We start from the raw sequence: 47,228 nt of genomic DNA on the forward strand, positions 1-47,228 counted from the left end.
AGCAAAAGCTAACTGCTCCTTATAAGGAGATACAGAGAAAACTACTTCAAATGAGTTGTGGCATACAGCTTATATACAGTATTGACGGAATATTGAATTTCATTCAAGAGGTTATGTTATATGATTAATTAAAAACTCTTTTATTAGCAGTAAAACTCCGAGGAGAGATAAGACTTCAATCGAAAACCAAAACATATCTTTTTGAGGTTTTTTAAACTCCATTACTATGGAGGAAAATAAAAATAAGGCAATGACTATACCAATACAGAGACGGATCACATCAGGCATTTATGGCACTCCTAATAATTAATTATTTTTTTATATAGGTATTTCCAAAGGTACGGAATTTTAAAAATGCTTTATGGAAAATCAAATAAAAGAACACTATTCGAGTTGACTTTAAATCCTTATAGCCTCAAGGTAGGTTTTTAGTTTCTCTTTAAACAATTAAAGTAAGCCTATACTTTCCAAAAATTTTGTTTGAGAATTGAATTATCCGATTCTTTTGAAACCTAACTATAATAATTCATTTTCAATATCATCAGCAATTCAATTATTATATAGAAATACAAATTCAATGACTTATATTTTATGTTTTGTTACGCTATATATAGCTTGATTTGTTTTTAACATAGACATATTAAGGGTACTTAATAATTTTTAGGAGGCTTTTTGAATGAAGTTATGTAAGGTGAAAACCTTGTTACCATTATCTGCTGCAATGATTACAATAGTATCAAATCCAGTAGGCGCTGCGGCTTCAACGGTTTATACGGTTCAAAAGAATGATACCCTAGAAGCAATAAGTAAACAATATGAGGTGTCCGTACAATCACTTAAACAAGCTAATAGTAAAGCAAATGATCAAATTAATATTGGAGAACGCTTAACAATTCCAGGATCTTCAACTGCAAACGAAAATGTTCAAAAAAATAATTCAGCAGTTTCAAGTAATACATATCAAGCAATTTACCAAGTGAAAAGCGGGGATACATTAAGTTCTATATCACAACAATATAAGGTTTCAATACAGATTATTAAACAAAATAATAACGTAGACGGAAATCAAATTTTTGTCGGTCAGCACTTAAAGATTGATACGGGTATTCCATTACAAGAAGTGGATTTAATGGCTCGATTAGTGAATGCAGAAGCAGGGGGAGAACCGCATGAAGGAAAGGTTGCAGTTGCAATGGTAGTGTTAAATCGGGTTAACGCTAATGGCTTTCCAAATACAATTAAAGACGTAATTTATGAACCCATTAAAAATGGTTATGCATTTACTCCTGTTACAGACGGTAGAATTAATCAGCCTGCTACACAGGAAGCAAGAATGGCAGTAGAAGAGGCTCTCACTTCAAAAGGAACAAATTCTGATTGGCTTTATTTCTATAATCCAAAAACCTCGACTGATAAATGGATTACAACACGTCAAACCGTTGCACAAATCGGAAACCATTTGTTTGCTAAATAAAATAATAATATATTAATGGATTTCCAATGAGATAAGGAGAGGTTATTTTTGCGTGTAATACATTCACTATTAGCAATATTAGCGGTTATATTTTTAATTTGTGGTGTTATTATTCACGAATATGTATTGGTGTTTTTGGTGGGGATTTGTTGCATGGTGATAGTAAGTTTTATGATTTCCAGTATACGTAATTGGAAGGTGAATAGGAAGCGCATTTCTATCGTGTATTTTTCTTGTGTATTAATATTGTTGTTCTTGACAATATATCTTTTGTTTACCACTTTTTATACACGTTCTTTGGAATTTTAGTACTTTTATTTGTATAGCAAAAACCCCTCAAATCATGTTCTTTTGGTTTTTATTGGCCAGTTATGATTCAGTTTGTAATACCTTTAGAAAAAATATGTTCATTCTGTTAATAGAGAAACCGGTATTTAAAAAATCAAAAATAATAATGAAATCCTCAAAAAATAATCAGCTCGGTTTAACGAGCTGATTATTACATCCAGAAATCCTCAAAGTCTACGCTGTAACCTTTTCTTTTTAAGGACCTAATTAGTTTTTGGCCATTCCCTAATGAAGGCTTGTATGTGTTTGAACGAGAAATACGACTAATTGTATTTTGATTAACTCCACTCCATTCCTTTAATTCGGTTTGAGTAATATTATTTTTCCTTAAAAATTTACCAAACTTTGATAATGGTTTCCCCAAGCCAAACATTGTGAACACTCCTATTCTTAAATCCTCTATTAATCACATCTTTTCCAAAGCATGATTTTTTTAAACAAAAGTGTTAATAATGTACAAGCCCCACGCAATATGATGTATCAAGGTAGCCACCATGGTATCTAGCAAACTTATTACCAAAGTAGATACCAAATCAACTAGCCTTTGAACTAGCAAAGTATCTACCACGCTAACAGTCAAGATAATGCTATCAAGGTAATAAGCGTATAAAACCTATATTTTATCTAGTTTGTTCATTCTGTTTATAGAGGGGGCATTTAAATGCGTGGTAGGAAGGAAACAGTTTCTTTTCGTGAGTTTATGGATCGGTCATATGAAGAGCAAGAAAAGAAAATACGTAAATACAATTCATTAAGTCCTTTCGCATTTCTTCATATGTCGGATCAGGTACTCAATACTTACATTGCATTAGGAGTAATGGGAACGGTTTTAATCGGGGCGGTCATGTTAGAAAAATATTTGGTACGACATGACTATATATCCGCAGCTAAATTTGTAAGTGAAGGTATTTATCACGGCATGCGAATTGGTGGAGTTTGTTTGATTGGATATGTATTTATTCGCATCGTAATCATGTTTTAGGGGGGAGTATATGAAACTGATTAAGAAGTGGCTTCTTACACAAAGGTTAAGGAATCAACTTATAGAGGTATTTGGAAAAGCAGGTCTATATACGGAACATCAAACACGCGGAGGGAAAGTACCTATTTATCCAAAGGTACATACTGTTTCTTCCTCAGCAGAAAGTGTGAGATATGTATTTACCATACCAAACGGATTAGATCCACAGAAGATTGAAAAGAAGTGGTTTTGTTTCCAGCAAATATTAGGACAGAATATTACGATTGAAGGGGATGTGAAAAAGTTTGTCCTACATGTATTTGATTCGAATGCTGGGCTAAAGCCGTATACTTATTGTTATAAAGAATGGAAGTCACTATTAAAAGAGTACCGTTTACCTGTTGTTGTCGGTAGGGACCAATTCGGAAAGATGATTGCGTACGATATGATTGACTCCAATTCACCGCACTTATTAATTGCAGGGGAAACGGGAAGCGGGAAAAGTAGTATGGTACGTGTTATATTATCCACACTTATTCAATATATGTCTCCTGAAAAATTTCATTTGTATCTTGGTGACTTAAAAAACTCTGAATTTCATTTTTTGCGTAGAGTGAAGCATGTAAAAGAAGTTTGTATGGAAGAAATCGAAATGAAAATAATGCTTCAAAAATTATGGAAGGAAATCAGAGAAAGAAGAAAGCTTATGGAAGAATATGAAGTGGATCATATTGATGCGTACAACAAAATAAATCCTAATTATCAAAAACCATATATTCTACTTGCTATCGATGAGGTGGCTATGCTTAAAGATGAAAAAGAGTGTATGGCTACAATTGAAAAGATTTCAGCAGTCGGGCGGTCGCTTGGAGTCTTTCTTATGCTTAGTATGCAGCGACCAGATGCCAAGGTGTTAGATGGTAAGTTAAAACTTAATATGACTGTAAGAATTGGCTTTAAATGTGATAGTGTGATTAATAGTAATATCATGGGTACTCCTGGTTCAGAGTATTTAGAGCAATCTGGCCAAATGATTTTTAAACGAAATGGATTAAAGAAAGTGCAAGCACCTTACTTGTCACTATGTAAAGCGAAACAAATTATTGAGCCATATCGAATGCCTAAAGAGGAGAAAAAATCTAAAAAACCTCTGCAAAAAGAAACGCCTTTATTCGGGGTGTTAGATGATGAAGAGTAGAGATATAGGGATTTTGAATGACTTGAAACGATTTAGGTGTATGTCTCGTGACGATATTATTTATTTACATTTTCAAGGATTAAAGAATGCAATAACTTGTTGTAATACAGTTATGAAACGATTAAGAAGAGATGGGCATGTTGATGCTAACGTATTGCAGCACCCATACATTTATTTTCCACAACCCAGCTCTATCAAAAAAATGAGTCAAAAAATTCCTCATTTCCTAGGTATTGTGGACGTATACAAACAACTCGTTCATTATGAAAATCCTAAACTATTCGAAGTTGAACCAAAGTATGGGAAAGAATATATGGAACCGGATGCTTTTACAATATGGCGTAGATCGCCATTCTTTATTGAAGTTCAAAAGTCAGTGTATAGTAAAAAGATAATGCAAGATAAGATAAATAGATATGAGTTATATTTCCATAGCCAAGAATGGCATAATGAATCTTGGCAACCGAAAACTTCTAAATTCTTTCCTTCAATCCTTATCATTACTGACAAACATTATGACGTTCAATCTCCTTATTTCCGTATATTTCAGGCAAATTCTATAAATAATTTTATGAATAAATTAATGATGAAATCATAAAAAAAGCCTGCGTAATGCAGAGCTTTTTTCTTTTCTAGGACAATACAGTTTTTTTATGATATAAAATTGTTGCCTATGAAGTTTCATATTCCCACGTTTTAAAAAAATAGAGATGTATAGCTTTGGTGTAAAAGCAGATGGAGATTGAAGAATTACATTAGGATAGTATAAAAACCTTGGTCACGGATGTAGTTATAGATTTAGATAAAGTTTGATTAATATTGATATGCTCCCTAATAGGTAGACACATCCAAAATAAAAAACTGTTTAACTACGGGGAGGGGATTATTTTTTATTTAAGATTTCTATTTACATAACATAATATTACGTGATAAAGTTTCTTGTGGTAAAGTTTTCCGTGGAAAAATTAAGTATTTACAACATAATGGAGGGGACAGAATGAAAAAACAAGTTTCAGTATTATTAGGGAGTATCATGATTACGGGAGGTATTCTTGCAGGTTGTGGAAGTGAGGATGCATCTACAGAGAAGAAAGAAAAAGCGACTTCTGCTGAGCAAAAGGATGTTTCTAACAAGTCTGAAAAAGATGAGAAAAGTACTTTAAATTTATCAAAAGTAGGGCAGAAAGCTAAGGCAGATGGTAATGAGGCTGAATTAATGAAAATTAAGGAAGTCAATCAGACAGTAGATATTGCTCCTATTAAATACACTGTAAAAGATATGAAGATTATTAAAATGAATAAAGTAAATAAGTCAACGGAATCCTTCTTACTTCAATATACAGGTGGAAGTAAGTTACCTGAGGATTTACATTACATACAAATTCAGTACAGTGTAGAAAATACTAGTGATCAAAACGTAGATTTCTCTGGTCTAGATAAGGTTGTACTTAATAATGGTGAGCAGTTAAATGCAATAGGGAATGACTTTATTTGGGAGAAAGAGGATAATGATAGCAAATTCTATGGGAAAGTGAAGAAAGAAGGTAGCGTAGGTCTATTCATTAAGGGTAAGCCTGAGGAGATTACATCAGCTAAGTTAATCTTTAGCGACACAGTTAATCCTGAGGGGTATGAGACGATTACAAAAGAACAGCAAGCTGAATTTCAATTCTAAGAGGGGGGCAGATGCCTCTCTTTTTTATGTCGCAAATAATATTAATTCGTTAAGTAATTTATATGAGCTTATATTAAATAAGTTAGTTAAGAAAGAAAAATAAAAGTGAGTAAAAAGATAAAAATACACAGGTACGTAAAAAAATAAGGAAGTTGTATTTGCAAGTGTTTTAGTTGGGGGTGATATCAATCGTATGGATAAAGGTAAATATTATGTTTTAATTACAATTGGTGGAAAAGAGGGAGTTTCAAAATCTATGGATGGTGAGGTTATGGGAAAGGAGTATGAATATACATTAATGAGTTTTGATAAGGAAGGTAAAGAAAAGGAGTTAGAATTTACTGCGCAAAAGAACCTTCATAAAGAAGCATTCTTACTTGTATATCACTCAGATAAAAAGGATGTAGCAGCTTGGGAAGAAGTGAAGACATACGGGCTTCTAACGAAAGCAAAAGAAAATATAAGTATGAAATAATTAGTTATTTGTGACGGCCGATTCTCTTACGTGGAGGGTTAGCCGTTTTTTATTATATTTTATCTTTTAGTTTTCTATATAAAGTATATTAAAAAGATAGGATAAATCTTCTTCTGGAATGATACCTCCAAAATTAATAATTTGTACGATAATATCTCAATTATCACTAAACCCATTCATATCAACAAGTTCTCCCACATATCCGTGTGTACCAATACCTTACTAATGTACGCATAAAAAATGCCCTTTATCTTATCTTTATCTTATCTTTACCTTATCTTTAAATTTTTATATTAAACTTTAACCTTAAAGTATTGATGTTTGAGTCTAAAAAGGGGCGAGAGATAGATGTTCATTACATATTTTGTGAATAACCAATTATCTTTGAAAAATAGAATTTCTTATACGAGGAGGAATATATGAAGAATGCGAGTAAAATACGAATTATTATATTATTCTTTATTAGTATTTTAGGTTTAGGAACAATGCTTGGAATACTATATCTTAATCATAAAACCAATATGCAACAAAATAAAGCGCTCGCAACCGAAAAACGTGTTTTGCAATATGAGCTCACCTTGAAAAAAGAATTAGAAAAATATAATTTAGGAGAGAAAACAGCAGTTTTATTAGGAATTATGTACCAAGAGAGTAGAGGTGAGGGAAACGACCCAATGCAGTCTTCTGAATCAATGGGGTTAAAGCCAAATGAAATTCAAGAGACAAGCTTGAGCATTGAACAAGGGGTAAAACACTTTGCTAAAATGTACAAATATGGAAAAGAAAAAGATGTTAGCATGGAGACAATTATTCAAAGCTATAATATGGGACCAGGGTATATTGATTTTATTGCCAGTCAAGAAGTTAAACAACACTCGGAAGATTCGGCTAAAAAGTTTTCTAAGATGAAAGTTGATCAAAATCCAGCGTTATACACTTGTGGTGGAAATAAAAATAATTTTAGGTATCCATATTGTTATGGTGATTTCACATATGCCACAAAGGTAAATGAAAAAACAAAACTTATTGAAGAACTTCTTCGAAATGTACATGCCCCTTCTAAATAAGCTGTAAAATGATACTGTCAGTCATCAACAATAAAATATTAGAATGTAACTTATATTTTAAATAATTATTTTTTGTTTATATTTTTGTTATGTTCTGATGCAGGATTCCTATAATAGGGGTCACGAAATATAGCTATCAGGCTAACAATACAAAATATCCCCTAAAATAAAAAAAGACGTTATTCTTTCTGAGAAATCATTGGAAAAAATAACGTCTTTTTATTGATGTGACGGTATCTTATATAAAAAATTTCAATCTTATTTCAATAAGGTGAAATAAGATTGAGACTCTTTTGTTATTTACTTTATGGATAATGGAATGGTAATCAAAAATTGTACGCCTTGTTTTGTATTACTCATAGAATACGTGATAAAAAGGGATTCTAAAATTTGTTTTACAATATATAACCCTAAACCACTCCCTCCCGTATTTCGATTTCTTGACTTTTCGATTCGATAAAATGGTTTAAAAATATGTTGTATTTCTTCTTCTTTTATTTTGACACCTGTATTGATAACTCTTATTTGGATGTTGTTTTGTTTAGAATCCTTTGTTAACTTTATATAGACTTTTTCGTTATACGGTGAATACATAATCGCATTATGAATGATGTTTTTACAAGCTTTTTCTAAAAGAACATAATCCGTATAAACAAAAATGTCAGAATCGACTTCTTTTATTATTTGAATGCCTTTTTGAGAAGCAAAAAATTCGAGTTTTTTTGTGATTGTATCTATTGATTTCGAAAGATTTACTTCTTCCACTTGAAGTTTAAAGGTATGTTGTTCTAATCTTGACATGCTTAAAATTTCGCGAACCAGTTGTTCTATACTTTCAATTATTTGGAAATTTTTCTTTAAATATTGGTCACGATTTTGATAAGGGCCAATATTATATATCATCCCTTCTAAGTATCCTTTCATAACAGTAAGAGGGGTTTTTAATTCATGTGCTACAATAGCAAAGAATTCCCTTCGCTTTGTTTCTATTTCTCTTTCTTTTTCAATATCACTTTTTAATTGCTGATTCGCTTTTTGTAAATCAAAAATTGCCTGTTGTAAATTGATGGACATATCATTCAAGCTATTGGACAATTCCCCTAATTCATCCATAGAACGAACCTCAATTTTTTCAGAGAAATCCAAGTTTGCCATCTTTTGTGCACCTTTATTAATATAAATAAGTGGTTTAGTAATAAACCTTGAATAGAGATAAGCACTTCCTAAACCAATAACCAGTACAATGATACTAATATAGGGTAGAAAACGTACCAAGACCTGTGAAGCTTCATCGATTGGTTGAAATGTTGCGAACACCACAAGCGTTAAGTTAACATCTTGGAATTGTATTGGCTTGGTAGCCTCATATGAATTACGAGATTGAGCCAAACCCTTTATTGGTACTGTTGTAACAAAACCTTTTGCTGGAGTACCCCCCTGAACAGTACCCCCCTGAACAGTACCCCCCTGAACAGTACTTTTAAGAAAAGGATAATAAATAAGCCTTCCCTCATTATCTTGAAGATATATCATTGCATTATTTTTTTGTGCGTATTCATCAACAAGTGATGTTGCATTTTGAAGCGTAAGATCTTTAGATTTATCAATTATTTCTTCGATTCCCGTTTGAAGCTGATCTGTTTTGTATTTCTCATAAAATTTAGGAAGAAAGAAGTATAAAGTTACATAAATTAAGGCTGCAAAGGCTAACAAAATGAGAGATGTAGTCATAAAGAGTTTATAGGTAATTCTCTTCATCTTCATGATTTTTACAATCCTATTCATCGATTTTATAACCAATGCCCTTTACTGTTTTAATATAGGGTATATCTAATTTTTTTCGTATGTTTTTCATATGCGTATCAATCATTCGTGTGTCTCCAGCATACTCATATCCCCAAATTTTTTCTACGATATTTTCTCTTGTGAGTACCTTTTTTTCATTTTGAAGTAGTAGTTGCAAAATTTCAAATTCCTTTGTCGTTAAGGGAACGTCAACCCTATTTACATATACTTTATATGCATCGCCATCGACATGTAGTTCTCTAAATACAAAATGATTATCCGTACTTTGATTATTACTTCTTCTCAGTACTGCTTCGACTCGTCTCATCAAAACATGAAAAGAAAAAGGTTTCGTAATATAATCATCGATTCCAAGATCAAATCCTTTCATTTGATCTTGTTCTTCTTCTAGCGCAGTTAGCATAATAATTGGTATATTTGACTGACTTCGAATCATTTTGGCAACTTCAAATCCATTTAGGTTTGGCATCATCACATCTAGAAGAATTAAATCAAAGGATTGCTTATTAAATTGTTTCATGCCCTCTAGTCCATCTGATGCAACTATAACTTTATACTGTTGTGTCATTAAAAATTGTTTGATTAATTCTTGTATTTCTTGATCATCTTCTACCACCAGAATGTGATAGTTCTTCATAATATCACCTCTTGTAGTCATTATAACCTTCCAATCTGGAGTTGATATGGAGACGTATTAGAAACACCATAAAAACTTCACAAGAAAACTACATGTATTTCAAACCAAATCCAGATGCATGAGATAGGTTATATACATAACAAGACAGAGGGAGGTAATTAAGATGTCACTGGAAGCAAACATCATTCTTTCTTTATTAGATGTACAACTGTGGATGGTCCCTCATTCGAATAATATACGCATAAAAGAGAAAAAACAAAAATTGAAACCAGCACCGTGCTTAAACAAATACACAAGTGTAAATAAAAGAAAGCTATATAAGTCTAGTGAACAAAAATAGGGAGAATCAAATTGATTCTCTCTATTTTTGTATTCAATTATTAGGTACTAAAAATCTTTACTATAACTCTAGATTAACTCCATATAGAATACAGATTAAGTTTGTATGATACATGTACCAAATAGAGAGGAATGATACATGATGTTGACGATTGACACAATCTATCAAATTTTAGCCCTTCCTTCTTATTTACACACAAACCTATTACCATCCATTCTCACGAGAATGCTTGGATCTAAGTTTATAACAAAAGAATAAATAGGCTAATGGATGTTTATTGTCCCTTGTTTCCACTTTTTGCAAAACACCTGTATAAACACGCATGCTACTTTGTACATTGAATACCCTATTTGTTGAGAGCCGAATAGGCTCTTTTTTTAGAGACAAGCTCGAAGTGGGTTTGAATATCGTCATACATATATTCATAGGAAATTTCAAATATAATGTTACCCCTACGAAAAAACAGTTGATTTATGTTTAAACCATGCCCAAAGGTAAAATTTTCTTTTTTTGAAATGGTGATTCTTAAATATTACATTCATACATCGTATTTCAAATATCAAGATAAAAATATTCAATTGTAAATTAAAGGAGAAAGGGATGTTCACAATGGGACACTATGATACAAATCAAACAGAAAGCAATAGGAATAAAGCCTATAAAAAAACAGGGTATTTTTTCACAGGAATAATTGGTGCAGTGATTGGTGCAATTACCATTGGATTGACCACCCCTTATATAAATGAAATCAAAGGAAGTGCAGGTCAATCTCCTAAGCATAACGAAGTAAATCAGGCTACGCCGATCTCTTACAAACCAGAAGAGTTGAGCAATCCTCAAAATATGATTGAATCTGCAAAAGAAGTTGTCGTAGGTGTCATTAACTATAAACAAAATGCAGATTCATTTAATACGCAAGATCAATCAGAAGAAGCTGGTTCGGGATCAGGGGTCATATATAAAAAAAACGGCAATAAGGCTTTCATTGTTACAAATAATCATGTGATAGACGGTGCGAATAAAGTAGAAGTGAAATTGAATAATGGTAAAAAGGTTCCCGCTAAAGTAGTAGGGACAGATCCATTATTAGATTTAGCGGTATTAGAAATTGACGGGGCAGATGTAAAAAGAGTCGCAACACTTGGAGACTCAGAAAAAATTCGTACAGGGGAAACGGTAATAGCCATTGGGAATCCATTGGGGCTAGAAGGTAGTGTAACAAAGGGGATTATTAGTAGCAAGGAACGAGAAATACCTGTTAGTACCCTCGGAAATCAACAAGTGGATTGGCAAGCACAGGTAATTCAAACAGATGCCGCTATTAATCCTGGGAATAGTGGAGGAGCTTTGTTTAATGAACAGGGTGAAGTCATTGGAATTAATTCGAGTAAAATTGCACAACAAGCTGTTGAAGGAATTGGATTTGCAATTCCGATTCATATAGCCAAAACAATCCTGGAGTCTCTTGAGAAAGATGGAACAGTTAAGCGTCCGATGATGGGTGTACAGTTATTAGATGTGGAGAAAATGACAGATTCTGCACGCCATCAATTAAAATTACCAAAAGAGATATCAAATGGTGCAGTATTAAGGAATATCTCAAACCAATCACCAGCAGAAAAAGGTGGATTGCAACAATATGATGTTGTGATTGCATTAGATGGACAAAAAATAGAAAATGTCGTTCAATTCCGTAAATATTTATATGAAAAGAAAAAATTGGGGGATACAATTAAAGTAACAGTTTATCGAAATGGTGAAAAACTAATAAAAACCGTGAAATTAATGGAACAAACACGTACCACTTAAAAGCCACCTTTTGGTGGCTTTTTCTATTTTACTAGTTTTATATGTACGATCATTCCATTCGTCCTCACTCCACATTAATGAACTGGCTCTCTACCAATTTTCAAAATCGATTACGTATTTTAATTTGTGTTCCAGTTTTTCTTGACTATATTAACGAATCACTACATATGCACTCCAGATAAGCCCTAATATCTTTAGATAATCTACTGAATATCTTCATATAAACTCCAGATAGTGTATTTAGAATAACAACTATCAAGGAGGTTAGGAAAAATGAATTTTATAAAACGCGCAATTCTCAGTATGAAAAAAAGAATAGGAACATCATTAATTTTGATGGCGGTCTTTCTGATTGTTACAAACTTAGTGCTGGCAGGATTTGCAATCCAGAATGCATCAAAAAAAGCTGCTGATTCAGCAAGAAAAAAACTGGGTGCTGATGTTACTTTAAGTCTTGATTTTGATAAATTAGGAAAACAAGCAAGGGAAACTGGAGAAGCGCCTAATCCGCCGCAGCTCAATACAAAAGAAACAGATCAATTAGCGAAGTCCAAATATGTTAAAGACTATAATTATATAACCCATAATTTCGGAATTGCAGATGGATTTAAATTAGTAGGAGCTTCAGAAGGAGAAGATGAAGGAAAAGGAAAAGGAAAAGGTAGCGTTGCAATGGTTGGAGGATCAGGTTCAGGTTCAGAAATAGATATGAATTCTTCTCTTATGATAGAAGGAGTTCGCAAGACTTTATTACAAGAAAGTTTTAAAAATGGGAAAAGTAAAATCATTGATGGGAAACCAATTACAGAAAAGATGCAAGATCAGAATGTAATTTTAATGGAAAAACGATTAGCGGAACAAAATAATTTGAAAGTGGGAGATAAGGTTAAAATTCAATCAGGGGATAAGAAGGAAACTCTTGAAGTTGAAATTATTGGTATTTATGAAACGAATGAGCAACCAATGGGTCAAAACCCCCCTCCTATGATGAATCCAGCTAATAAACTATATATGCCTCACTCTACTTTAAAGAAATTAGAAACAGATGAAGGTATGAGTAGCATTCAGGTCGTGTACTTATTGAACGATCCACAGTATATTGATGCATTTAAAAAAGAAGCAAGAAAATCTGATATTGATTTTAATTATTTTAAGTTAGATGCACATGATTCATTGTACAAGCAAATGATTGGTCCTATCGAAAATATCGCTTCTACGTCTCAAATGATTATCTATATGGTATCTATTGCAGGTGCGATTATTTTAGGATTAATCATTATGTTATCGATTAAAGCACGTCGTAAGGAAATGGGGATTTTATTATCTATTGGAGAGAAAAAATGGAAACTGATGGCGCAGTTCGTAGTAGAAGTAGCATGTATTGCTATTTTAGCATTTGGATTATCCCTAACAACAGGAGCTAAAGTTTCTCAATTCGTAGGGGATAACTTACTTTCGAGTGAAATTGCTACAGCAAGCGAAGAAAAAGACAATTCACAAAATGGTAGTGTAATGATGGTTGGGGCTGGTGGTACTCCACAAAACCAAAATGAAGATCCAATTGATAAAATTGATGTAAGTGTAACAGGAGAGGATTTAGGGAAAATGGGGGGAATTGGATTGACTATTGCTATATTAGCAACGCTTCTTCCGGCATTATCTATCCTACGCTTAAATCCAAAACAAATTCTTTTAAAAGATGAATAAGGAGGCTCGATATGGAGACAATTTTACAATTTAAAAACTTAGATTATTATTATGAAAATAACGGAAAAAAAGTAACGATACTAGATAATGTGAATTTTTCTTTTCAAAAAGGGCATTTCTACACGATTTTAGGGCCATCTGGATCTGGTAAAACTACAACTCTTAGCTTAGGTTGTGGGCTGGATTTACCTAAAAATGGTTATGTACTGTATAACGGCAAGGATATTAGAAAAATTGGCTTGGATCGATACCGTAATCAACATGTATCTGTAATTTTCCAATCTTATAATTTGATTACCTATATGACTGCTCTTCAGAATGTATTAACAGCAATGGAAATTACAGGTGTGAAGGTACAAAATAAAAAAGCAAGAGCATTAGAATTATTAGAGAAGGTAGGACTCACAGAAGTAGAAGCGAAACGAAATGTCTTGCAATTAAGTGGCGGGCAACAACAACGTGTAGCAATTGCTCGAGCGCTATCTTGTAATGTCGATTTACTAATCGCTGATGAACCAACAGGAAACCTTGATGGAGAAACAGCGAAAGAGATTATTGAGCTGTTTCAGGAGCTCGCCCATCAAGAGAATAAATGTGTAATTGTTGTTACGCATTCACAAGAAGTTGCAAAAATATCAGATCGAGCAGTTTATTTAAGTAAAAAGAAGTTAGTAGTAAATGAAATTAATAATAGTTAAGAAAAAAGTTACTATTGTTCTTAATTCACATAATTTTCAAAATTAAAATCTATGGATGTTAATATTTGTTATATAATGTATTTGTCAAAGCATTACCCCTGTAGTTTCTATGATGAATCTGTAAGATAGTTTGTTTGCCCCGTATATTCATCTTAAACTAAAAAGAACTTGTAGAGATTCCTACAGGTTCTTTTTGTTTTAAGGGTTATATGTGAATTTAAAATATAATTACAATTTTTTGAGGGGGGAAAAGTATATGTTTGTAAAAGCAGAAAGATTATTAATACGGAAATTTGAGTTCGAAGATTGGCAAGCTGTCCATGAGTATACATCAGATATCAATGTTATGAAATACATACCTGAAGGGGTTTTTACTGAAGAAGATACAAGGAACTTTGTGAATGAAAACATTGGTAAAAATGCTAAGAACTTTCCTGTGGTATTAATAGATGAAGATATCCTGATTGGTCATATAGTATTTCATAAATATTTTGGTGAGCATACTTATGAGATTGGTTGGGTGTTCAATCCAAAATACTTTAATAAAGGATATGCTTCTGAAGCAGCACAAGCTATATTGAAATATGGCTTTAAGGAAATGAAATTACATAGGATTATCGCTACATGTCAGCCACAAAATATCCCATCGTATCGAGTGATGGAGAAGATTGGAATGAGAAGAGAAGGCTATTTTAGGAAATGTATACCACATGGGAATGAATGGTGGGATGAATATTATTACGCTATTTTAGAAGAAGAAAGTGTGCAAAAGAAGTGTTAGAAAGCCGTAGCATGATTGACAGAATTAAACGCGTTAGATATCTCGTAATAGATAGCATAATAGAGAATTAAATTGTTGTATATTTTAATATATTGTTATAATATTACGAAGGGAATAAGGTAATATAAGGTAAATACGCTAATGTTATTGTATAAATATAGCGCAAACAGGGAGAATGGACATGAAAAGATATCTAGTATTAGGATTATTGTTGTCAAGTTTATTAGTGGGGTGTGGTCAGGAGAACGCCTCTACCAAGAAAGAAACTCCTAAGAGTGAGCAGGAAGTGAAGAAGGACGCGCAAGCCGATAAGAAGGTAGATGAAACAAAGCGTGATGAATTAAAGGACGCGGAAAAGTTGGATGATAATGTGCCAAGGGATAACGAAAACAGAGCGATTGATACGGAAAAAAATGAGGATAAAGTTGATATTGTGCAGTATCAGCTTCCAGTAGATGAAAGTAGTTCTACAATGCCTGTCGATTACTTTGAAGCACTTGAACATGGTATGCCATATGAAGAAGTAGCTAAGGCATTACACCGTAATGCGACAAGTGCATTTAAAACGAAGAAGTTTGATACTGAATTAATTGAATATATTTATGAGGCGCCAGAAGCAGTGATACAAGTTCAATTTAAGGACGGTAAGTTATTTGGTGCGGATTATGTTGGCCAAGATAAGGAAATGTATTCAGTTATTCCCGTCGGATGGGATGTCAAAAATAATCGTTGGGCTGAAGAGAAAAACGTAAGCGTGCAATCCAATGAGAGTAAGTCAAATGATCACAAGTCTCAAATGGACGAAGGCAAGAATGTTGAAGCCAATGATAAGCCCGAAGAAGTTACTACCAAACATAAACCTAATAATAACGAAGTTGAACAACAACGTAAGGAAGTAGAAGAATTTAAGCCGAGTGATGCAGACATGGAACGCATTAAACGACAAGAGGACCGTTGGAATACGCCATCAGGAGGTGTGGGTGCTACATGGCAACAAGAAATGGAAGAGATGAAAAAACAAAAATAAAATAATGTATATACCTATTATACGGGTTAAGTGAATTTAAAATGGGGGATTTATTTGATTTACTAACTCTTAATAAGAGTGGAAGATTATCACAAGGTAAAGTAATTGTTGCTTTAAAATACGTGGTGATAATTTATAACAAAGTCTGATCATTAATAAAAATACTTGATAAAAACCCCTATTAATTTTTAAGTTAATAGGGGTTTTTATCGATCTTATTTTCAAAAAATGCTCTTTAGACTTACCTATAAATCAAATCTTATTCTTAACTAATACTACGGTTTAGAAAGCATAATAGTTAATTTATTTCTAAATTTAATTGGCTACAATTAAATTTCTTGTCTTATCGATATGATTAAGTAACATACTATACTCTTCTTCATACATAGCTAAACGTTGCGAAAGAGAGTGATTCTCTGCTTCTAAATATTCAATTTGATTTTGTAAAGTTGTCAATTCATCCATTTCTTTATAATTTTGTAGAAATGAAATAATGTCATCTAATGTAATAGATAAAGAGTTTGTTTCTTTTTTTTGTTGGAAGGGAGAAATGTTATTTTCCACTTTTCGATTTTGTTTTGCTTGTTGTATTTCTTCTTCGTATTGTTTTCGCAAGTAAGAGTTCCAACGAAATCCGCAAGCAGCAGGAGTTCTGGCCAATGGTTTAGCAGCTTCTTTAAATGCAGCTAATTGTGTTCCGCCGTTACGAATATTTTGAAGCACGATTGTTGCGAGAAGTAAATCGTTATCGTTAGTCCAGGAATCTTGTCTTGAAATTACCACGTTTCCATCCCCCTTATATGCTTTTTATTATATATATGCAATTACTTAAAATGATAGAAGCTCAACTTCTCTTAAGATAATTAGGAGCAAATTAAAAGAAGTATGTATTTTTAAAAATGCGAAATTGCATAAAAAATAAGGTTGACTATTTACTATAGCTGTAACTATAATGGTTACAGATAAGCGACTGAATTAATAGATTTGATGACATGAATTAGTTGTATTAGTGATGTATAAGCAATTATTAAAAAATGAATGGAGTTGAAAATATAAGCCTACATGTAAGACGTTTGTATAAGAAAAGAAGTTAGGTAATATACATTTTTTTATAATCATATATAAATTAAAAGAGGTGCACATTTTGAAAATTTTTAAGGGAATTCTAGTTTCTTCAATTGCGTTAACAGCATTTAATGGGGTAGGTGGTATACTTCCAAGCGAAAAATCAGAAGTTGCCTACGCTGCTACTTACAATTATTCAAATAAGCAATTGAATTCTACTGTACATAAGCAAGTTACTAAACAATTAATTTTGAAATTTAAAAATGAAGCAAATTTACCATATCAGGATGGGATAGAAAAATTCATTAAAGAAAAAAAACAAGACCCTGAATTAATTAAAATTTTAGCCGAATACCCAAATATAACTATAAATCGACTTTTTAGTTCTTTAAACCCTACAGAAATTAAAAATTTAGGTGAAGAAATAAAAGACTCTGATCATATTTCTTCTAATTTGCTAAACTATTATATTGTAGAAACTCAAGTTGATGTTGATGTACAAGCATTACTTGTAAAATTTGAAAAATCATCTCTTGTTGAAACGGCATATCTACAAGAAGAAGAAGCACCACCAGAAGAGCGTTTACCGAATTTATCTGTTAATCCATATGATGAGCCTAGACTTACAAGGCAAGGTTACCTTGAACCAGCACCATTAGGAATCAATGCACCTTATGCCTGGGGTATAAAAGGTGGAGATGGAAAAGGAACAACTTTTGTAGATATGGAGTATGGCTGGTTATTTACTCATGAAGATTTAGTGAATCAGAAAATCGAATTGATATCAGGACAGAATAAGAGTGAACACCATGATCACGGTACTTCAGTCTTAGGGATTGTTTCGGCAGAAGATAATAACATAGGCGGAATTGGGATTGCACCAAAAGCTAAGGTAAAAGTTGTATCCCAGATTAGAGATAATGGTAGATATAATACAGCAGATGCTATATTAAGTGCAGTTAACAATATGCAAGCTGGAGATATCCTTTTATTAGAAGCCCAAGCAACATATGATGGATATGGAGATAAGAACTATCTTCCTGTAGAAGTAAAACCAGATATATTTGATGCAATTCGTATAGGGGCAAATAAGGGAATTATTATTATTGAAGCAGGTGCAAACGGCGGAAATGATTTGGATCAATTTAGAGACCGTAATGGTAAACAAGTTTTAAATCGTAATAGTCCTGATTTTAAAGATTCAGGGGCAATTATGGTTGGGGCAGCTTCTGCAAGGGTCCCTCATAAACGTTCATATTTCTCTAATTACGGTAGTAGAGTAGATGTTTATGGGTGGGGAAATGCAGTAGACACAACAGATGCAAAACCAAGTGAATTTATGACGAATCTATATACATCTAGCTTTAGCGGAACGTCTAGTGCATCACCTATTATTGCGGGTGCTGCTGCATCAATTCAAGGGATTGCAAAAAATAATCAGGGGAAAGTATATACACCAAGCCAGCTAAGGGATATTTTAAGTGATTCTAGTACTGGAACGAAATCTAATGATCCAACTACCGATAAAATTGGTGTGTTACCTGACTTAAAAGCCATCTTATCTAAACTTGGTTTTTCACCAAATTTAAGTAATGATTCTTCCATTGTGTTTCCTGAGGAACAAGAAATAAATAATGGAAATAAGGGAAATGAAGGATCTACTATTACATTCCCAAAAGAGGATTCAGCTAATAGTGAAGGGAACTCTAGCTTCATTTTCCCAGAATAATTGTAGAGATATCTTTTATTTAGTATGAAAGACTTTTATAAAAATAGTTGTTAATAATACTAGTCAGATAGGCTCTTATGTGTAATAGCATAAGAGCCTATCTGTTGTCCTTTTAACCATATGAGGAGGAGAATACTTTTGGATATATTTTTAGTGTAGTGAAGTGTCTTATATTTATATAATATTCAGTGTAGCCTCTTTATAAATTTAGAAATGAACTATTTTTCAATTATATGCATAACGGCAATTGGTGGTAATAGTGCAGTCCAACCAACTGCATAAACGTTTAATTTTTCAACTAATTTGTAGTTTTCACTATTTGAAATAGGTAATCCATTGTTATAGAAATTGCTGTATAGAGTGATGGAAACAAATGTGGAAGTAGGGGTAGTTCAAGATAGTTTGTATATAATTTATGACAACTTTAATAAATTAATTTTTACTATCGCATGAATTAGGATAAATTATTATAAGTTATGGTTATTACTTAGCATTTTGTTTTACTTGATCTTTTAATTCATTAAGGGTCTTACCGCTAATATTGTCAGTAATAGTTTCATGTATTTCATTTTTCAATACAATTGTTTTACCTGCAATTTCTGCCTTGGAAGACATTTTACTTTCATTAATAGTTTCTATGTTTGTTTGAAGGTCAGCTTTGTTATTTTCATCAAAAGTAATTGCAAATGGTTCAATTGCTCCGTAGTAGTTTCCAAATAATTGATCTTTCTTCAAAAACATCATATATTTTTTATTAACTTTAGGCTCGATATATAAAGGATCCTTATTTTGAACCTCTTTAGTAGTTACCTTAGTAGCTTGTTTTGTAACTGTGCCATCTGGTGCAACAACTGCATTAGAATCTTCAAGCTTAACTGTTTCAGCAAAACGATGATTGATTTTTATTTGTTTATTTTCATTCACACCTTTAATTGTTTCGGAAATGTTGAAATTATATAGATGTCCTTCAACATAGTTTTCTTTGTCCTCTTCAGATGGATTGCTTGGATTACGTGCCATATTCCACTTAGAGTCAAGACCTCCATATTCACCAATTACAACTAGATCGGCTTCATTAATCATTTGATTTAAATCACTTGTAGCAGGGAAATCTTTACTGAGAATGACAGTTTCAGCATTCTTATCTTCGCCAGCAACATTGGAGAAGTGACTATTATATGCTGAATATCCTCCAAAACCAATCACTGCAGCTAAAGGAATTGCAATTACTAAGTTTTTTGCTTTTTTATTTAACATTAAGAAATCATCTCCTTTTTTTCTTAATAGATTGCATTTACACCATTCTTATCGTCAGTTTGAGGAACATGCATAGTAGTACGATTACGATTGCTGTTCATAATTGAAGTGCCACTGTTGTGACCTATTCCTATTGCATGACCAAACTCATGTACTCCTGTACTTTTAGCAACATTAGATTTTGTAATATTTGTATTTCCTGCATTAATGTCACCAGCGAATTTTGTTACTTTTTTAGTAGATGTATTATAAGTTGTGTTCATTCTTCCATAATAAGTAGAGGAACTTTCAAACCAAGAGTTTAATTTGTTCACAGAAGAAGAAGAAACTGTAAAGTTAATACGAGAAGCAGTGTACCAGGCTGAATCTGCAGCTTGCCAACCGGATTTAATGATACTGGAGCCATCGTCTAATCTGTCTCCCCACTTATATGTAGCTGATTTTGAAGGTAGCTTCCATCCTTCTTTTACATAAGCTTCTGAAACTCCAACGCTGGAAAAGACAAACACACTACCTAATAAAAATGCAGTAATCCCTTTTCTAAAATTCATATTATCCCTCCAAAGATTATTTTTAACAAGAGAATTATAACATCATTATCTTGTTTTGAATTAATATTTTTTAAAAATTCGGAATATTTATATTGAGAAAATGGTATAAAATATCTTTTAAGGAGACGTTATTATAATGTATAAACATAAAGTAATAAAATGGAGTCTATGTTTATTAATATTTACTTTTTTAATTATTATTGGTAAGACAATTTGGTCAAATACAGACATAGCAGAAGTGTCTAATGTTTCATCGAATTCTGAAACTATAGTATTAAGTAAGACATTCAAAACTACAAATCATTTAAGTGAAATGGTAGAAGAAGCAGATGTAATTGTACTAGGTAAATATGACGGTTTACACTCTAAATGGAATATGGCAAACAATTCATCATATGAGATTCAAGATGAAGATGTCGAAGGCCATCTGTTTAATTTTCAAGTTAAAGAAATTTTAAAAGGGGACTCTGTAGAGAATAAAATTTTAATAAATCATAGATACTCAGAAAGCCTTGTATTAGAGGAAAGTAATGAAGTTATTGATGACAATGGAATAATTCTGAAAGGTGCTACGAAGGTGTTTACAAAAAAAGTAAAAAATAAAGATCCATTGTATATAAAACCCAAATCTGATGACACATATATAGTTTTTTTAAAAGAGAATAGTAAACTTGGACATTTTTATCCAGCTTTAGAACCTTTTATGATTCAGTTTGATTTAAGGGATATTGCGCAACTAAAAAGCAATTTAATAGATTGGGATAAAAATAAATATAAATATAAATTTGAGGTAAAGGTTAAAGAGAAAACTTTTTATATTGAAAATGAAATAGATTCAACCATCAAAGATAATATTAGTGGAAAAAAATTAAAGGATATTAAGGATTTTGTGAAGAGGTCTTCAAAAATGAAATAACATTTTCACAGGCTATAAATCTACCCTGCATTAAAGGATAGAATTTGCGTAGATTTAAAATAATAAATTGCATTATGAAAAGAAAAGAGCTCAAAAAAGAGTCTAATTTTTTTTGAGTTTTCTTTTGCATTCTTTATGCAGAATATGAATTAAAAAGATGTCTTATTTGTTCTATAAAATAATGATGGTGTATATTATTTTTTCATATTCGACTAGCTATAATAGCTTCTTTCATTGAAGAAGATAGGAAAGAAGCAAGTGACATAACATCTATATCATTTTTAGTTTCATTTTTTTCGATTCCTTCTTTAATAAGAAATTCCAGGCTACAAGTTGATAGAAAAGCCGAAAAATGCCAAAGGTAAGTATGTAGAAGGAGCAACGGAGGTCATTTACGTTTATGAAAAGTTGGAAGAGGTTAAGAAAGACGAACTGCCTACAAAAGTAAAAGAAAAATTAAAGGTGAATTAACATATAAAAGACGCCATTGTTAGAGAAATATAGCCCCTATTTGTTTAGAGTTTCAAAAGCAAAAGACTGACAGTTATTGTAAGTCTTTTGCTTTTACAGGGATAAGCACGTAATTTTGAGGTGCTTTAAGTACTAAGAAGGTTTAATTTTGTTTATGTACTTGTTGTAGCTTAATGGATTTTGTAATGGTTATGATATAATAAAATTCAAGTATAATAAGGGGGATTAATTAAATGATTTTTCAAAGCATGATAACAGCTATTATAGAAAAATTACAAGAGACGGTGAATCCCTATTGGATAATTGTGTTTGGATCAACGGCTGAGAACAGAGAACGGGAAGATAGTGATATTGATATAGCTTATTTAAGTGACACAACTTTAGGGAACTATGAACGTTTTTTATTAGCACAGGAGTTAGCTAACATTGTTCATAGAGATGTTGATTTAGTTGATTTATCCGAAGCTTCTACAGTTTTTCAAGCTCAGATTATACATACAGGAAAGACAATATTTTGTTCTGATGAAGAACGGAAAATTATTTTTGAAATGAAAACTTTAAAAATGTATTCAAAATTAAATGAGGAACGCAAGATAGTGTTCGATGATATAAAGAAAAGAGGTTCTATATATGAAGAATGAGGTTATTTTAAATAAAATTTCCACAATAGAGCGCTGTATAAAAAGAATCCAAGATGTATATGGAAATGCCCCTGAAAATTTGGAGGATTACACAAAGCAAGATTCAATAATATTGAATATACAAAGAGCTTGTGAAGCGAGTATTGATTTAGCAATGCATATTGTTGCTGGGAAAAAATTAGGACTACCCCAATCTAGTCGAGAGGCTTTTGATTTATTGGTTACAGCAGGATTACTTAGCGCAGAGCTAGCAAATAAGTTAAAGGCGATGGTGGGATTTCGAAATATTGCTGTTCATGATTATCAAAGTGTAAATTTAGATATTGTTCGTCAAATTATTGAAAAACATTTAACTGATTTTAAACTATTTACGAAAGAAGTTATGGGGATATTGGAATTTTAAATGAAAGAACAGAATAATAGAGCTAAGAAAGTGAGCAATCCTGAGAGCCACGAATTAGCTATTGATAGTAATGTTAAGAAAACACCATATACAATTTTATACCTTACAATTTCAAAACCAAAAAGCAATGAAACTTATATGTAGAATAAAAAAGGGACCTATTTAGTAGGTCTCCTTTTTTATCTCAGAAGATATTAAATAAAAACCAGTCTCCATTCTTCACAGATAAAAACACTAAAACAATATGATTTTAAAATATTAATAAAGTTCATTAAGGGTGGTTTTTGCTCATCCCCTCGAAAAGGGGGAATAAGAAAAAAGCAAGCTTCCCTTTTAAGAAGATTTGCTTTTTTCTAAGCTATATTCATATTCTTTGACTCTTCTACATTTGCTATGGTAAGCGCTTTTATAAATACAACATATTTATTGATTAACAAAAATATAAAACCCTTTTTCCCATCGATCTTTGAGCCATTGCAATTCTTCTTTCATATTGGGAACGTATTCGTTTGTTCGTTCCATCAATTTATAGGTTTCCACTAGTTCCAAACATCGACTTGGACTAGTAAGAGAATGTATAAAGAGCATATCACGTTTTGTTACCGATCCAAAAGAGATCCCTTCACGGCTCACCGATAATAACTCTTGAATTTCCTCTTGATCCATATTTGTTTTCTTTAGGTAATTATTCATATCGATGAATGTAGTGTAGCTCCATTTCATATTGTCATAATCATTTTCTTGTAGGAGCATTTCACGATAGGATTCCATATCATGTATGAGGAAATTACGAATCGCGTCTATAGAAAATTGCATGTACCAAACTTCCTTTACTGTATAGGGTATGTGTGAGTTTTGAGGTTCCTTTAAAAAAAGTATTTTCCTAATATGTAGGGAAATACTTTTTTACTTTATCATATATTTAAGTTCTTAGCTGATTTTAAAACCTGGTAATTTTGAAGGGAGAATCTTCATCGCTTCTCCTGTTTTTGAATTATGACCGTTACGCTCTGCAAGTTCCTGGACTTCGGATGTCCTCAAAAACCAAGTAACTGTACTTTTTCTCTTTGTTGTAAACATTTTGCGATTTGGTACAATCCTATTTGTATCGCTTAAAACGCATCTTTTGAGTTAAGTTTGTTTCTTGTTTAATAAGTTCCATTTTTTCATTCTTCATACCTATATATTCAACAAGATTTCAGTAATCATTATAACGTGTTTGCTATATATAAAACGAGTTTCTTGCATTAGCATATTTATACTAGAGAAAGTTATGCTGTCTTCAAAAAAATCAGAGAATGATTTATATCTTATGTACTGACAGGCGTGTTGTTTTTTGGGTATATCTTCAATGTTCTTAATATAGCTACTTTACTTGTTTTATTAATAATTTGTATTTTGAAATTCAAGGATGATATTGATGTACATTTGCGTAAGTGAATAGTTTTCTGTTGAGTTTATAGTAGGTGAAAAAAACGATTAATAGTTGGGTTACGGAAAGGATTCGAATTTGTATTCTTTCTCAATACATATTATGGATAAATAAAGTAAAATATGGGTTGGGGTTATGTCTCATGTTGTGTTAATTCTAACAATAACTAAGGGTACATAATATGCTTTCATACCTTTGAATAATTTTGTTATAGAAGGGATGGAGATTTAAATGGCTCAAATTGTTGGTATTAATAGATACCTTTGTACTGGGGCTTTAATCTATATGCGTGAGGGCCTTTCCCTAAGTCTTGTCAGGAAGTAAGGAACAGTAAGCAAACACTTATACAATATGAATAGAGGAGAGGAATGCCTTATGAAAATACGTAGTCAAATTACATGTGCAAGTCTGGCCCTTTTAATAGCTGGAAGTTCCCTGTTATATACAACACCAACCTCAATTGTAAAAGCAGAGCCCACTCAAAATGTATCTAGTTCGTTACAAACAAATACTCAACGAGATCGTACTTCCGTCAAGCAAGCAATGCGGGATACATTGCAACTTGGATACCCGGGGATACTTGCTAAAACTTCTGAGGGTGGAAAAACGTGGGGGTATGCCGCTGGGATAGCGGATCTGAGAACCAAGAAACCAATGAAAACAGATTTTCGCTTTCGCATTGGGAGTGTGACGAAGACGTTCACCGCAACGGTTATACTTCAATTAGCTGGAGAGAATCGCCTGAATCTAGACGACTACATCGAAAAATGGTTGCCTGGTGCCATTCAAGGAAATGGATATGATGGTAACAAGATTACTATTCGGCACATATTGAACCATACAAGTGGTATCGCTGAATACTCAAGGTCAAAAGACGCTGATTTTACGGATACAAAAAAATCGTATACGGCTGAAGAGTTAGTGAAGATGGGGATTTCTTTGCCCCCAGACTTTGACCCAGGAAAGGGCTGGTCTTATTCAAACACAGGATACGTATTACTGGGTATTCTTATTGAAAAAGTAACCAGAAACAGCTATGCGGAAGAGATTGAAAATCGGATTATTGAACCGCTTGAATTGTCGAATACATTCCTACCTGGCAATTCAAGCGTTATTCCAGGCACCAACCATGCCCGTGGATATGTCCAACCAGACGGAGCAAGTGAGCTAAAAGACGTTACTTATTATAACCCAAGTGCAGGTAGCTCTGCTGGAGATATGATTTCTACTGCTGACGACTTAAACAAATTCTTCTCTTACTTGCTCGGTGGTAAATTACTGAAAGAACAGCAACTAAAACAAATGCTTACTACAGTTCCTACAGGAAAAGAAGGAATCGATGGATATGGTCTTGGAATCTATGAAACTAAGCTTCCAAGCGGTGTCTCGATATGGGGACACTCAGGTGGCATTCTAGGGTTTACAACTCTAGTTGGAGGTAAACTTGGAGGCAAGCATACGTTGGTCGTCAATTGGAATAGTTTGGGTAGAACTGGCAGTCCTAATCCTTTTAAAAATATTTTACTTGCTGAATTTAGCAAATAGGAAAAAGTGAAAATTTACCATAGTTTTCATAGTTGAAAATATACTTTTCTGGTTCAAAAGCCCCAACTTATTTTCAAGAAAAATTTGGGGCTTTTTTTGTTTTGGTGGCGTTTATTTTTCTTAAGCTGATGGATATGGAATATCCGCCCTAAGTTAAATAAATTTTGACTTAAAAACAAGTGATTTTAACAACGTTAGGAGTGTTCCATGCAGAACAATGTCATTTGTGTTGTATTGCAAGAAGAAAAATTACATTAGAAAAGAGCCAGAATTCATCCTGTTATGGGTAAATCGACTCTTAATATTTAAAAGGGATGGAAAAAAGAAACACAGAAATAAAAAACCTCTGTGTTTCTTTTTGATTAATATATTTACTGAACTTTCCGGCACAGATGCTTCTTCTATCCTATTATAAAAGCGATTTTGAAATTAAGTAATTTGTAAGAAATGGGTAAGAAAAAAGAAATTTTCATTGTGTATGATAAAAATATAAAGAGGCGTGAAAGGCGGAACAGATATGACTTATATATGAAAAACAGACCAGTAACAAGACTGTTTCAAGGAAAAGAAGTAATTTATGTGGTTAACATATATGTGGAAAAAGAGGGATTTATCCAGGACAGAATGGCGTTTGTAAAAATAATAATTATGAAGATGATTACGAATTCAATGTTGACTTTTTTCTTTGGTGGAGATGATAGCTGTGTGGTTAATACGAAATAGCAAGAAACCACCTATACAATATGAATAGAGGAGAGGAATGCCCTATGAAAACACGTAGTCAAATTACATTTGCAAGTCTTGCCCTTTTAGTAGCTGGAAGTTCCCTGTTATATACAACACCAACCTTAATTGTAAAAGCAGAACCTACTCAAAGTGTATCTAGTTCGGTACAAACAAGTACTCAGCGAGATCGTAATTCTGTCAAGCAAGCAGTGCGGGATACATTGCAACTTGGATACCCGGGGATACTTGCTAAAATTTCTGAGGGTGGAAAGACATGGAGTTATGCCACTGGAGTAGCGAATCAGAGCAGCAAGAAACCCATGAAAACAGATTTTCGCTTTCGCATTGGTAGCGTGACGAAGACGTTCACGGCAACAGTTGTACTTCAATTAGCCGAAGAGAACCGCTTGAATCTAGACGACTCTATTGAAAAATGGTTGCCTGGTGTCATTCAAGGGAACGGGTATGATGATAAACAGATTACTATCCGGCAATTATTGAACCACACAAGTGGTATCGCTGAATACACAAGGTCAAAAAGTTTTGATCTGATGGATACTAAAAAATCGTATAGGGCTGAAGAATTAGTAAAGATGGGGATTTCGATGCCCCCAGATTTTGCTCCAGGAAAGAACTGGTCGTATTCAAATACAGGATATGTATTACTAGGAATTCTTATTGAAAAAGTAACTGGGAACAGCTATGCGGAAGAGATTGAAAATCGAATTATTGAACCACTTGAATTATCGAATACATTCTTACCCGGAAATTCAAGTGTTATTCCAGGAAACAAGCATGCCCGTGGATATATCCAATTAGACAGAGCAAGTGAGCCAAAAGATGTTACTGATTATAACCCAAGTATGGGGAGCTCGGCCGGAGATATGATTTCTACAGCTGATGATTTAAACAAATTCTTCTCTTATTTACTTGGGGGTAAATTACTGAAAGAACAGGAACTAAAGCAAATGCTTACAACAGCCCCTACAGGAATAGATCAACTTGGCGATTCCGGGCTTGGAATTTTCAAAATGAAGCTTTCAAACGGTGTATCGATATGGGGGCATGGAGGAACCATTCCTGGATTTTTAACTTTTGCTGGGGGCACACTTGGAGGCAAGCATACATTGGCCGTCAATTTGAACAGCCTTAAAGCTGCTGATAGTCCTGATCCTTTTAAAAATATTTTACTTGCTGAATTTAGTAAGTAGGCCAAAAGGAAGAACGGATAATTTTTATCATATTTTCATAGTTAAACAAATAAATGATGAAATTGATTACTTATCTAAGGAGGCAATTCCCTCATGAAAAATAAACTAACTGGTGTATTAGCCGCTACATTAGCGCTAACTATGATTCTACCAACAGGGGCGAAAGCATTTTCTGACAGTAAGACTACAGTTGTATCTAACGCAGAAGTAGCTAGCCAAGAGCTGAAGAAGATTGCAACAGAGAAGGCTGCGCTACTCACGAAGTCCCATGGGACGACTAGCGTGCAGTATGCGCTAATTGATAATGGCAAGCTTACTTTGTCGGGGCAGGCTGGAAAGAACGATATGGAAGGGGAACAGCCACTAACCAAAGATACTCTATACGGGATTGGTTCAGTCAGTAAAATGTATGCAACAGCGGCTGTAATGAAATTGGTCGACGAAGGAAAAGTCGATTTGGATGCTCCTGTGGTCAACTATGTTCCTGATTTTAAGATGAAAGATGGGCGGTACAAACGCATTACCCCGCGTATGTTGTTGAATCACTCCTCCGGCTTGCAAGGTTCCACGTTAAGTAATGCATTTTTATTTAACGATAATGATACCTATTCCCATGATTTCTTGTTGCAGCAATTGTCCAACCAGAGCCTGAAAGCAGACCCTGGCGCGTTCTCGGTATACTGCAACGATGGCTTTACGCTGGCCGAAATTTTGGTGGAAAGAGTCAGCGGTATGAGCTTTACCGAATTTCTACATCAACGGTTTACAGAACCCTTAAAGATGAATCATACAAAAACGCCACAGGACAAATGGAGAGACGAAAAGCGGGCTGGACTTTATTTTCCGGCGTACCAAGGGCAGCTTCCAATTGAATCGGTGAATGTGATTGGTACGGGAGGGGTCTCTTCCACAGCGGAAGATATGGTACGATTCTCACAATTATTTATGGGACAGGGAAAAGGGATCCTCTCTGATAAGGTAGTCAAGGCGATGGAGCAAGAGGAATATAAAAAAGGAATGTGGCCGGGGGATGGAGATAATATTTTTAACTATGGTCTTGGCTGGGATAGCGTGAAACTATACCCATTCAGTGAATATGGGATAAAAGGCTTGGCTAAGGGCGGCGACACGGCACTGCAACATGCTATACTGGTCGTGCTTCCAGAACAGAAAATGGCAGCGGCTGTGTTGTCATCCGGTGGACGAAGCTCTACAAATCAACTGCTGGCAACAGAATTGCTGCTCGCCGTGCTTAAAGAGAAGGGTACAATTAAGAACATCAAGCCGAACAAATCTTTTGGCAAGCCGGTCAAGGTCAATATGCCTCAAGACGTGGCAAAGAAAGCGGGCTTTTATGGCAATAGCGAAACGCATTTCAAAATTGAAATTACGAAGAATGGAGAACTGTTCTTACCATCTAATCGAGAAGAAAAATATGTATATACTGCGGATGGAAGCTTTATTAATGAGAAGGGTACTTCTAAGCTCAACTTTGTCACCGAGAAGAATGGAAGAACTTATTTGAGGGAGAGCACATATAAATCGACACCAGAATTAGGGCAAAGTGCGATGACTCACTATTTAGCCGAGAAACTAGAAGACAATGTGCTATCAAAGAAAACCGCTGCCGCATGGGCGAAGCGGGAAGGTGTCAAGTTCTATCTCGTGAATGAGAAATTTAGTTCTATTGAATATCTCGTACAACCGAAACTTATTACCACACAAATTACTCGTAAGGAAGGCCTGGCGGGCTATTGGGAGGGCAGAAAAATTACAGGTCCGAACACCGCGACGCATCAGCTCCAGATCCCCGTGATGAATGGCCGTGATACTACGGAAACGCATTTCTATACAGAAGGCGGCAATGAATATATGGAAATGGCCGGGTTGTTATACGTAAGTGGAACCAACGTAAAACCACTTGATGCTAGCCAATCAACCAAAGTTACGCTGCAAGCAAATGGGCATGCGAAATGGTTTACGATCCCGCAAGCGGCAGCAGGAAAAATGATGACCGTGACATTGCCATCGAAGGGTGCGTTCGCGGTGTATGATGAGAATGGAGTATGTGTCAACTTTACCATCGTGAGCGGCAATAACAAAGTAAAACTGCCGAAGAATGGAACGGTTGTAATTGCTGGGGCACCGAACTCAGAATTTGCAATTACGTTGCACTAGCTACAATTCTAGATGGGCTTCAATAAAACCAGTACGACATAGGAACGGTGTTTTGCTGGTTTTGTTTGTATTTACGTATTATCTTTAAGAAGAGAATTTCAACGAATAATATCACGCTCAAACTCTGCAAAAACAGCTACCATACTAATTCAGGGCAATCATCATTTGCTCCATTAATCTTCTTGATGTAAATACGTTCGCAGCCGGTATTATGATGTACAAGCCCTATACGATACAGGAATTATCCGAGGTGTTTCAGCTACTAAGTTTACGCCATATGACACAATCACAAGTCAACAGGCTGCACTTATGTTAGAACGAACTCTAGAATATCTAGGTGTAGAAAAAGAGTCAAATATAGGGCCCTACCACATCGCTATCAAGCTAAAATTTTATAGTACCCCTAGAACGAAATTTTGTACTAAATTTCGTTCTAGGGGTATTTGCATTTCTTAGCTTGATGGAGATATGACGCTACCCTTATAAAGGTATAGTTTTCGTACTTTCATATACAATCATGTCACTTAAGTAATGTGAGCGTCGTTGCTATTACATTGTCGACAAATGTACGTTGGGGGCGAGATTTCATCATAACCGTTAGACCGATTAACGCTACAATCAGTGCCTGTGCCAAAGACTTTGCATCTGTGTTGACTTCAAGCTCACCTGATTGGATTCCTCGTTCAATCGTCTCCTGAAAAATGACGGCGAGGTACATTTGATGTTCTCTGGTCAAAATTTCAAATCTCTCATCATGAGGTGCTAATTCAACCATTGTATTGATACAAAAACAACCTTTACTAAGATCCCCTGCGTATTCTTCATTGACGACATCGGCAAAGAAAATAGAAAATGACTCTTTTACAGAGGAGTGACTTTGAAGCTTATTTCGTATATCAGAGGCCCGAGACATTGTATATCTACGAAGTGCGGCTTCAAACAATTCTTTCTTATCTCCAAAGGTCGAATAAATACTAGGGCGTTGAATGCCCATTCTAGAAGTAAGATCACTTAATGAGGTAGCCTCATATCCCTTCTCCCAAAATAACTGCATTGCTGCATCTAAAACTTGATCCTCATCAAATTCACGGGTTCTTGCCATTAAGAATTCTCCTTCTCAAACTTTGATTTTATTAATTGTTTTAGGATAGGCGTGTAGGTAAATACAATTGGTTTTTTTATTACCAAACAGTATGTAATTATTATATAATTAGCCATTCTTTATGTCAAATCAAGCTGCATTCATTTAATGAAACATAAATTTTAGTTCAAAAATCGTTGACATCATGAATAAGACTAAGTTATATTTACCAGTAATCATATTGTACTGAACGGTATGTTATGGTTAAAAATCTAATGTGATTGGAGGGTAAGGTATGTTCAAAACAGAGACAAATATAGATGATGATCCACTCTACACTAAGATAAGTCATAAATCTTCCATAACAAAACCTAATTTGAATCAACAGCCATCCATGTCTCACGCTTTGGCATTATTGTTTGCGGCTGCCTGTGGAATGTCTGTTGCCAATATTTACTTTGCACAGCCGTTGCTTGATCAACTATCTAATGAGTTTGGTATTAACCATTCCATTATTGGTGTTGTTATTACCGTTACACAAATTTTTTATGGAGTGGGCTTACTGCTACTCGTACCGCTTGGAGATTTGCTAAACCAGCGACGTCTAATTGTCGGTCAAATGCTATTATCTACAACAGCTCTGGTTATAGTTGGTACTGCTTCCTCCAGCATGGTACTTTTCGCAGGTATGGCTTTGGTGGGGCTGCTTGCAGTTGTGACACAGACTCTCGTGGCGTTTGCAGCGACCATCGCTTCCCCAACAGAAAGGGGACGTGTCGTTGGCATTGTAACAAGTGGGATAGTTATTGGCATACTTCTCGCACGTACTTTTGCTGGTATATTAACAGATGTTGCGGGATGGCGTTCTGTATATCTATTTTCTGCTGCGCTCATGCTTTTGATGGTTTTTATGTTTATAAAGATGTTGCCCAATGTTGAGCGCGAGGTAAAATCGCTATCCTACCCTCAGTTGATTAGATCGGTGCTTACTTTATTTATTCAAGAACGAACGTTACGCGTTCGCTCCGTTCTAGCCATGCTGATTTTTGCTGATTTCAGCATTTTGTGGACTTCACTAGTACTGCCACTTAGTACACCGCCAATTGCTCTATCTCATAGTGCAATTGGCGCATTCGGTCTTGTAGGTGTGGCTGGAGCCTTAGCTGCGGCACGGGCAGGGAAATTAGCCGATCAAGGTTACGGACAACGAACGACAGGCATTGCTTTAGCTCTATTATTGAGTTCATGGTTGTTCATCAGCTATATGGAGCAGTCATTAATTGCATTAGTGATAGGGATAGTTCTACTTGATTTGGCCGTACAAGCAATACATGTCACGAATCAAACCATGATTCTTCCATTGCATACAGAAGCACGGAGTCGACTTACTGCTGGATATATGGTGTTTTATTCTATCGGCAGTGCTGGTGGTTCAATTGCTTCGACTCAAATATACGCACACTTTGGCTGGGGAGGGGTTTCCTTACTCGGAGCCTCTGTCAGTGCTTTCGCTCTTCTTTTTTGGGCTATGACCAGACGAGTTAAGATTTTATGAAATAAACGTGTGTTAGCCAATATGAGAAACACGTTACTACCATAAAGAAAATAATTAATTTTTTGACTTAAAATCTAATTGGACTAGGAGAGATAACAAATGGAAATAGGTATTACGTCTTTTGTAGAAACAAAACCAGATGTTCATAGTGGTGAAGTGATAAGTCACGCACAGCGATTACGTGAAGTTGTTGAAGAAATCGTTCTTGCTGATCAAGTAGGACTTGATGTGTTTGGTGTTGGTGAGCACCATAGGAAGGATTATGCAGCATCCTCTCCAGCGATGGTTCTATCAGCGGCGGCACCGCAAACGAAAAAGATACGGCTTGCGAGTGCAGTAACGGTGCTTTCTTCAGCTGATCCTGTGCGTGTTTTTCAGGATTTCTCTACACTGGATGGCATTTCAAATGGACGTGCAGAGATTATGGCGGGTCGTGGTTCCTTTATCGAATCTTTTCCACTGTTTGGCTATGACTTGAAGGACTATGATGAACTGTTTGAAGAACATTTGGACCTACTGCTCAAAATACGTCAGTCCGAAAAAGTGACTTGGGAAGGCGGACATCGACCAGCAATCAATAATTTAGGTGTGTATCCAAGACCTGTTCAAAATCCTTTACCGATATGGGTTGGTAGCGGTGGGAATCAGGAATCTGCTATCCGTGCCGGTTTTCTGGGATTACCACTTATGCTGGCGATTATTGGTGGTAGCCCAATGCACTTTGCACGAATTGTACAGCTATATAAGAAAGCGGCGGCTCACGCTGGTCATGATGTTTCAAAACTTCAGGTGGGATCTCATTCGATTGGATTTGTTGGAGAGAATACGGAATTGGCAGCAGATACATTTTTCCCTTCCACTCAGGCAGGCATGAATAAACTTGGTAAAGAGCGGGGGTGGCCTTATTATGATCGTTCCAGCTTTGATGCTGCACGAAGTTTTGAAGGGGCGTTGTATGTTGGTGATCCAGATACAGTCGCCGAAAAAATCATCCATCTTCGTAAGCATGTAGGGATTACACGCTTTATGATGTATGTACCATTAAGTACCATGCCACATGATCAAGTCATGCGTGCCATAGAATTGCTAGGAACAGAAGTTGCCCCTCGTGTAAGAGAGGAAATTGCCAAATGGGAAGCTGAAGGAGAACAGGAGACACATCTATTTCGTTAATTAATCCATAAAGATTGCATCAAGTTTCATTATTTAATTGGAGGAATTGATATGAAAATTGACAGTCGAGTATTACCAGAATTAAAACAGGCTTTCTCACAATTTCCAGGCTTTCAATTAGAGGGGGATTTGGAGGCGAGTCGAAGTCTCTTGTCGAATCCACATTTGGAAAAATCAGAACTAGTACACATGACCAAGCGAATGATTCCTGGCGCAGCCGGCGAGATGTTAGTTAAAATTTACGAACCCATTGAGAAAAATCTTGATAAACTTCCAGCTATGCTGTGGATTCACGGTGGTGGATATGTAATGGGCCACCCTGATATGGACGATGTTTTGTGTGAACGCTTTGTTCAGACTGCTGAATGCGTTGTTGTGTCTGTCGATTATCGACTTGCGCCCGAAAATCCTTATCCAGCGGCTATTGAAGATTGCTATGCGGGCTTGGTTTGGATGACAAATGAGGCAGAATCGCTTGGCATTGATGTGAATCGTGTTGCAATCGCCGGTGCAAGTGGAGGCGGTGGACTAACCGCAGCGCTTGCGTTAATGGTTCGTGATAAAGGAGGTCCATCTATTATTTTTCAGATGCCGCTGTATCCAATGCTTGATAGCCGCAACATAACACCATCAAGCTATGAGATTATAGAAGACAATGCAACATGGAATAGAGCGAATAATTTGACGGCTTGGGGTATGTACTTGGGCAAGGAGAACGATTCTAACGAGCTAGCTCCGTATGCCGTACCTTCGAGAGCAGACAACTTAGCAGGACTACCGCCAACTTATACATGTGTAGGTCAACTCGATTTATTCCGAGATGAAATCATTGAATATGTAACAAGACTTGCACAAGCAGGAGTAGATGTTGAATTTCATCTCTATCCCGGCTGCTTCCATTGCTTTGAAGTACTTGTGCCTGAAGCCGAAGTGAGTCAGCGTGCCAGTCAGAATTATTTTGATGCGATGGCACGAGCGCTTCATCCATAATTTATTTATCACCAATGATTATCAATAATTGAAATGCTAATGATTATAATAAAAAAGAACCTTCAATAGGTTCTTTTTTATAGTTGGTAAATATGTAATCAACAATAGATGGTAATAAAGATAAAAATTCAGACACTTTTTATTAATGGGCTAAGTTTTCTTAGGAAGAAATCTATTTCTCATGACTAATCGCTAGATATAATAGGACATATCATTTATTAATTTGGGTGGGTGATTTAGCTTTTTGAGTTTACCACACTTAAATTTAAATTTTGTTTAGGGACAAAATGTTAAAGTTATACATTCTGAATTAACAGAAAATTAAGGTGGTAAAAATCCTATTAAATCTTTTATTAGGTAAACTCATATTTCTCTGGCCTTATTTTCATGGTATTACCGAACGTTTATATGTCTCTAAGGGAAAGAAATACTTTAAGTTTTATTACCATCTAATGTTTGATTAAGATAGTAACATGAAAATAACACGTTTACAACCAGAAAATAAAGAAAAAATATAAAAATTCGACTTTTTTCGACATTGTTACTATGAGAGAAAGAATCTAAATTAAGTAAATCTTATATTTAGAGGGGGGATTTATCTTATAAATAACGGTTAAAACGTTTGCAAATGTTTCACGAGTAATTAAAAACGTCGAATATAAAATTATATTGTGACAATTTTCAACGAACATACTTTATAATTCATACTTAGACTATTGAACTATCCCCACTTTCACTTCATTTAGAAGAGGGGGATTCCTAAGTAAAGAGTTCTATCGAACTCTAATTTATTAGGCTATCTCCGCAGTCCTTGCGGTTAGAAGCCTTATCGCTTTATTCTTTAGATTAATACTTGCGTTAATATCCCTATCATGGTGAGTACGACAAGAAGGGCAGTCCCATTTACGCAGGTTTAGATTTTTAACGTCTTTGTTTTGATATCCACAATTTTAATGGGCTTATAAAGGGAATATACAAGGAAAAGGAAGGTGTAATCCTTCCTTTTCTTATCCAGTATGTCCATGTGAATATTTGATAATATTTACCGTACTTTGAGTACCTGTTGAAGAACTCGATCCAAAAGTTACTGTGACAACAATTAAGATACCAAGTAAGCTAACCGCTAATTTTCTCATTTTAATGCTCCTTTTTTAAACTTTTTTTCACTGGCTTTGCTAGCTTCATAAAAGTAATAGCTTGCTTTTACATGATTATTTTCTTTATAAAATTGGGTTGCTAATTTTTCAGTATATTCATTTATATACTCATATAGTTCTTCGCGTTCAAAATAAGAAATTCCTTCTAAAATGGCTTTTTCTACATCACTTGCACAACTATTAAGGTTCATTTTTTCTAAAATATTAAAGTGATGTATATAACCTTCAATACATAACTGAGTGGAAAGTCGTAGTCCCTTTTCAATTAGCTCTTGAGCTAATTGGTTTTCTCCTAATTTATAATGTTCTCTTGCCTCAATAAATAAAGCTTTATAATCACTTGGTAGTTTTTGATTAACTTCAGATAAATATCGTAATGCTAACTCAGAAAGGTTTTGTGTAGCATACATAAATCCTAGATTGTGACGGACAATTAAAATATTGTATTCTAAATTTTCTTTTTGGAATGCATCCATCGCTGAAATATAATGTTCTTCGGCTAATTCCCACTCTCTTAAATGAGTACATGCCAGCCCGTATAAGTTATTGCAAAAAGCAACTTTTAATTCATATCCCATGTGTTTTGAAAAGATATCTTTAGCTTTCATAACATGATTAATACATAAGATCGATTTATGTGTATGACAGTAGAAAACAGCCAATTCATAATGGAATTCAGCGTATTCAATTTCGTCAGGTATTGTTGATAATAAACTTTCAGCTTTATCAAAATGTATTCTTGCAAGACTATGATTACCCGTAACATTCGAATGTATTGCTTTAAAGAAGTGATAATAGTATGAAAGGAAGTCATCTGTAGGAGTCTCGTAAGCATCACATTGTTTAAAACTATCTTTAGAAATACTTAAACTATCAATTAGATATTGGTGTCTAAAATCAAGAAGTGAGTAGTATAATAGTATGGTTTGATTTTCTTCTATATCTTGGATTTTATTTTCAATTTCTTGTTTCAATAATTGAGCGGCATCTACATGTCTGGCTCTAATTTCCTGATACCATTCATTTAATAAATGATTTATTTGTTCGTGTCCCTTTAATTGAACATTCATTGTTCAGTCTCATCCTCTCCATAGATACTATATAGCAATTAGTATCATAGCAGAGTTTTCCTCTATTAAAATCTATCAAACAGCATTTTTCAATATAAGACAGAATATTCTATTAATTAAATTCGGTTTAATTTTGGTTTAAATAGTATTTATTATTGTTATTTTTGTAAAAATAATCTCTTATTTAGTCTACAAAGCAGATAAGAAATATTTTCTCAACAGGATAAAAGGTATTCATCTATAAGTACTATGTATAAGGATAATAGGAAAATAGAAATAAATAATAAAGGGGAATGTGAAATGATAGCATTAAAAAATGATTGGGATATAAAAGAAATTTCGGAAGAGAATGTAGATTTGTTAAAGGTTATGGCTCATCCAGTAAGATTACAAATTGTAAATGAATTAATGCATCATAAAAAATACAATGTTACACAGTTAACGGAAATAATAAGGCTCTCTCAATCTACTGTTTCACAGCATTTATCAAAATTGAGAAGAACTGTACTCCATACAGAAAGAAAAGGATTAGAAGTATATTATTATATTGGAAATGCTAAAGCTCGTCGGATTGTAGAAATTTTAGGTTTGTAGGTTAATAATATGCAAAAAAAGTTCCTTATATAAAGTAAGGAACTTTTTTATTTATATATAATAATTTCATTTTGTAAGAATTACTGTGTAGATAAGAAAATATTGCTCATATAATTTCTGTACATTTCAAAGAAGTGTAATTAAATAAGGTCTACGTATTTATTTTCAATAGAACTTATCAAAAGCCCCTGAAAAGTAGGGGCTGGTTGTATCGATAAAGGTACATTTATTATAGGAATATATGTAAAATTAATTAATCATTAGTTTATTATTTCTGAATTAGTTGTAAAGCTTTCATCTGTTCTAAAAGAATTAAATTGTTTTGTTCAATCATCTTTGCCACTGCTTCAAAGTATGCTTGATTCTCAAGAACCTCAATCCGTTTCTCTTTAGGAAGTGATTGAAGTATTTCTTTCATTTCTTTACACTCGTATATGCTATTCTCTGAGTCGTCTATTAATTTATTGCGACGATTTGTGTATTCAAGTGCACCTAACGTCGCTAATGCGCGGGTATCTAGTCCTAGGATTTCCATGCATACATCTCCTTTCCTCTATAATAATTCGATAGGGAAAAGGAGACTCCTTTAGTAATTTGGTAGAGTTTTTATATTGCAATGCTTATAGGTGATTTTCCAACTGTTATTACTGTATTTACGGTATAGTCAACGGAGTTAAGAATTGTAACTGTATATTGTTCCGGCTGAGCAATATAGATGAATTGCCCATCAGGTGTAAATGTAGCGTCTGCTGGATTGTTGATGGAAATCGTTCCTGTGGATAGTTGTTGTGCTGTATCAATAATATTAATTTCATTGGTTGTTTTGTTTCCTAGCAATGCTACGGGTTGATTAGGTGAAAGAGAAAGGGTTCCATTTAAGATAAATGTATTTTCATCTTGTGGCGTGACTGTTAAACTCTTAAGTTTAAACCCACTAAAATTAAAGCAGCAATTAGAATCAGTTGTGTAAAAAACAATCTCATTAATGGAGAATTTGTGCCATTTAGAAAAAGCTGCTGGTCCTTGTCCATATTGATTTTGAACAGGAGAAATAGTACGCCATATATACGAACACTGTGTACTGGATAGGAAGCATCTGGTGAATTGGTTTGTAGTAGGCAAGGGTTCGGTGTTTGCAGTGTACATGGTTCAAATGTACATTTGAATCGCTCTGTATTCCATGTAACGGCAACGGTGTAATTCGTATCATTAATTATATATTCTTCAGGAGCTGTAATTAAAACCTCAAAATCTACATGTTGATTGCACGTACCTTGGCAAGGTAACATGGGCTTTACTTCCTTTATCAAAAATTATGTGTTTTTTCATGGGGTCTATAAAGTTGATTACATACTGTATTAAAAAAATATTTTTAGAACCTATGCCTTTTAAAGAGATAATCATGTTTGAAAGGCCTGTCTTCTTTGATACAACATACAATTAGGTGGCAATGCTCTATATTATGATTCTTATTTCCTAATGCGTGTACATATTGTGGTTATCTTAATCGTTAGAAGGTATAATCCAATAATGGTAAAACATATTGAAGTAAGTAGAAGGTTAATCTCGATACGTTAAGTTTAATGATAGGGCACGCGATAAAGTGTTATTAAATTCGAGGAAGCCAAAGTATAAAAGGGGCATTTATTGCAGCTCGAATATCTATTACTGATTTATTGCATATAAAAAGTAGCTGCACAAAAGTACAGCTACTTTTTTCTCAAAAACATTATTATGCAAATAGCATACTTAACGTAAACTTGCGCTTAATGGTACTTGTGAATAAACTGTGAAATTGCTACCATAAGTACCGTGTCTAGAGAATGAAGAAGAAATTGAACTGTTCCAACTTTTGTAGGTAGATCCAGACATATCTGCTCTTAGTAGCACGTTTGAAAAGCTAGATTGGCTAAAAGAATTACGTCCAGTATCCTCCACACCCTGAACCATTTTTACTGGTTCATATTGAGAAAATGTACCATATACAGGCTGATTTGCGTATCTAGGGCTTCCATTTACATACATAGTAACCGTACCATTTCCGTTATTAACTAATTTAAGATTTACTCGATCACCATCTTTAATTGATGTATCATACTGTGTATTCCAATACTTACTGTTATGACCGGATTCATTATATCCTGAATTAAGAAATACTTTATATCCACTTGGTGTTTTTGAAATACCACCTTCAACTTTAGATGCTCCAATACCTAAATACCAATTTACATATCCATCCTTAACAACAACTGACTTTGGTAGATTTATATCAGCTGTAATCCCGGTATAGTTACTATTTGTAACACTTTTTACAGCACCTTCTGTAGCTGCAAAGCTTGTAGTTGAAAACATTGATAGAGAAATTAGAAGTGAACCAACTAGATACATCATTTTTTTCTTACTTTTCTTTAATACTTGATTCATTTTAGGTCCCCCTTACTTTTTATTGTTAAATTGCATTGAAAGTTGGCCAACTAACTATGACTTACAAAGCAAAGATACATCAGGATTCATTGGATGTATATATTTTCCTGTTATAAGTCATTGAAATGTCAAATATATTAGGTGTTTCATATTTATCAATATAGATGGAGTTGACAGATTAAAGTGGTATGTCTATTTAAATTCAAGAAGCTTTTGTTAAAAATACCATTAAGACCTATAAATGTGTTGGATATAAGATGTACTACGATTTATTTGCGAGAGATAAATATGGAATGAATACAAAGAGGACTTTCCAAAGGATGTATCTGAAATTTTTAGAAATAGAATGACGATAAATGAAATAAATAAACAGTTTTTGTTAAGGAGTTTATTGGTTCGTAGGTGGAAGGAAATATTTGATTTAAAAGGCGTGGATTTCCTATATGAAAAGAAGAAAGGGGGTCCAGCTATGGAAAATACAAGATCTAAGTTAAGTAATGCAACTATTGAAGGGGATATAGAAGCATTAGAAGAAGAAAATGAACGTTTACGTATGGAAATTAATTATTTAAAAAAGTTAAAGGCCTTAGTTCAAAAAGAGAAGAAATTACAGAACACATCTGAGAGAAAGTAATTTTGCTTAAAGAATTCGAAGTATATAACATTATATAATGGAGTTATATAAATATATAGATTTTTATAATCACAAAAGAATTAAGGCGAGGTTAAAAGGAATGAGTCCAGTACAATACCGGACTCACATTCAAATGGCACTTAAGTTTGTGTTTAACTTTTTGGTTCCAGTTCATAATAGTCGGTTGGTTGTTTGCTACGCTTAGCAACTTTTATCCTTTAACTCATCTCATATTGCGTTTAGTTTAAGTATTGGGAATAAAAGAATAGGAATAGAAAAATTAATGTTTTGCTAAATAATCTGTTAAAGAAACTTAAAGGAATAACAAGTTCTCCTATTGTAAGGTTTTTGAGTTTATCCTTATTCGGTCTTTTTATTAATTCTTTAAATGTTTGGAAGTTTATTCTATTAACGAAAGACCAACTTGGCACAGCTTTTGTATCTGAACCTATTTTGAAAATGATATGAATACTATGTGCATGAAAACCGCTTATACTTAAAATAAGCAAAAATCCTAAGATAATAAACCAAGTCATTTTCAATACCTCCTTGCAGTATTTAATATTAAGATATTAAAACTGTTGAGAAAGTGTGCTATTGTCCATAAAAAATATTGAAAAATTGTTGAGGAAACGTTGAGAATGTTGCAATGCTATTGACCGTTGAGGAGATATTTATGCTTTTTCATTTGATATTTATTGAAAAAGAAAATAAAAAAGAGAACAGTTGCGTGGACTGTTCTCTTAAGGAGCGGAAGTGCTGAACATTTTCAATGACAATGATTCAAGCATTCCGTTAATAGTATGTGCATATGTTTGAAGTTCATACAAGAAGGTAGCTAAAAAATAGCTACCTTGCCTCAGGGAAAATTCAAGAAAATCAGAGATTCATTATGGATACAGATTGGCTGTTACCAATCTATTCGTATTATTGGAAAGGATTCCGTAAGTTATTCATAAGTTAAAATCTCACTTTATTATAGGTTCAGTGGCTGGCAAAGTAAAAAGAGCACTTTTGTAAAGTGCTCTTTTTAACATGTGTATTAGGACTTGAAAGAGGCATCAATGACAATTTAAAAGAAGATATCTCTATACAACATATGGATGTGCAATGGAAAGGTGACGATAAAAAGAAAAAGAGTAGTTAGATTGAACTAACTGCTCAGCTCCAGGGGAATTGGAGACTTGGTTATTTACAGTTTTGACGGAACTACGGGGTATTATTCAATAGTAGATGTAAATGATACATTATTAGAAAAAATCAAAAGGTATACGTAACTTTTGAAGTGTATCAAAAATATTTTTTATACCTTTTGAAACGGGAAAGGGGTTACCACATACTATTATTACTAATGCGCAGAACTTGAGACGTGATGAACGTGTAGCTTTAGGAAATGGAAAACGGGGCTCTTCTTTACAAGAGGAATTAAAGAATATAGTTTCTGATTTTGAAAAAGCGGGATTTTCTAAAGAAACTATTAGAGGAACTTTAGAACAACAATATAGAATGCTTGATAAGTTAAAAGTAAAATATGAAAGGATTGAATATTAATGAGTATACTTGAGAAATTAAATGCAGTTTTCACTTTAGAAACACAAGAACCTCCAGCAACTAATGAAACGATTCGAGAATTACAAGGTTTTTCATCAATAGATGTTCCTTCAGATTATCTAGAGATAATTCAACATTGTACAGAGGCAGAGATTAATGTAAATAATGAAATATATATCCGTATTTGGAGTCCAGCGGGTTGTATAGAGATGAATGAAGCTCATAATATCCAAAAATATATACCTAACTCACTTGCAATTGGTGATGATGAAGGTGGGAAAGTGTTATTATATGCAAATGGAAAAGAAGGATTCGGATTATATATGGTGGATTTTGGAGATTTAGATATCGAAGAAGCAATTAAAATATCACCTTCTTTGAAACTGTTATTAATGGATGGCGTAGGTGTAGAAAAGTTATTGTTACAATTTTAAGGACATATGAAAACCACTGTATTCTGAAAAGGTAATGTTAAAACATGTCTTATAAAACTTTATACAGCAAATGAAAAGAACCTACATTAGGTTCTTTTCATTTTGTTAATAATTATTTGTGTTATGCATTGAAACGGGGTAATGACATAACTTTTTAGTATTTCATTGTGTTAAATAGTTTCACCATGTGCATATTGAACAAAATCTACTTTTTCTTTTGATACAGGTTGTAAGTTTGTAGTGTTACTGAAGCTGAAAGATAAAAAACCTGTGACAATAGCAAAAATTAATAGAGATTTTTTCATTACTTTAAAGCTCCTTTCTCTGAAGCCTTTTTATCCGCTTCATTTGTCATGTGTAGATACTTGCTCGCTTTTTCATACGATTTTGACCCGTAAAACTTATTGCCTAAAATAGCTGAATAATCTTTTACGTATTTCCATAACTCTTCTTTCTTAAAATAACAAATTCCTGCCAAAATGATTTCTTCCAATTCATCTGTACTTATATTGTCATTTAATCCTTTTAGAATATTGAAATGATGATTATACTCTTCGTTTGAAATTTTTAATCCATTTTCAATATGCAACGTGACAGCATTTTTATCATTTAATTTGAAATACTCCTGCGCTAATAAGAACAATGTTTTTTGGTTATTTACAAGTGATCCATTTAGGTATTTTATTGCTAGTTCGGAAAGGTTTTGATCTGCGTACAATAACCCTAAATTATGTTTCACTTTTGCTGATAGTTTACCCTCGTTGTGTTTGTTGAAAGTATTTAAAGCCGCAAGGAAGTGTTCTTCCGCACTTTCATACTGACCGAGGGAAGTACAAGCAAGACCTAGTGTGTTATTACAAGCAGCAACTTTGATTTCATACCCTGCATGCTTTGAAAATAATTCCTTTGCCTTTGTAGTATATTTGATTGCTGGTAGTGGCTGATAAATATGATAGTGGAAAGAACCAAACATATAATTAAATTCAGCTATTTCAAGTTCATCTGGAATGTCTTTTAATAATGTTTCAGCTTCTTCGTATTGTTCTTTAGCAGAAGTGTAATCTCCCATATTAATTGAATAAATTGCTTTAAAAAAAGAATGATAGTATCTTAGGAAGGTATCTGCTTGATCAGGTAAACGATCTATCTTTTCTAAACTATCTTTATAGTTTTTAACGTCATGGGTAAGTAACTTATATCTGAAGTCTAGTAATGAATAGTAGATAAGGATATTTTGATCTTCTTCAATTTGATGAATCTTACTATCAATTTCTTTCTTGTAATTCGTGGATTTTAGTACATGTTGTGAAATGATGGATTGATACCAATTGTTCAGTAAGTTTGTTATTTCCCCTTTGGAGACAGTTTGCACATTCATAATTAATCCCCTCATTCTATTAGTATATATTTCCATAATGTTACCATGTTAGCGGAATTTCAAGGTGTTATTGTTGTTGAAAAATAATAAACTGAATATTCTGTTTTTAAATGGGTTCTGTGTATTTTATTTACTTGATTTTTATATGTGTACCTTTTGAAACGTAAAATAAGACCGACGAAATTAAAAGTTAATCGGTTCATTACTGTTTTTTTTTGAATATTCAGCAAAAGTGACTAATATGTTGTAAAATTTAGGTATACAATAAATTTATTTAGGAAAGAAGGAATATTCATGTTCAATAATTATATAATCGCAAAAGACGAACTTTTTTATAAAAAACGTTTTTACAATGTATTAGCTTCAACTCCTCTTGTATTCATTTCACTAATAGCTATTTATATATTAGATTTTGGATTAATTAATTTTGTAATCGTAACTGGCATTGCAATAATGACTTTAATAATTCAGTTCATTTATTATTATTCAAACTGGAAAAAACTTCTCAAGTGACTTTGGTAGGTTTCAAGATATATTGACTATTAATAAGTGGTATTATGTCAATTAAAGGTATATTAGGATGTAATTTTTTTGAAAACTATACACGGCTATTCTGTAATATTAAAGATAAGTAATAGCATAATAGGGGTAGCGGTATGGGTGAAAAGAAATTTATAAACTATGAGAAAGACCCAGAGTATTTAAACGACTATGTAGCATTTACAAGTAAAAAGTTTGGAAAAACCTATTATTTGACTACAGACGTTAAGGGGTACACAGAGTATGAATTGGAAGCGTATATTGTAGAACTGGAAGCATATAAGAAAAAGAAAAGAAAGAAAAATTGGATATACTTTGGTTGTTTTGTATAGTCTTGTCAGTAATAGAGGGGTATCAAAACGATGAACTAGTTGCGAAAGGTAAGCCAATAGAAGCACCTGTTCTTGGGAGACATGTTGAGACCGAGTATCTTATCCTTGAACACCCTACTTTAGAATTGATTGTTGATGATAAAGTCAAAAAGTTATGGGTAAAGCAAGAGTTGTATGACAGTATAACTGTCATGGATAAGGTGAAGGTAATTGAATATAAAGGTGAGATTAAGTTAGACCCTAGATACAAAGGTGAAGACTTAATTATAAGGTTTATTAAAAAAGAAAAAGAAGTAGGAGAGTAAAATAAAAAAGGTGTGGCATTAGTATGGAGATGAAAGATAAGGGGGAAGAAATTAAATCAAAAGAATAAAACGATAAGCCTTTAGCTTTTTGTTTTATTCTTTTCATTGTACTCGGGTGTTTTTGCCCAAATCTCCGTGATGGGGGAATTAGCTATAAATATAGAATTTTTCATTTCAAAAATACAACTTATAATTATTTGAAATATTTTAATTGAAATGTATATGTTTTGACATAATCATTTTTAAAAAACGTTAAAATCCTTTGTTTATAAGGACTTGTAGGAATACTACAGATTCTTGTTTATATAAAGGACAGAAACATCTATTCCCTTTCCAGCCAAGCAACAGGAATCTCTTTTTCACCAGTTACTTCAAATTGAATTTCTCCATTTACTTCAAAGACCCGTTCAATAATTGGTATTGTAATCATTTTATTTTCCTTTATTTTTCGCTTTCGTACTAGTTCCAAGTCGATAATGTTCATGATGAAATCCCCTTTTGTATATGTAAAACAGAGAAAAAAGCACTCAAATGAGTACTTTTTCAACTTGAATCACCATTTTATTTTTTGAGTTGTTGCTCTTTGTGTATTTTACCATATTTATCTATAATATTTGTTGATAAAGTTATTTTATTCCAATTTACTATGATTCATAAATGTACGTACCAGGGACATAGTTTTTGAGATGAATTTTGGGGAAACATTCCAACAAAAAACTGGAGGAAATCGCCTGATATTCAATTGTCCCAAAAACAATCGTTTTTGGGTTTCAATGCAAAAGAAAAAACATGTTTTAAAAAACATGCTATGGTCATAAAGTATTTTATATTTTTAATCGTGTACTTGCATAGAAAGATAATAAATTCCCTTATTGGTTACGAAGACATATTCTTCATAACTACAAGCATAATAGGCTCCTATATCTAATTTTACCCAATAAACTGCTCCAATCCCTTGTTCAAATGTATTCAATAACTGTTCTATTATAAATTCCTTCGGTGTTAATCCTTTCAAATCATATCCACTGGGTATTGTTCCGAACCAATACTCTTCACCTTCAGGGAATTCACAAGAAAGGAAATCCTGCTGCCATTCATTCAACTGTATAAGTTCTATTGTGTCGTCACTAGTAGCTTTTATATCCTTTTTTATAAGCTCACATATATCTTCTTTCGTATTTTTTGATAAAAGATATAGTCTATAATCATTACCTACACCATCATATTCATTAACCTTAGCAAAATCACTTAATATTCTATTAATCTTTTCCATGTCTAAGCTCCTTCATCAATAATTAGGAAATAGTTCCAACATTATTATAGCAAGGTGCTACACGCTTCTCTATGGATATGTTTTATATTTGGCGGTGCGCCTTATTTACAATGTTTTGAATGTATACTTTTCTTGTTGATTTAGAGGGTATTAGGTGGATTGGGATAAAGTCAATGGTTTCAGTTATTTGAAAGTAAACTAATATTTAAAAGTTTATATTGGAACAAATGATTGAAATCCAACATACAATGCCATGAGCATTTACAACATAGTTTGGGTCAGAGCAATAAGAAAAGCCACAGCAACTGTTGTGGCTTTTCTTATTGCTGAAACTGAAAGTAAACTTCTATTCAAAAGTTTATTTAGGAACCTTTTATAAAAATTTGTATAGAATAGAGTGAAATTAAAAATGTATTAAGATGAAAATGGTATTTTTTCAAACAAAAAGCCTAGTAAAAATGGTCTTATCCCTGTCAAGTAGACAGTATTAAAAAGACTAAGCAGCCATCGAGATTCGATATTCTATCGGAGTTCGATGGTTGAGTCGTTTTTGGAAACGTTTATAGTTATAAAAGTAAATATATTCTTCAATTGCTTGTATTAAATCCG

General features: G+C 33.6%; 51 protein-coding genes and 4 pseudogenes. 32 read left to right on the forward strand and 23 right to left on the reverse strand.

From position 1 onward, the window contains the following. Positions 1 to 111: 111 nt before the first annotated feature. On the reverse strand, positions 112 to 288 hold the full coding sequence (locus JDS92_RS17670; protein ID WP_001113524.1) for a hypothetical protein: 177 nt from the start codon (positions 286 to 288) through the stop codon (positions 112 to 114). 388 nt (positions 289 to 676) lie between these two features. Here JDS92_RS17670 and JDS92_RS17675 point away from each other — a divergent pair, with 388 nt between their 5' ends. Then, positions 677 to 1,474 (forward strand): cell wall hydrolase, encoded by a 798-nt coding sequence (locus JDS92_RS17675; RefSeq protein WP_000762322.1) that lies wholly within the window; start codon positions 677 to 679, stop codon positions 1,472 to 1,474. Between the two features lie 499 nt (positions 1,475 to 1,973). Here the strand turns inward: JDS92_RS17675 and JDS92_RS17680 are convergent, their stop codons facing one another. Beyond that, complete coding sequence (locus tag JDS92_RS17680) at positions 1,974 to 2,195, reverse strand: helix-turn-helix domain-containing protein (protein WP_000467340.1); 222 nt, start codon at positions 2,193 to 2,195, stop codon at positions 1,974 to 1,976. A 288-nt stretch (positions 2,196 to 2,483) separates the two neighbouring features. Between JDS92_RS17680 and JDS92_RS17685 the strand changes: the two genes are divergently transcribed. From JDS92_RS17685 to JDS92_RS17710, 6 genes are all read left to right on the forward strand, one after another. Next, positions 2,484 to 2,804 (forward strand): hypothetical protein, encoded by a 321-nt coding sequence (locus JDS92_RS17685; protein WP_199632213.1) that lies wholly within the window; start codon positions 2,484 to 2,486, stop codon positions 2,802 to 2,804. A gap of 10 nt (positions 2,805 to 2,814) precedes the next feature. Further along, positions 2,815 to 3,981, forward strand: coding sequence for an FtsK/SpoIIIE domain-containing protein (locus tag JDS92_RS17690; protein ID WP_199632214.1), 1,167 nt, complete (start codon positions 2,815 to 2,817; stop codon positions 3,979 to 3,981). Between the two features lie 22 nt (positions 3,982 to 4,003). After that, positions 4,004 to 4,579, forward strand: a complete 576-nt coding sequence (locus JDS92_RS17695) for a replication-relaxation family protein (RefSeq protein WP_199632237.1) — start codon at positions 4,004 to 4,006, stop codon at positions 4,577 to 4,579. 399 nt (positions 4,580 to 4,978) lie between these two features. Further along, entirely contained in the window at positions 4,979 to 5,656 is a 678-nt protein-coding gene (locus JDS92_RS17700; protein ID WP_199632215.1) for a hypothetical protein, read from the forward strand. 193 nt (positions 5,657 to 5,849) lie between these two features. Then, positions 5,850 to 6,131 (forward strand): YxeA family protein, encoded by a 282-nt coding sequence (locus JDS92_RS17705; protein WP_000357485.1) that lies wholly within the window; start codon positions 5,850 to 5,852, stop codon positions 6,129 to 6,131. Between the two features lie 419 nt (positions 6,132 to 6,550). Next, on the forward strand, positions 6,551 to 7,198 hold the full coding sequence (locus JDS92_RS17710; protein ID WP_199632216.1) for a lysozyme family protein: 648 nt from the start codon (positions 6,551 to 6,553) through the stop codon (positions 7,196 to 7,198). 300 nt (positions 7,199 to 7,498) lie between these two features. Here JDS92_RS17710 and JDS92_RS17715 read toward each other — a convergent pair whose 3' ends face one another. After that, positions 7,499 to 8,962: a sensor histidine kinase gene (locus JDS92_RS17715; RefSeq protein WP_199632217.1), complete on the reverse strand. Its 1,464-nt coding sequence runs from the start codon at positions 8,960 to 8,962 to the stop codon at positions 7,499 to 7,501. 13 nt (positions 8,963 to 8,975) lie between these two features. After that, the gene (locus JDS92_RS17720) at positions 8,976 to 9,641 is read right to left on the reverse strand and encodes a response regulator transcription factor (RefSeq protein WP_000800737.1); all 666 of its coding nucleotides are present in this window, start codon (positions 9,639 to 9,641) and stop codon (positions 8,976 to 8,978) included. Between the two features lie 163 nt (positions 9,642 to 9,804). On the opposite strand from JDS92_RS17720, the gene JDS92_RS17725 reads away from it, so the two are divergent. The 6 genes from JDS92_RS17725 (at position 9,805) to JDS92_RS17750 (ending at position 16,003) form a co-directional block, all read left to right on the forward strand. Further along, complete coding sequence (locus JDS92_RS17725) at positions 9,805 to 9,981, forward strand: hypothetical protein (RefSeq protein WP_000050962.1); 177 nt, start codon at positions 9,805 to 9,807, stop codon at positions 9,979 to 9,981. A gap of 600 nt (positions 9,982 to 10,581) precedes the next feature. Continuing rightward, positions 10,582 to 11,790 (forward strand): S1C family serine protease, encoded by a 1,209-nt coding sequence (locus tag JDS92_RS17730; RefSeq protein WP_199632218.1) that lies wholly within the window; start codon positions 10,582 to 10,584, stop codon positions 11,788 to 11,790. 273 nt (positions 11,791 to 12,063) lie between these two features. Continuing rightward, on the forward strand, positions 12,064 to 13,497 hold the full coding sequence (locus tag JDS92_RS17735; RefSeq protein ID WP_199632219.1) for an ABC transporter permease: 1,434 nt from the start codon (positions 12,064 to 12,066) through the stop codon (positions 13,495 to 13,497). Between the two features lie 11 nt (positions 13,498 to 13,508). Next, complete coding sequence (locus JDS92_RS17740; protein WP_199632220.1) at positions 13,509 to 14,195, forward strand: ABC transporter ATP-binding protein; 687 nt, start codon at positions 13,509 to 13,511, stop codon at positions 14,193 to 14,195. Between the two features lie 256 nt (positions 14,196 to 14,451). Continuing rightward, entirely contained in the window at positions 14,452 to 14,976 is a 525-nt protein-coding gene (locus JDS92_RS17745; protein ID WP_199632221.1) for a GNAT family N-acetyltransferase, read from the forward strand. Positions 14,977 to 15,157: 181 nt separating this feature from the next. Beyond that, complete coding sequence (locus tag JDS92_RS17750; RefSeq protein ID WP_199632222.1) at positions 15,158 to 16,003, forward strand: hypothetical protein; 846 nt, start codon at positions 15,158 to 15,160, stop codon at positions 16,001 to 16,003. A gap of 315 nt (positions 16,004 to 16,318) precedes the next feature. Here the strand turns inward: JDS92_RS17750 and JDS92_RS17755 are convergent, their stop codons facing one another. After that, the gene (locus JDS92_RS17755; protein ID WP_000237088.1) at positions 16,319 to 16,786 is read right to left on the reverse strand and encodes an RsfA family transcriptional regulator; all 468 of its coding nucleotides are present in this window, start codon (positions 16,784 to 16,786) and stop codon (positions 16,319 to 16,321) included. A 361-nt stretch (positions 16,787 to 17,147) separates the two neighbouring features. On the opposite strand from JDS92_RS17755, the gene JDS92_RS17760 reads away from it, so the two are divergent. Beyond that, positions 17,148 to 18,797, forward strand: a complete 1,650-nt coding sequence (locus tag JDS92_RS17760) for a S8 family peptidase (RefSeq protein WP_199632223.1) — start codon at positions 17,148 to 17,150, stop codon at positions 18,795 to 18,797. A 218-nt stretch (positions 18,798 to 19,015) separates the two neighbouring features. On the opposite strand, the pseudogene JDS92_RS30910 reads toward JDS92_RS17760, so the two are convergent. The 3 genes and pseudogenes from JDS92_RS30910 to JDS92_RS17770 form a co-directional block, all read right to left on the reverse strand. Further along, a pseudogene (locus JDS92_RS30910) lies at positions 19,016 to 19,129 on the reverse strand (DUF3221 domain-containing protein); the annotation flags it as partial. Positions 19,130 to 19,280: 151 nt separating this feature from the next. Beyond that, the gene (locus tag JDS92_RS17765; RefSeq protein WP_199632224.1) at positions 19,281 to 20,054 is read right to left on the reverse strand and encodes a cardiolipin synthase; all 774 of its coding nucleotides are present in this window, start codon (positions 20,052 to 20,054) and stop codon (positions 19,281 to 19,283) included. Positions 20,055 to 20,077: 23 nt separating this feature from the next. Further along, complete coding sequence (locus JDS92_RS17770) at positions 20,078 to 20,605, reverse strand: matrixin family metalloprotease (protein ID WP_001011319.1); 528 nt, start codon at positions 20,603 to 20,605, stop codon at positions 20,078 to 20,080. Between the two features lie 136 nt (positions 20,606 to 20,741). Here JDS92_RS17770 and JDS92_RS17775 point away from each other — a divergent pair, with 136 nt between their 5' ends. Further along, entirely contained in the window at positions 20,742 to 21,521 is a 780-nt protein-coding gene (locus JDS92_RS17775) for a hypothetical protein (RefSeq protein ID WP_199632225.1), read from the forward strand. A 133-nt stretch (positions 21,522 to 21,654) separates the two neighbouring features. Here JDS92_RS17775 and JDS92_RS30915 read toward each other — a convergent pair. Continuing rightward, a pseudogene (locus JDS92_RS30915) lies at positions 21,655 to 21,837 on the reverse strand (TetR/AcrR family transcriptional regulator); the annotation flags it as partial. Between the two features lie 17 nt (positions 21,838 to 21,854). On the opposite strand from JDS92_RS30915, the gene JDS92_RS31405 reads away from it, so the two are divergent. The 3 genes from JDS92_RS31405 to hepT all read left to right on the forward strand — a co-directional run bounded on the left by JDS92_RS31405 (position 21,855) and on the right by hepT (position 23,036). Continuing rightward, a complete protein-coding gene (locus JDS92_RS31405) occupies positions 21,855 to 21,992 on the forward strand; it encodes a hypothetical protein (protein ID WP_000570755.1) in 138 nt (45 codons plus the stop codon). Positions 21,993 to 22,225: 233 nt separating this feature from the next. Next, positions 22,226 to 22,633 carry a type VII toxin-antitoxin system MntA family adenylyltransferase antitoxin gene (gene mntA / locus JDS92_RS17780; RefSeq protein ID WP_000577221.1) on the forward strand — a complete coding sequence of 136 codons (408 nt, stop codon included), beginning with the start codon at positions 22,226 to 22,228 and terminating at the stop codon, positions 22,631 to 22,633. Next, positions 22,623 to 23,036, forward strand: coding sequence for a type VII toxin-antitoxin system HepT family RNase toxin (gene hepT / locus JDS92_RS17785; RefSeq protein ID WP_098163276.1), 414 nt, complete (start codon positions 22,623 to 22,625; stop codon positions 23,034 to 23,036). Before mntA ends, hepT begins: the two co-directional genes overlap by 11 nt. Positions 23,037 to 23,459: 423 nt before the next feature. On the opposite strand, the gene JDS92_RS17790 is transcribed toward hepT, so the two are convergent. Together JDS92_RS17790 and JDS92_RS31540 are read right to left on the reverse strand one after the other, a co-directional pair. Further along, positions 23,460 to 23,852: a hypothetical protein gene (locus tag JDS92_RS17790; RefSeq protein ID WP_052943854.1), complete on the reverse strand. Its 393-nt coding sequence runs from the start codon at positions 23,850 to 23,852 to the stop codon at positions 23,460 to 23,462. A gap of 114 nt (positions 23,853 to 23,966) precedes the next feature. Next, positions 23,967 to 24,116: an HU family DNA-binding protein gene (locus JDS92_RS31540; protein WP_374191314.1), complete on the reverse strand. Its 150-nt coding sequence runs from the start codon at positions 24,114 to 24,116 to the stop codon at positions 23,967 to 23,969. A gap of 727 nt (positions 24,117 to 24,843) precedes the next feature. Here JDS92_RS31540 and JDS92_RS17800 point away from each other — a divergent pair. From JDS92_RS17800 to JDS92_RS17810, 3 genes are all read left to right on the forward strand, one after another. Continuing rightward, the gene (locus JDS92_RS17800) at positions 24,844 to 26,013 is read left to right on the forward strand and encodes a serine hydrolase domain-containing protein (protein WP_098161862.1); all 1,170 of its coding nucleotides are present in this window, start codon (positions 24,844 to 24,846) and stop codon (positions 26,011 to 26,013) included. 767 nt (positions 26,014 to 26,780) lie between these two features. Continuing rightward, positions 26,781 to 27,950, forward strand: a complete 1,170-nt coding sequence (locus JDS92_RS17805; RefSeq protein WP_199632227.1) for a serine hydrolase domain-containing protein — start codon at positions 26,781 to 26,783, stop codon at positions 27,948 to 27,950. 93 nt (positions 27,951 to 28,043) lie between these two features. Further along, positions 28,044 to 30,128: a serine hydrolase domain-containing protein gene (locus JDS92_RS17810; protein WP_199632228.1), complete on the forward strand. Its 2,085-nt coding sequence runs from the start codon at positions 28,044 to 28,046 to the stop codon at positions 30,126 to 30,128. A 520-nt stretch (positions 30,129 to 30,648) separates the two neighbouring features. On the opposite strand, the gene JDS92_RS17820 is transcribed toward JDS92_RS17810, so the two are convergent. Further along, positions 30,649 to 31,230: a TetR/AcrR family transcriptional regulator gene (locus JDS92_RS17820; protein WP_000124673.1), complete on the reverse strand. Its 582-nt coding sequence runs from the start codon at positions 31,228 to 31,230 to the stop codon at positions 30,649 to 30,651. A gap of 274 nt (positions 31,231 to 31,504) precedes the next feature. On the opposite strand from JDS92_RS17820, the gene JDS92_RS17825 reads away from it, so the two are divergent. The 3 genes from JDS92_RS17825 to JDS92_RS17835 all read left to right on the forward strand — a co-directional run bounded on the left by JDS92_RS17825 (position 31,505) and on the right by JDS92_RS17835 (position 34,927). Further along, on the forward strand, positions 31,505 to 32,764 hold the full coding sequence (locus tag JDS92_RS17825; protein WP_199632229.1) for an MFS transporter: 1,260 nt from the start codon (positions 31,505 to 31,507) through the stop codon (positions 32,762 to 32,764). 99 nt (positions 32,765 to 32,863) lie between these two features. Further along, positions 32,864 to 33,937, forward strand: a complete 1,074-nt coding sequence (locus JDS92_RS17830; protein WP_106081082.1) for an LLM class flavin-dependent oxidoreductase — start codon at positions 32,864 to 32,866, stop codon at positions 33,935 to 33,937. 51 nt (positions 33,938 to 33,988) lie between these two features. Further along, positions 33,989 to 34,927 (forward strand): alpha/beta hydrolase, encoded by a 939-nt coding sequence (locus JDS92_RS17835; protein ID WP_199632230.1) that lies wholly within the window; start codon positions 33,989 to 33,991, stop codon positions 34,925 to 34,927. Between the two features lie 791 nt (positions 34,928 to 35,718). On the opposite strand, the pseudogene JDS92_RS17840 reads toward JDS92_RS17835, so the two are convergent. Next, positions 35,719 to 35,874 (reverse strand): annotated as a pseudogene (locus JDS92_RS17840) (zinc ribbon domain-containing protein); the annotation flags it as partial. A 185-nt stretch (positions 35,875 to 36,059) separates the two neighbouring features. Further along, entirely contained in the window at positions 36,060 to 37,154 is a 1,095-nt protein-coding gene (locus tag JDS92_RS17845; protein WP_199632231.1) for a Rap family tetratricopeptide repeat protein, read from the reverse strand. Between the two features lie 300 nt (positions 37,155 to 37,454). On the opposite strand from JDS92_RS17845, the gene JDS92_RS17850 reads away from it, so the two are divergent. Then, positions 37,455 to 37,748 carry an ArsR/SmtB family transcription factor gene (locus JDS92_RS17850; protein ID WP_098718732.1) on the forward strand — a complete coding sequence of 98 codons (294 nt, stop codon included), beginning with the start codon at positions 37,455 to 37,457 and terminating at the stop codon, positions 37,746 to 37,748. Between the two features lie 268 nt (positions 37,749 to 38,016). Here the strand turns inward: JDS92_RS17850 and JDS92_RS17855 are convergent, their stop codons facing one another. The 3 genes from JDS92_RS17855 to JDS92_RS17865 form a co-directional block, all read right to left on the reverse strand. Continuing rightward, complete coding sequence (locus tag JDS92_RS17855) at positions 38,017 to 38,283, reverse strand: hypothetical protein (RefSeq protein WP_000404246.1); 267 nt, start codon at positions 38,281 to 38,283, stop codon at positions 38,017 to 38,019. A gap of 376 nt (positions 38,284 to 38,659) precedes the next feature. Then, positions 38,660 to 39,037, reverse strand: a complete 378-nt coding sequence (locus JDS92_RS30920) for a hypothetical protein (RefSeq protein WP_223268716.1) — start codon at positions 39,035 to 39,037, stop codon at positions 38,660 to 38,662. A 460-nt stretch (positions 39,038 to 39,497) separates the two neighbouring features. Next, on the reverse strand, positions 39,498 to 40,172 hold the full coding sequence (locus JDS92_RS17865) for a hypothetical protein (RefSeq protein WP_199632232.1): 675 nt from the start codon (positions 40,170 to 40,172) through the stop codon (positions 39,498 to 39,500). Positions 40,173 to 40,641: 469 nt separating this feature from the next. On the opposite strand from JDS92_RS17865, the gene JDS92_RS31545 reads away from it, so the two are divergent. Then, positions 40,642 to 40,806: a hypothetical protein gene (locus JDS92_RS31545; RefSeq protein WP_180228582.1), complete on the forward strand. Its 165-nt coding sequence runs from the start codon at positions 40,642 to 40,644 to the stop codon at positions 40,804 to 40,806. Positions 40,807 to 40,834: 28 nt separating this feature from the next. After that, positions 40,835 to 40,933, forward strand: a pseudogene (locus JDS92_RS30930) (IS3 family transposase); the annotation flags it as partial. Positions 40,934 to 41,045: 112 nt separating this feature from the next. Here JDS92_RS30930 and JDS92_RS17880 read toward each other — a convergent pair. Continuing rightward, complete coding sequence (locus tag JDS92_RS17880) at positions 41,046 to 41,342, reverse strand: hypothetical protein (protein ID WP_098657268.1); 297 nt, start codon at positions 41,340 to 41,342, stop codon at positions 41,046 to 41,048. An 826-nt stretch (positions 41,343 to 42,168) separates the two neighbouring features. On the opposite strand from JDS92_RS17880, the gene JDS92_RS17885 reads away from it, so the two are divergent. After that, a complete protein-coding gene (locus tag JDS92_RS17885; protein ID WP_098179939.1) occupies positions 42,169 to 42,357 on the forward strand; it encodes a hypothetical protein in 189 nt (62 codons plus the stop codon). Next, on the forward strand, positions 42,357 to 42,791 hold the full coding sequence (locus JDS92_RS17890; protein WP_199632234.1) for an SMI1/KNR4 family protein: 435 nt from the start codon (positions 42,357 to 42,359) through the stop codon (positions 42,789 to 42,791). Before JDS92_RS17885 ends, JDS92_RS17890 begins: the two co-directional genes overlap by 1 nt. 170 nt (positions 42,792 to 42,961) lie before the next feature. Here the strand turns inward: JDS92_RS17890 and JDS92_RS31255 are convergent, their stop codons facing one another. Next, the gene (locus tag JDS92_RS31255) at positions 42,962 to 43,096 is read right to left on the reverse strand and encodes a hypothetical protein (protein WP_254903127.1); all 135 of its coding nucleotides are present in this window, start codon (positions 43,094 to 43,096) and stop codon (positions 42,962 to 42,964) included. Beyond that, positions 43,096 to 44,169, reverse strand: coding sequence for a Rap family tetratricopeptide repeat protein (locus tag JDS92_RS17895; RefSeq protein ID WP_199632235.1), 1,074 nt, complete (start codon positions 44,167 to 44,169; stop codon positions 43,096 to 43,098). Before JDS92_RS17895 ends, JDS92_RS31255 begins: the two co-directional genes overlap by 1 nt. 294 nt (positions 44,170 to 44,463) lie before the next feature. Between JDS92_RS17895 and JDS92_RS30935 the strand changes: the two genes are divergently transcribed. The 3 genes from JDS92_RS30935 (at position 44,464) to JDS92_RS30945 (ending at position 45,346) form a co-directional block, all read left to right on the forward strand. Continuing rightward, positions 44,464 to 44,682 (forward strand): hypothetical protein, encoded by a 219-nt coding sequence (locus tag JDS92_RS30935; protein ID WP_085450950.1) that lies wholly within the window; start codon positions 44,464 to 44,466, stop codon positions 44,680 to 44,682. A 143-nt stretch (positions 44,683 to 44,825) separates the two neighbouring features. Then, complete coding sequence (locus tag JDS92_RS30940; protein ID WP_242476008.1) at positions 44,826 to 45,041, forward strand: hypothetical protein; 216 nt, start codon at positions 44,826 to 44,828, stop codon at positions 45,039 to 45,041. 2 nt (positions 45,042 to 45,043) lie between these two features. After that, complete coding sequence (locus JDS92_RS30945) at positions 45,044 to 45,346, forward strand: hypothetical protein (protein ID WP_240516956.1); 303 nt, start codon at positions 45,044 to 45,046, stop codon at positions 45,344 to 45,346. A gap of 322 nt (positions 45,347 to 45,668) precedes the next feature. On the opposite strand, the gene JDS92_RS17905 is transcribed toward JDS92_RS30945, so the two are convergent. The 3 genes from JDS92_RS17905 to JDS92_RS17915 form a co-directional block, all read right to left on the reverse strand. After that, a complete protein-coding gene (locus JDS92_RS17905; protein ID WP_061531657.1) occupies positions 45,669 to 45,830 on the reverse strand; it encodes a hypothetical protein in 162 nt (53 codons plus the stop codon). A gap of 348 nt (positions 45,831 to 46,178) precedes the next feature. Beyond that, positions 46,179 to 46,619 carry a hypothetical protein gene (locus JDS92_RS17910; RefSeq protein ID WP_085450952.1) on the reverse strand — a complete coding sequence of 147 codons (441 nt, stop codon included), beginning with the start codon at positions 46,617 to 46,619 and terminating at the stop codon, positions 46,179 to 46,181. A 496-nt stretch (positions 46,620 to 47,115) separates the two neighbouring features. After that, a complete protein-coding gene (locus tag JDS92_RS17915) occupies positions 47,116 to 47,220 on the reverse strand; it encodes an IS3 family transposase (RefSeq protein ID WP_374191316.1) in 105 nt (34 codons plus the stop codon). Between the last annotated feature and the right edge of the window lie 8 nt (positions 47,221 to 47,228).

This window comes from Bacillus cereus group sp. N12 (assembly GCF_016483575.1).
GTDB lineage: Bacteria > Bacillota > Bacilli > Bacillales > Bacillaceae_G > Bacillus_A > Bacillus_A toyonensis.

Excerpts from the sequence above, each read along its gene's own strand:
- JDS92_RS17770 (WP_001011319.1), bottom strand. The coding sequence starts at position 20,605 with ATGAATTTTAGAAAAGGGATTACTGCATTTTTATTAGGTAGTGTGTTT.
- JDS92_RS17705 (WP_000357485.1), top strand. The coding sequence starts at position 5,850 with ATGGATAAAGGTAAATATTATGTTTTAATTACAATTGGTGGAAAAGAG.
- JDS92_RS17810 (WP_199632228.1), top strand. The coding sequence starts at position 28,044 with ATGAAAAATAAACTAACTGGTGTATTAGCCGCTACATTAGCGCTAACT.
- JDS92_RS17680 (WP_000467340.1), bottom strand. The coding sequence starts at position 2,195 with ATGTTTGGCTTGGGGAAACCATTATCAAAGTTTGGTAAATTTTTAAGG.
- JDS92_RS17750 (WP_199632222.1), top strand. The coding sequence starts at position 15,158 with ATGAAAAGATATCTAGTATTAGGATTATTGTTGTCAAGTTTATTAGTG.
- JDS92_RS17890 (WP_199632234.1), top strand. The coding sequence starts at position 42,357 with ATGAGTATACTTGAGAAATTAAATGCAGTTTTCACTTTAGAAACACAA.
- JDS92_RS17745 (WP_199632221.1), top strand. The coding sequence starts at position 14,452 with ATGTTTGTAAAAGCAGAAAGATTATTAATACGGAAATTTGAGTTCGAA.
- JDS92_RS31545 (WP_180228582.1), top strand. The coding sequence starts at position 40,642 with ATGGAAAATACAAGATCTAAGTTAAGTAATGCAACTATTGAAGGGGAT.
- JDS92_RS17820 (WP_000124673.1), bottom strand. The coding sequence starts at position 31,230 with ATGGCAAGAACCCGTGAATTTGATGAGGATCAAGTTTTAGATGCAGCA.
- JDS92_RS30940 (WP_242476008.1), top strand. The coding sequence starts at position 44,826 with ATGGGTGAAAAGAAATTTATAAACTATGAGAAAGACCCAGAGTATTTA.
- JDS92_RS17740 (WP_199632220.1), top strand. The coding sequence starts at position 13,509 with ATGGAGACAATTTTACAATTTAAAAACTTAGATTATTATTATGAAAAT.
- JDS92_RS17690 (WP_199632214.1), top strand. The coding sequence starts at position 2,815 with ATGAAACTGATTAAGAAGTGGCTTCTTACACAAAGGTTAAGGAATCAA.
- JDS92_RS17880 (WP_098657268.1), bottom strand. The coding sequence starts at position 41,342 with ATGACTTGGTTTATTATCTTAGGATTTTTGCTTATTTTAAGTATAAGC.
- JDS92_RS17910 (WP_085450952.1), bottom strand. The coding sequence starts at position 46,619 with ATGGAAAAGATTAATAGAATATTAAGTGATTTTGCTAAGGTTAATGAA.
- JDS92_RS17865 (WP_199632232.1), bottom strand. The coding sequence starts at position 40,172 with ATGAATCAAGTATTAAAGAAAAGTAAGAAAAAAATGATGTATCTAGTT.
- JDS92_RS17670 (WP_001113524.1), bottom strand. The coding sequence starts at position 288 with ATGCCTGATGTGATCCGTCTCTGTATTGGTATAGTCATTGCCTTATTT.
- JDS92_RS17845 (WP_199632231.1), bottom strand. The coding sequence starts at position 37,154 with ATGAATGTTCAATTAAAGGGACACGAACAAATAAATCATTTATTAAAT.
- JDS92_RS17735 (WP_199632219.1), top strand. The coding sequence starts at position 12,064 with ATGAATTTTATAAAACGCGCAATTCTCAGTATGAAAAAAAGAATAGGA.
- JDS92_RS17805 (WP_199632227.1), top strand. The coding sequence starts at position 26,781 with ATGAAAACACGTAGTCAAATTACATTTGCAAGTCTTGCCCTTTTAGTA.
- JDS92_RS17685 (WP_199632213.1), top strand. The coding sequence starts at position 2,484 with ATGCGTGGTAGGAAGGAAACAGTTTCTTTTCGTGAGTTTATGGATCGG.
- JDS92_RS17700 (WP_199632215.1), top strand. The coding sequence starts at position 4,979 with ATGAAAAAACAAGTTTCAGTATTATTAGGGAGTATCATGATTACGGGA.
- JDS92_RS17850 (WP_098718732.1), top strand. The coding sequence starts at position 37,455 with ATGATAGCATTAAAAAATGATTGGGATATAAAAGAAATTTCGGAAGAG.
- JDS92_RS30920 (WP_223268716.1), bottom strand. The coding sequence starts at position 39,037 with ATGTTACCTTGCCAAGGTACGTGCAATCAACATGTAGATTTTGAGGTT.
- JDS92_RS17855 (WP_000404246.1), bottom strand. The coding sequence starts at position 38,283 with ATGGAAATCCTAGGACTAGATACCCGCGCATTAGCGACGTTAGGTGCA.
- JDS92_RS17675 (WP_000762322.1), top strand. The coding sequence starts at position 677 with ATGAAGTTATGTAAGGTGAAAACCTTGTTACCATTATCTGCTGCAATG.
- JDS92_RS17765 (WP_199632224.1), bottom strand. The coding sequence starts at position 20,054 with ATGTTAAATAAAAAAGCAAAAAACTTAGTAATTGCAATTCCTTTAGCT.
- JDS92_RS17720 (WP_000800737.1), bottom strand. The coding sequence starts at position 9,641 with ATGAAGAACTATCACATTCTGGTGGTAGAAGATGATCAAGAAATACAA.
- JDS92_RS17715 (WP_199632217.1), bottom strand. The coding sequence starts at position 8,962 with ATGAAGATGAAGAGAATTACCTATAAACTCTTTATGACTACATCTCTC.
- JDS92_RS17725 (WP_000050962.1), top strand. The coding sequence starts at position 9,805 with ATGTCACTGGAAGCAAACATCATTCTTTCTTTATTAGATGTACAACTG.
- JDS92_RS17835 (WP_199632230.1), top strand. The coding sequence starts at position 33,989 with ATGAAAATTGACAGTCGAGTATTACCAGAATTAAAACAGGCTTTCTCA.
- JDS92_RS17790 (WP_052943854.1), bottom strand. The coding sequence starts at position 23,852 with ATGCAATTTTCTATAGACGCGATTCGTAATTTCCTCATACATGATATG.
- JDS92_RS17730 (WP_199632218.1), top strand. The coding sequence starts at position 10,582 with ATGTTCACAATGGGACACTATGATACAAATCAAACAGAAAGCAATAGG.
- JDS92_RS17710 (WP_199632216.1), top strand. The coding sequence starts at position 6,551 with ATGAAGAATGCGAGTAAAATACGAATTATTATATTATTCTTTATTAGT.
- mntA (WP_000577221.1), top strand. The coding sequence starts at position 22,226 with ATGATTTTTCAAAGCATGATAACAGCTATTATAGAAAAATTACAAGAG.
- JDS92_RS17775 (WP_199632225.1), top strand. The coding sequence starts at position 20,742 with ATGTATAAACATAAAGTAATAAAATGGAGTCTATGTTTATTAATATTT.
- JDS92_RS17825 (WP_199632229.1), top strand. The coding sequence starts at position 31,505 with ATGTTCAAAACAGAGACAAATATAGATGATGATCCACTCTACACTAAG.
- JDS92_RS31255 (WP_254903127.1), bottom strand. The coding sequence starts at position 43,096 with ATGAAAAAATCTCTATTAATTTTTGCTATTGTCACAGGTTTTTTATCT.
- JDS92_RS17800 (WP_098161862.1), top strand. The coding sequence starts at position 24,844 with ATGAAAATACGTAGTCAAATTACATGTGCAAGTCTGGCCCTTTTAATA.
- hepT (WP_098163276.1), top strand. The coding sequence starts at position 22,623 with ATGAAGAATGAGGTTATTTTAAATAAAATTTCCACAATAGAGCGCTGT.
- JDS92_RS17895 (WP_199632235.1), bottom strand. The coding sequence starts at position 44,169 with ATGAATGTGCAAACTGTCTCCAAAGGGGAAATAACAAACTTACTGAAC.
- JDS92_RS31540 (WP_374191314.1), bottom strand. The coding sequence starts at position 24,116 with ATGTTTACAACAAAGAGAAAAAGTACAGTTACTTGGTTTTTGAGGACA.
- JDS92_RS30935 (WP_085450950.1), top strand. The coding sequence starts at position 44,464 with ATGTTCAATAATTATATAATCGCAAAAGACGAACTTTTTTATAAAAAA.
- JDS92_RS17905 (WP_061531657.1), bottom strand. The coding sequence starts at position 45,830 with ATGAACATTATCGACTTGGAACTAGTACGAAAGCGAAAAATAAAGGAA.
- JDS92_RS17830 (WP_106081082.1), top strand. The coding sequence starts at position 32,864 with ATGGAAATAGGTATTACGTCTTTTGTAGAAACAAAACCAGATGTTCAT.